This is a genomic window from Rhodanobacter glycinis, from assembly GCF_900114325.1.
Classification (GTDB): domain Bacteria; phylum Pseudomonadota; class Gammaproteobacteria; order Xanthomonadales; family Rhodanobacteraceae; genus Rhodanobacter_A; species Rhodanobacter_A glycinis.
This window is the reverse complement of the sequence record NZ_FOSR01000017.1, coordinates 1-56,961: the sequence shown is the minus strand read 5'-3', so window position 1 is coordinate 56,961 and position 56,961 is coordinate 1. Positions and strand designations below refer to the sequence as shown.

General features: G+C 65.3%; 51 protein-coding genes and 2 tRNA genes (1 of these 53 only partly in view). 36 read left to right on the top strand and 17 right to left on the bottom strand.

The annotated features are described in order from the left end of the window. The 3 genes in view from BMY90_RS14940 to BMY90_RS14930 are tightly spaced (each overlapping or abutting the next) and all read left to right on the top strand, a layout consistent with a single transcriptional unit that may run on beyond the window. A protein-coding gene (locus BMY90_RS14940) for a FimL-related protein (RefSeq protein WP_092705039.1) crosses the window boundary here: on the top strand, positions 1–4,263 show its 3' portion. It extends 1,905 nt beyond the left edge of the window; 4,263 of the gene's 6,168 nt are visible here — the last part of the coding sequence; its start codon lies beyond the left edge, outside the window; it ends in the stop codon at positions 4,261–4,263. After that, positions 4,260–6,074, top strand: coding sequence for a chemotaxis protein CheB (locus tag BMY90_RS14935; protein WP_092705029.1), 1,815 nt, complete (start codon positions 4,260–4,262; stop codon positions 6,072–6,074). Before BMY90_RS14940 ends, BMY90_RS14935 begins: the two co-directional genes overlap by 4 nt. Further along, positions 6,071–6,562, top strand: coding sequence for a chemotaxis protein CheW (locus BMY90_RS14930; protein WP_008211322.1), 492 nt, complete (start codon positions 6,071–6,073; stop codon positions 6,560–6,562). The genes BMY90_RS14935 and BMY90_RS14930 overlap by 4 nt, the downstream gene beginning before the upstream one ends. Before the next feature lie 50 nt (positions 6,563–6,612). Here BMY90_RS14930 and BMY90_RS14925 read toward each other — a convergent pair whose 3' ends face one another. After that, entirely contained in the window at positions 6,613–7,347 is a 735-nt protein-coding gene (locus tag BMY90_RS14925) for a 16S rRNA (uracil(1498)-N(3))-methyltransferase (protein WP_092705028.1), read from the bottom strand. Positions 7,348–7,612: 265 nt separating this feature from the next. Between BMY90_RS14925 and gspN the strand changes: the two genes are divergently transcribed. The 6 genes from gspN to BMY90_RS14895 all read left to right on the top strand — a co-directional run bounded on the left by gspN (position 7,613) and on the right by BMY90_RS14895 (position 12,525). Beyond that, the gene (gene gspN, locus BMY90_RS14920; RefSeq protein WP_139201768.1) at positions 7,613–8,395 is read left to right on the top strand and encodes a type II secretion system protein N; all 783 of its coding nucleotides are present in this window, start codon (positions 7,613–7,615) and stop codon (positions 8,393–8,395) included. Beyond that, positions 8,395–9,183 (top strand): inositol monophosphatase family protein, encoded by a 789-nt coding sequence (locus BMY90_RS14915; protein ID WP_092705026.1) that lies wholly within the window; start codon positions 8,395–8,397, stop codon positions 9,181–9,183. The genes gspN and BMY90_RS14915 overlap by 1 nt, the downstream gene beginning before the upstream one ends. 25 nt (positions 9,184–9,208) lie before the next feature. Further along, on the top strand, positions 9,209–9,766 hold the full coding sequence (gene nudE / locus BMY90_RS14910) for an ADP compounds hydrolase NudE (protein ID WP_092705025.1): 558 nt from the start codon (positions 9,209–9,211) through the stop codon (positions 9,764–9,766). Next, complete coding sequence (gene cysQ, locus BMY90_RS14905) at positions 9,763–10,584, top strand: 3'(2'),5'-bisphosphate nucleotidase CysQ (protein ID WP_092705024.1); 822 nt, start codon at positions 9,763–9,765, stop codon at positions 10,582–10,584. The genes nudE and cysQ overlap by 4 nt, the downstream gene beginning before the upstream one ends. A 103-nt stretch (positions 10,585–10,687) precedes the next feature. Continuing rightward, complete coding sequence (gene mazG, locus BMY90_RS14900; RefSeq protein WP_092705023.1) at positions 10,688–11,497, top strand: nucleoside triphosphate pyrophosphohydrolase; 810 nt, start codon at positions 10,688–10,690, stop codon at positions 11,495–11,497. A gap of 254 nt (positions 11,498–11,751) precedes the next feature. Next, the gene (locus BMY90_RS14895; protein WP_092705022.1) at positions 11,752–12,525 is read left to right on the top strand and encodes a DUF4097 family beta strand repeat-containing protein; all 774 of its coding nucleotides are present in this window, start codon (positions 11,752–11,754) and stop codon (positions 12,523–12,525) included. 32 nt (positions 12,526–12,557) lie between these two features. Here BMY90_RS14895 and BMY90_RS14890 read toward each other — a convergent pair whose 3' ends face one another. From BMY90_RS14890 to BMY90_RS14880, 4 genes are read right to left on the bottom strand one after another with little or no spacing between them, the layout of a single operon-like run. Continuing rightward, positions 12,558–13,691 (bottom strand): SLC13 family permease, encoded by a 1,134-nt coding sequence (locus tag BMY90_RS14890; protein ID WP_092705021.1) that lies wholly within the window; start codon positions 13,689–13,691, stop codon positions 12,558–12,560. A gap of 12 nt (positions 13,692–13,703) precedes the next feature. After that, positions 13,704–13,910 carry a glycine zipper domain-containing protein gene (locus BMY90_RS17090; protein WP_139201767.1) on the bottom strand — a complete coding sequence of 69 codons (207 nt, stop codon included), beginning with the start codon at positions 13,908–13,910 and terminating at the stop codon, positions 13,704–13,706. Between the two features lie 46 nt (positions 13,911–13,956). Continuing rightward, positions 13,957–16,440, bottom strand: a complete 2,484-nt coding sequence (locus BMY90_RS14885; protein ID WP_092705020.1) for an ABC transporter permease — start codon at positions 16,438–16,440, stop codon at positions 13,957–13,959. Next, entirely contained in the window at positions 16,437–17,138 is a 702-nt protein-coding gene (locus BMY90_RS14880) for an ABC transporter ATP-binding protein (RefSeq protein ID WP_092705019.1), read from the bottom strand. The genes BMY90_RS14885 and BMY90_RS14880 overlap by 4 nt, the downstream gene beginning before the upstream one ends. Here BMY90_RS14880 and BMY90_RS14875 point away from each other — a divergent pair. From BMY90_RS14875 to BMY90_RS14865, 3 genes are all read left to right on the top strand, one after another. Then, positions 17,137–17,751, top strand: a complete 615-nt coding sequence (locus tag BMY90_RS14875; protein WP_092705018.1) for an arylesterase — start codon at positions 17,137–17,139, stop codon at positions 17,749–17,751. The two genes, BMY90_RS14880 and BMY90_RS14875, sit on opposite strands and share 2 nt — an antisense overlap. Positions 17,752–17,845: 94 nt before the next feature. Continuing rightward, positions 17,846–18,577: a response regulator transcription factor gene (locus tag BMY90_RS14870; RefSeq protein WP_008212236.1), complete on the top strand. Its 732-nt coding sequence runs from the start codon at positions 17,846–17,848 to the stop codon at positions 18,575–18,577. A 36-nt stretch (positions 18,578–18,613) separates the two neighbouring features. Next, positions 18,614–19,585, top strand: a complete 972-nt coding sequence (locus tag BMY90_RS14865) for a sensor histidine kinase (RefSeq protein WP_092705017.1) — start codon at positions 18,614–18,616, stop codon at positions 19,583–19,585. Between the two features lie 74 nt (positions 19,586–19,659). Here BMY90_RS14865 and BMY90_RS17510 read toward each other — a convergent pair whose 3' ends face one another. After that, positions 19,660–21,015: a 3-oxoacid CoA-transferase subunit B gene (locus BMY90_RS17510; RefSeq protein WP_008212233.1), complete on the bottom strand. Its 1,356-nt coding sequence runs from the start codon at positions 21,013–21,015 to the stop codon at positions 19,660–19,662. Between the two features lie 202 nt (positions 21,016–21,217). On the opposite strand from BMY90_RS17510, the gene BMY90_RS14855 reads away from it, so the two are divergent. Beyond that, positions 21,218–21,583, top strand: a complete 366-nt coding sequence (locus BMY90_RS14855) for a BlaI/MecI/CopY family transcriptional regulator (protein WP_092705016.1) — start codon at positions 21,218–21,220, stop codon at positions 21,581–21,583. Further along, a complete protein-coding gene (locus BMY90_RS14850) occupies positions 21,576–23,099 on the top strand; it encodes a M56 family metallopeptidase (RefSeq protein ID WP_092705015.1) in 1,524 nt (507 codons plus the stop codon). The genes BMY90_RS14855 and BMY90_RS14850 overlap by 8 nt, the downstream gene beginning before the upstream one ends. Positions 23,100–23,144: 45 nt before the next feature. Here the strand turns inward: BMY90_RS14850 and BMY90_RS14845 are convergent, their stop codons facing one another. The 6 genes from BMY90_RS14845 to BMY90_RS14820 form a co-directional block, all read right to left on the bottom strand. Beyond that, positions 23,145–23,615 carry a TlpA family protein disulfide reductase gene (locus BMY90_RS14845; RefSeq protein WP_092705014.1) on the bottom strand — a complete coding sequence of 157 codons (471 nt, stop codon included), beginning with the start codon at positions 23,613–23,615 and terminating at the stop codon, positions 23,145–23,147. Positions 23,616–23,617: 2 nt separating this feature from the next. Beyond that, positions 23,618–24,790, bottom strand: a complete 1,173-nt coding sequence (locus BMY90_RS14840) for a sialidase family protein (RefSeq protein ID WP_092705013.1) — start codon at positions 24,788–24,790, stop codon at positions 23,618–23,620. A gap of 152 nt (positions 24,791–24,942) precedes the next feature. Next, complete coding sequence (locus BMY90_RS14835; RefSeq protein ID WP_092705012.1) at positions 24,943–27,198, bottom strand: TonB-dependent receptor; 2,256 nt, start codon at positions 27,196–27,198, stop codon at positions 24,943–24,945. A gap of 106 nt (positions 27,199–27,304) precedes the next feature. Beyond that, positions 27,305–27,895: a response regulator transcription factor gene (locus BMY90_RS14830; RefSeq protein ID WP_037100129.1), complete on the bottom strand. Its 591-nt coding sequence runs from the start codon at positions 27,893–27,895 to the stop codon at positions 27,305–27,307. Positions 27,896–28,143: 248 nt separating this feature from the next. Continuing rightward, positions 28,144–29,412, bottom strand: a complete 1,269-nt coding sequence (locus tag BMY90_RS14825) for an ATP-binding protein (protein WP_092705011.1) — start codon at positions 29,410–29,412, stop codon at positions 28,144–28,146. A 59-nt stretch (positions 29,413–29,471) separates the two neighbouring features. Further along, entirely contained in the window at positions 29,472–31,013 is a 1,542-nt protein-coding gene (locus BMY90_RS14820; RefSeq protein ID WP_092705010.1) for a peptide MFS transporter, read from the bottom strand. 229 nt (positions 31,014–31,242) lie between these two features. Between BMY90_RS14820 and BMY90_RS14815 the strand changes: the two genes are divergently transcribed. The 4 genes from BMY90_RS14815 (at position 31,243) to BMY90_RS14800 (ending at position 33,763) form a co-directional block, all read left to right on the top strand. After that, the gene (locus BMY90_RS14815; protein ID WP_092705009.1) at positions 31,243–31,617 is read left to right on the top strand and encodes a diacylglycerol kinase; all 375 of its coding nucleotides are present in this window, start codon (positions 31,243–31,245) and stop codon (positions 31,615–31,617) included. Between the two features lie 140 nt (positions 31,618–31,757). Further along, positions 31,758–32,381 (top strand): LemA family protein, encoded by a 624-nt coding sequence (locus BMY90_RS14810; RefSeq protein ID WP_092705008.1) that lies wholly within the window; start codon positions 31,758–31,760, stop codon positions 32,379–32,381. 1 nt (position 32,382) lies between these two features. After that, positions 32,383–33,258, top strand: coding sequence for a TPM domain-containing protein (locus tag BMY90_RS14805; RefSeq protein ID WP_092705007.1), 876 nt, complete (start codon positions 32,383–32,385; stop codon positions 33,256–33,258). 1 nt (position 33,259) lies between these two features. Further along, positions 33,260–33,763: a TPM domain-containing protein gene (locus tag BMY90_RS14800; protein ID WP_092705006.1), complete on the top strand. Its 504-nt coding sequence runs from the start codon at positions 33,260–33,262 to the stop codon at positions 33,761–33,763. Positions 33,764–33,924: 161 nt separating this feature from the next. Here the strand turns inward: BMY90_RS14800 and BMY90_RS14795 are convergent, their stop codons facing one another. Continuing rightward, positions 33,925–34,476: a GspH/FimT family protein gene (locus tag BMY90_RS14795; RefSeq protein ID WP_175481587.1), complete on the bottom strand. Its 552-nt coding sequence runs from the start codon at positions 34,474–34,476 to the stop codon at positions 33,925–33,927. 152 nt (positions 34,477–34,628) lie between these two features. Here BMY90_RS14795 and uvrB point away from each other — a divergent pair, with 152 nt between their 5' ends. Continuing rightward, on the top strand, positions 34,629–36,647 hold the full coding sequence (uvrB, locus tag BMY90_RS14790) for an excinuclease ABC subunit UvrB (RefSeq protein ID WP_092705004.1): 2,019 nt from the start codon (positions 34,629–34,631) through the stop codon (positions 36,645–36,647). Positions 36,648–36,717: 70 nt separating this feature from the next. Here uvrB and BMY90_RS14785 read toward each other — a convergent pair. Further along, positions 36,718–36,792, bottom strand: a tRNA-Val gene (locus BMY90_RS14785). A gap of 288 nt (positions 36,793–37,080) precedes the next feature. On the opposite strand from BMY90_RS14785, the gene BMY90_RS14780 reads away from it, so the two are divergent. Both BMY90_RS14780 and BMY90_RS14775 read left to right on the top strand, forming a co-directional pair. Further along, the gene (locus BMY90_RS14780; RefSeq protein WP_245735054.1) at positions 37,081–37,854 is read left to right on the top strand and encodes a porin family protein; all 774 of its coding nucleotides are present in this window, start codon (positions 37,081–37,083) and stop codon (positions 37,852–37,854) included. Positions 37,855–37,957: 103 nt separating this feature from the next. Next, on the top strand, positions 37,958–38,407 hold the full coding sequence (locus tag BMY90_RS14775) for a CopD family protein (protein WP_008214868.1): 450 nt from the start codon (positions 37,958–37,960) through the stop codon (positions 38,405–38,407). Positions 38,408–38,499: 92 nt separating this feature from the next. Here the strand turns inward: BMY90_RS14775 and BMY90_RS14770 are convergent, their stop codons facing one another. Continuing rightward, complete coding sequence (locus BMY90_RS14770) at positions 38,500–39,507, bottom strand: NAD-dependent epimerase (protein WP_092705002.1); 1,008 nt, start codon at positions 39,505–39,507, stop codon at positions 38,500–38,502. Between the two features lie 360 nt (positions 39,508–39,867). On the opposite strand from BMY90_RS14770, the gene BMY90_RS14765 reads away from it, so the two are divergent. The 14 genes from BMY90_RS14765 to BMY90_RS17590 all read left to right on the top strand — a co-directional run bounded on the left by BMY90_RS14765 (position 39,868) and on the right by BMY90_RS17590 (position 53,595). After that, positions 39,868–41,100, top strand: a complete 1,233-nt coding sequence (locus tag BMY90_RS14765) for a quaternary amine ABC transporter ATP-binding protein (protein ID WP_008214866.1) — start codon at positions 39,868–39,870, stop codon at positions 41,098–41,100. Next, a complete protein-coding gene (locus BMY90_RS14760; RefSeq protein ID WP_008214863.1) occupies positions 41,097–41,948 on the top strand; it encodes an ABC transporter permease in 852 nt (283 codons plus the stop codon). The genes BMY90_RS14765 and BMY90_RS14760 overlap by 4 nt, the downstream gene beginning before the upstream one ends. Before the next feature lie 26 nt (positions 41,949–41,974). Continuing rightward, positions 41,975–42,889 (top strand): glycine betaine ABC transporter substrate-binding protein, encoded by a 915-nt coding sequence (locus BMY90_RS14755; RefSeq protein ID WP_092705001.1) that lies wholly within the window; start codon positions 41,975–41,977, stop codon positions 42,887–42,889. A gap of 146 nt (positions 42,890–43,035) precedes the next feature. Beyond that, the gene (locus BMY90_RS14750) at positions 43,036–44,412 is read left to right on the top strand and encodes a porin family protein (RefSeq protein WP_092705000.1); all 1,377 of its coding nucleotides are present in this window, start codon (positions 43,036–43,038) and stop codon (positions 44,410–44,412) included. A 690-nt stretch (positions 44,413–45,102) separates the two neighbouring features. Then, positions 45,103–47,004, top strand: coding sequence for a threonine--tRNA ligase (gene thrS, locus BMY90_RS14745; protein WP_092705038.1), 1,902 nt, complete (start codon positions 45,103–45,105; stop codon positions 47,002–47,004). Between the two features lie 164 nt (positions 47,005–47,168). Further along, positions 47,169–47,696: a translation initiation factor IF-3 gene (infC, locus tag BMY90_RS14740; protein WP_425438668.1), complete on the top strand. Its 528-nt coding sequence runs from the start codon at positions 47,169–47,171 to the stop codon at positions 47,694–47,696. A 320-nt stretch (positions 47,697–48,016) separates the two neighbouring features. After that, positions 48,017–48,214 carry a 50S ribosomal protein L35 gene (gene rpmI, locus BMY90_RS14735; RefSeq protein ID WP_008213504.1) on the top strand — a complete coding sequence of 66 codons (198 nt, stop codon included), beginning with the start codon at positions 48,017–48,019 and terminating at the stop codon, positions 48,212–48,214. Between the two features lie 11 nt (positions 48,215–48,225). Next, positions 48,226–48,585, top strand: coding sequence for a 50S ribosomal protein L20 (gene rplT / locus BMY90_RS14730; protein WP_008213502.1), 360 nt, complete (start codon positions 48,226–48,228; stop codon positions 48,583–48,585). A 282-nt stretch (positions 48,586–48,867) separates the two neighbouring features. Then, positions 48,868–49,863 carry a phenylalanine--tRNA ligase subunit alpha gene (gene pheS / locus BMY90_RS14725; RefSeq protein ID WP_092704999.1) on the top strand — a complete coding sequence of 332 codons (996 nt, stop codon included), beginning with the start codon at positions 48,868–48,870 and terminating at the stop codon, positions 49,861–49,863. A 19-nt stretch (positions 49,864–49,882) separates the two neighbouring features. Then, on the top strand, positions 49,883–52,261 hold the full coding sequence (gene pheT / locus BMY90_RS14720) for a phenylalanine--tRNA ligase subunit beta (protein WP_092704998.1): 2,379 nt from the start codon (positions 49,883–49,885) through the stop codon (positions 52,259–52,261). Between the two features lies 1 nt (position 52,262). Then, positions 52,263–52,562 carry an integration host factor subunit alpha gene (ihfA, locus tag BMY90_RS14715; protein WP_008211825.1) on the top strand — a complete coding sequence of 100 codons (300 nt, stop codon included), beginning with the start codon at positions 52,263–52,265 and terminating at the stop codon, positions 52,560–52,562. Then, entirely contained in the window at positions 52,543–52,899 is a 357-nt protein-coding gene (locus BMY90_RS14710; RefSeq protein ID WP_008211824.1) for a MerR family transcriptional regulator, read from the top strand. The genes ihfA and BMY90_RS14710 overlap by 20 nt, the downstream gene beginning before the upstream one ends. A 73-nt stretch (positions 52,900–52,972) precedes the next feature. Beyond that, a tRNA-Pro gene (locus tag BMY90_RS14705) sits at positions 52,973–53,049 on the top strand. Between the two features lie 351 nt (positions 53,050–53,400). Beyond that, positions 53,401–53,595, top strand: a complete 195-nt coding sequence (locus BMY90_RS17590; protein WP_425438667.1) for an AtuA-related protein — start codon at positions 53,401–53,403, stop codon at positions 53,593–53,595. Between the two features lie 90 nt (positions 53,596–53,685). On the opposite strand, the gene serA is transcribed toward BMY90_RS17590, so the two are convergent. Further along, positions 53,686–54,918 (bottom strand): phosphoglycerate dehydrogenase, encoded by a 1,233-nt coding sequence (serA, locus tag BMY90_RS14700; protein WP_092704997.1) that lies wholly within the window; start codon positions 54,916–54,918, stop codon positions 53,686–53,688. Between the two features lie 109 nt (positions 54,919–55,027). Between serA and BMY90_RS14695 the strand changes: the two genes are divergently transcribed. After that, entirely contained in the window at positions 55,028–56,416 is a 1,389-nt protein-coding gene (locus tag BMY90_RS14695) for an FAD-binding oxidoreductase (protein ID WP_092704995.1), read from the top strand. Between the two features lie 325 nt (positions 56,417–56,741). Here BMY90_RS14695 and BMY90_RS17270 read toward each other — a convergent pair. Next, positions 56,742–56,961 (bottom strand): hypothetical protein (locus BMY90_RS17270; protein ID WP_217638584.1); only part of this gene is annotated, 220 nt, incomplete at its 5' end.

Genomic DNA, 56,961 nt, shown 5'->3' with positions numbered 1-56,961 from the left:
CCCGCGCCGGTCGGCGACGAGAGCGGCGAAGCCGACGACTGGGTCGAAATCGAGGAAGAGGTTGTCGAGCAGGCACCCGCCGTGGATCCGCTGGCTGCCGATGCCGGCTTCCAGGCGGGTACCGATGGCATCGACGACGAGATCCGCGAGATCTTCCTGGAGGAAATGCAGGAAGAGATCACCAATTTGCAGGCGGGCGAGAAAGCCTGGTTGGCTGATCCCGAACGATTGGCCTCGCTGACGCCGATCCGGCGTTCGTTCCACACCCTCAAGGGTTCCGGTCGCCTGGTCGGCGCCCGCGTGCTGGGCGAGTTCTCCTGGAAGGTGGAGGACATGCTCAACCGCGTGCTGGATGGCAGCATCCAGCCGCACGAAGGCGTGCAGGCACTGGTGCGTCACGCCATCGCCGCGTTGCCGCAGTTGCTGACAGCGCTTGAAGGCAACGGCACGCCGGATGCACCGTTCAGCGCGATCATGGAAACCGCCGAGCGCCTGGGCAAAGGCCAGGACACGGCTCGCGTCGAGGAACTCGTGGGCGCGATGCATACCGTGCGCCGCATGGTGAAGCGCCGCGTGCCGCGTGCGCAGATCGCCGCCAACGCCATTCCCGCGGCCAGCCTGGCCGGGGTCGAGGCCGCGCCGGCGCCAGCGTCGGCATCCTCGGCCGACGAGACACTGCCGGGTCCGGTATTGCCGCCGGTGGATCCCGTGTTGCTGGAAATCCTGCGCAGCGAAGTGGCCCAGTACCTGCAGACCATTCGCACGGCCGTGGCCCGCGCCGATGGCGAGCTGGTGGTGGACGATGGCCTGTTGCGTGCGGTGCATACCCTGCACGGCGCCATCGCGATGGTCGACATTCCGTTGCTGACGCGCCTGCTGTCACCGCTGGAAAGCCTGCTCAAGCGTCTGCGCGGCGCGGGTCATCCGCTATCCACCGAGGGTGTGCGCCTGCTCGGCCGCAGCGCCGATGTGGTCGACCAGGTCATGGCGCAGTTCGATGCCGCGCAGCCGCAATTGCCGGATGCCGACGCGTTGACCGCACGTCTCGCCGAATTGCGCGACCAGGAGCCGGAGCCGCAGGTGGCGCACGTGGTGTTCGAGCCACAGGACGATGAGATCGCGGCCGTCGACACGGTGCAGGCCGGGCCGGAAGCGCCGGAATCGCACGAACCGGTGCGAGACGACGAGTCCGATTACGACGATCATGCCGCCGATCTCGAAGCGGCCTTGGCCGGGTTCGATATCGACACCGCCGAGCCGTTGCCGGCATCGCCTGCCGCGCAGTCGAAAGATGCCGATGACGAGGATTTTGCGGCGTTGCTGGCCAGTCTGGACGAAGTGCTGGAGCCTGCGGGCCACGGCGCCGCGTCGACGCCGGCGCTGGAGGCATTCGACGCGCATGCGGGCGAAGGCGAAGCGCACGATGAAGCGACAGCAGATGCGGAAACCCCGGTCGAGGCCCGCGATGTCGAGGCAGCCGATGCCGGCGAGCTGACTGACGCCGCTGCGGAAATTTCCGCACCAGCGGATGAGGCAACGGTGCTCGACGAATCCGCCGTGGCGGCGGAGGTGCCCTCCGCGCCGGACGAGATCGCCGCGGAAGCCGAGCCATCCGAAGCCGTGCATCACGGCATCCACGAGCCCGTGGTTGCCGCCGCCGAAACCGTCGATTCCGATGCGGCGAAGCCTGTCGAGGAAGTGGCATCCGAGCCTGAGCCGGTCGACGATGTCGCCGACGTGGCCTCGGACATCACGGAGCCGTCCGCAACGACCGCTCCGACGGAGGCCGAACACGAGCACGCGCCGGTCGAACCCGCCGCGGTTCCGGCCGAGCCGTCTGCCGTGCCGGCCGCTCCGGTCGTGACCGCCCGGGTCGTGGTACCGGCGGAAACCGGTCCGGAGATCAGCTTCGGCGAGATCGATCCCGATCTGCTGGAAGTGTTCGGCGAGGAAGCACACGAGATCCTCGATCAGTCCGATGCGGTGCTGGCACAGTGGCGCGTCGAGCCCGACGAGTCCGCCCACGTGGCGAGCCTGCTGCGCGACCTGCACACGCTCAAGGGTGGTGCGCGAATCTCTGGCCTGGCACCGGTCGGCGATCTGGCACACGCCATCGAAACCGTGCTCGAGCATCCGCCCGAAGCGGGTTCCCCGCAGGTGCCGCTGCTGATTGCCACGCTTGAGGTTGCGTTCGACCGGCTGCATGACCTGGTTCAGCGCGTCACCCACGGTCATCCGATCGTCTATCCGCAGGCGATGATCGATCACCTGCTGGCCTGGACCGGCAAGGCGCCGGTCGCCACGGAAGCCGGCGAAGCGACCGGCTCGGCGGCCCACGCCGCGCCGGCGGCGGAACTGCCTTCGCTGCTGCCCGACGAAAGCGCGCCCGAAGAGTTCTTCCCCGGCACGCAGCAGGAACAGATCCGCGTTCGCGCGGAACTGCTCGACAACCTGGTGAACCATGCCGGCGAGGTGGCCATCTACCGCTCGCGCCTGGAACAGCAGGTGTCCGGTTACCGTTTCAACCTGGTCGAACTGGACCAGACCGTGCAGCGTCTTCGCAGTCAGCTGCGCATGCTGGAAATCGAAACCGAGGCGCAGATCATCGCGCGTTACCAGCACGAGCATCGCGAGGCCGGCATGGCCACGTTCGACCCGCTCGAGCTGGATCGTTTCTCGCAGTTGCAGCAGTACTCGCGTGCGCTGGCCGAGTCGGTATCCGACTTGGTGTCCATCCAGAGCATGCTCGATGAACTGACCCGACAGGCCGAAACGCTGCTGATCCAGCAGTCGCGCGTGAGTTCGGAGCTGCAGGAAGGCTTGCTGCGCACGCGCATGCTGCCGTTCGACACGATGGTGCCGAATCTTCGTCGTACCTTGCGCCAGGCCGCGCAGGAGCAGGGCAAGAGTGCCCAGCTCCACGTCGAAGGCGCCCACGGCGAAATGGACCGCAACCTGCTCGATCGCATCAAGGCGCCGTTCGAGCACATGCTGCGCAACGCGGTGGCCCACGGCATCGAGTCACCCGACGAGCGTCGCAAGGCGGGCAAATCGGCGGAAGGTGCGGTCCGCATCCGCGTGGCGCGCGAAGCCACCGAGGTAGTGGTGCGCGTGAGCGACGATGGTCGTGGCCTCGATCGCGAAGCGATCCGCCAGCGCGCGGTCGAGCGTGGCCTGCTCTCCGCAGATGCCAAGCCCGGTGACGAACAGTTGCTGGGCCTGATCACGCAGACCGGCTTCTCCACCGTCGACAAGGTGACCCAGTTGGCCGGTCGCGGCGTGGGCATGGACGTGGTGGCCAACGAGATCAAGCAGCTCGGCGGTTCGCTGGCGATCGATTCGCAGCAGGGCAAGGGCACGACCTTCGTGTTGCGCCTGCCGTTCACGCTGGCGGTGACCCAGGCCATCCTGGTGCGCATCGGCGAGTCCAACTTCGCCATCCCGATGACCTCGGTGCAGGGTGTGGCGCGGATCAACCCGGACGAGCTGGTCCGGCGCATGGCCGGGCACGATCCCTCCTTCGAGTACAACAACGAGGAATACGGCATCCACGACCTGGCCGAATTGCTGGGCCAGCCGGTGCCGCACTTCGGCGACGAGGAACAGCTGCCGCTGCTGCTGACCCGTTCGGGCGACCTGCGTGCGGCGATTCGCATCGACGAGGTGATCGGTTCGCGCGAAATCGTGGTCAAGTCGGTCGGTCCGCAGGTCAGCTCGGTACCGGGCATCCTCGGTGCCACCATCATGGGCGACGGTTCGGTGCTGGTCATTCTCGACCTGGCGCCGCTGGTTCGCCATGGCATCGGCCGTCGCGAACAGCGTCTTGCCGAAGGCCTCGACGTGGTGCAGATGCCGGCCATCGAGGATGTCCGCGCACTGCCGCTGGTGATGGTGGTGGATGACTCGATCACCATGCGCAAGGTCACCGGTCGCGTGCTGGAGCGCCACGAGTACGAAGTGGTCACCGCGAAGGACGGCGTCGACGCACTGGAGAAGCTGGCCGAACGCGTGCCCGACCTGATGCTGCTCGATATCGAGATGCCGCGGATGGACGGCTACGAGCTGGCCACTCACATGAAGGCCGATCCGCGCCTGCGCCAGGTGCCGATCATCATGATCACCTCGCGTACTGGCGAAAAGCATCGCCAGCGCGCCTTCGACATCGGCGTCGAACGTTATCTCGGCAAGCCGTACCAGGAAGCGGAACTGCTCGCGCAAATCGGCGAAATGATGGAACAACGGGCCATGGAGGCCGGTCAATGAACGATTCAACCCGTACTGCCGTCGCCCTGTTGTTCGATGATGCCGAGCTGGGCGGCCAACTACGGGCTGCGCTGAGCGAACGCGGCGCGCGCATCGTGCACGAGGGGACGCTGGCCGATCTCGATCATGCGCGCCTGCTCGACGCAGGCGCCAGCGTGGTGGTGGTCAACCTCGATGACGAGGCCGATGACGAGGCGCTCGACCGGCTCTACGGCATGCTCGATGGTGACCGGCCGCGGGTGGTTTTCAACGATGCCCAGGCCAGTCGGGGTCTCGACGGCTGGGACCGCGCACGCTGGGCGCGGCATCTCGCGGTCAAGGTCATGGCCGAGGGGGATATCGATCCACCGCGCCCCGAACATGCGCGCCAGGTGGATATCCAGACCATGGGGACGGAGGCCGTGGCCTCCGAAGCGGCGGCGGTTCCCGCTGCCGACTCCGCGGTTGAGGTGATGCCACCGCCGATCGCGGCGGAAGCTGTCGAATCGTCGCCGGCTGCTGCCGAATCGGTGGCCGAGGCGGTCGCCATGCCGCCGCCGTTGCCGTCGCCGGCCGCGGTCTCCGACGACACGGAGTCGCAGCATACGGTCGCCGAGTCGGAAACCCTGGCAGCCGAGCTCGAAGCCTTGCTCGCTGCCGATGAACAGCAGGATTCCGAGTCGGCCGATACCGGTGCCGACAACGCGTTTGATGCGGATGCGACATTGCCACCGCTTTATGACGGCGACTTTTCCGCGCCGTTGGCTGACCATGGCGATGCGCAGCCGGTCGTTTCCGATGCCGCTTCCGATCAGGCGGTAGCGGCCGGGCCGGAGCTGGCTTTCGCCGATGCCTCCGAGTCACCGGCCGGGCACGCCGAGGCGAAGCCGGCGGCGCCGACATTCGATCTCGACCATCTTTCGCTGCTGGCGAATGACGACGATGCGCCGCCGTTGGCCTCGGCATCGAAGCATGCCGACGTGACCGCGCCGGCGGCCCCTGCGTGGGATTTGCTGGACCAGGATGCGGCGGTCACTACCGCGCCCGAAGCCGAGGCCCCGGTCCGTCATGACGCCTCCGATTTCGGCATTGAAAAGGTCAGTGCGGCCGATTTCCTGGCACCCGATGCGAACGGGGGCCTGGAGGTTTCGCCGATGGAGCCGGGCCTCAGCCTGGAGCTGCTCTCCATCGAGGAAGCCATCGCGCCGCAACACTACGAGCCGAATGAATTCATGCTGGATGACCTGGGCAGTGCACTGAGCCGCCTGGTCGTGCTCGGCGCCACTACCGAAGGCACCGAATCGGTGTGCCGCTTCCTGTCCGCATTGCCGGCCGGATTGCGCGTCACCGTGCTGCATACCCAGCACCTGGCTGGCAAACCGGCGGATGGGCTGGTGGAATACCTCGCGCAGCATTGTGCGTTGCCGGTGCGGCTGGTGGAGCCCGGCTTGCGCGCGCGGATCGGCGAAGTGCTGGTGGTGCCGTCCGATCGGCAGGTGCGCCTGTTGCGCGACGGCAGCATCGAATTGCAGCCGATCGGCGGGACATCCACTTCGGCGCCGTCGATCGACGTGAGTTTCACCATGGCGGCCAGCGTATTCGGTCGCGATGCGGTGGCCATCGTGTTCGCCGGCAGTTCCACCGATGCGGTGGGCGGCTGTCAGGCCATTCATGACCGCGGCGGCAAGGTCTGGGTGGAAGCCTCGTCCGGTGAGCATTTCGCCGACATGGTCAGCGGCGTCATGGCCGAGCACCTGTCGCAATTTTCCGGTACGCCGCACGAGCTGGCGGCGCACCTGGTCGAAGAGTTCCAGATGGAAGGTCGGCAATGAGCGAACAAGAACTGCCGCGCGAAATCCGCTGCGTGCTGGTCCCGGTGGGCAACCTGCGTCTGTTGCTGCCCAATGCCACCGTGGCCGAAGTGATCACGATGCCCACGCCCGAAACGGTCGAGGGCGCGCCGGACTGGTTGCTGGGCCGTATCGCCTGGCGCGGCTGGCGCGTGCCGCTGGTGGCCTTCACCAGGCTCGCCGGTGCGAAGGAGGGCGACGCCGATCTTGCCGTGCGCGTGGCTGTGCTCAAGGCGTTGGGCGGCAACTCGCGCATGCCGTTCGTGGCCGTGGTCACCCAGGGCTTCCCGCGACTGACCACGTTGAATGCCGAGCTGATCATCCCCACCCATGACGGCAATGCCTTGCCGCCGGGCGTCAAGGCCCAGGTGCTGGTGCGCGACGACGTGGCGGTGATCCCTGATCTGGAAGGTATCGAGGCCGAGCTGGCCCGCCTGCTGGATCTGGATGAAGAGGCCGGCGCTGCCTGAAGCCGATCCGGCGGCGGGTGACTGTCGCCGCCCTTTGCACGACCAGGCTCCTAGATGTCCCCGTGCAAGGCCTGCAGCGCCGCCAGAGCGGCGAGGCCGGCGGTTTCCGTGCGCAGGATACGCGGCCCCAGCCGCAAGCCGGCGAAGCCGGCATCGACCAGGGCCGCGACATCGCGTTCGCCCAGGCCGCCTTCCGGCCCCACCACCAGCAAGCCACCGGCGTCGCCGAAGTCCAGCGCGCGCGCCTGTTGCGTGCCTTCCGGCAGCAGCGCCAGGCGCAGGGCCTCGTCACCGCGAAGGTTGTCCAGCCACGCCTGCAGGGGCGTGGCGGCAGTGATTTCAGGCAGGCGGGCGCGTCCGCTTTGCTCGCAGGCACTGGCCGCCACGGCGCGCCAGTGCGTCAGCCGCTTTTCGGCGCGGGCGGCATCCAGCTTTACCTCGGAGCGCTCGGTCAGCAGCGGCACGATCCGGCTCACGCCCAGCTCGGTGGCCTTCTGCACGATCAAGTCCATCTTCTCGCCGCGCGCCACGCCTTGCGCGAGGGTCAGACGCAGTGGCGACTCGTTGTCGATGCGGCGACCTTGCTCCACGCGCAGGGAAATCTCGCGCTTGCCAACGGCGAGAATGACTGCGTCATAGTCATGGCCGTCGCCGTTGAACACGGTGAGCGGGGCGCCTGCCGTCATGCGCAACACGCGCGCGACGTGTTCGGCGGCCTGGGCGGGAAGGCTCAATTCGCAGCCAATGGCCAGTGGCTGTTCGACGTGGATGCGGATGGTGCGCATGACATGGGACGCTGAAACGGCTTGCCAGCATAACGCTCCTGGCCATGGCCGGAACAGCGGTAGTGCTTGGGACGGCTCGATCCGGGCATCCGCGTGAGCGGACATTGGTCGATCCCGCACCGGATGGCGGTTCTCGCCGGTTCCGCGGCTGAACGCACACTGCCGCCAGCGTTGGAGAGGGCGACGGTTTTCCCGGGCGCCCTTTATCATCCGTCACGTGACCGGTCGCCTGCATGCGACAAACCCCGCGAACGAGGATGAGTGCTTGAAGATCCTGCGGATCATGGTGATGGGCGTGGCCGCGCTGGTGCTCGCACTGGCCTTGCTGGTGTGGTTCATGCCGGCGCGTTGGGCGGTGGCCGCATTGGGGCCGCGCCTGCACGGAATGCGGCTTGAGCAAGTCGATGGCCTGGTCTGGCATGGGCGCGCCGGGCGGGTGCTTTCGGCTGATGGCATGGATATTGGCCAGGTGCAGTGGACCTTGTCGCGGCGTGCCTTGCTGGGTGATGTCCGGTTGCAACTGGCGTTGCAGAAGCCCGGCGTGACGTTTGATGGCACGCTGCATCGCCTCTCCGCCAGTGTGGTCGACTGGAGTCATGTGCGGCTGCAGGCCGATGCGGCGTTGTTCGACGGATTGCCCTGGGTGCGCGGAAATAGCTTGCATGGACGGCTAAACGTCCATATCGTGGACGCTCGCGTGCAGGGCATCTGGCCGATGCAGCTGGATGCGGATGCGCAATGGCAGAACGCGTCGGTGGATGAAAACGGTCGGCGCGTGATGTTGGGAAACTTTCACCTGCACGCGCAGGGTAATGGCGGAGTCATTCAGCTGGAGCTTGGCGATGCTGGCACGGGGCCGCTGCAGGCCACAGGCCATGCATCGCTGAGTCCGCTGAGCTGGCGTTACATGCTGGCGTTGAAGCCGCGCACGAACGATCCCGTGCTGCGCCAGTGGCTGGCCGGTTTCGGAAAACTCGCGCCGGACGGTTCGTTGCAATTGCACGGCAGCGGTGGCCTGGCCCGACTCACTTCCCGGATGGAGCAATGATGACCCCGATGCAACTGGAAGCGGCACTGGCTGCCGCGCGCGAGGCGGCGCAGGCGGCCGCGGAAGTGATCCGCCATTACTGGAGCCGTGGCGTCGAGGTGGAGATCAAGAGCGATGCCACGCCGGTGACGGTAGCCGACCGCGAGGCCGAGCAGGCGATCCGCAAGGTGTTGCACGCGGCGCTGCCGGAAGCCTCGATCTACGGCGAAGAATTTGGCCTGGACGGTGCGCGGGATGGCCTGCTGTGGCTGGTCGATCCACTGGATGGCACCAAGAGTTTCGTGCGCCGAACGCCGTTTTTCTCCACCCAGATTGCGCTGATGGACCGCGGCGAATTGGTGCTGGGCGTGTCCAGCGCACCGGTGTATGGCGAAACGATGTGGGCGCATGCCGGGGGCGGCGCATGGTTCGAAGGCGAGCGTGTGCACGTGGCGAATACCCGCGACATGGCGCAGGCGTCGATCTCCACCGGCAACGTGAAAACACTCACCGGCGACGCGCGCTGGGATGCCATGGGCGCCTTGATCCGCGACAGCAACCGGATCCGTGGCTACGGCGATTTCTGCCATTACCACCTGCTCGCGCGCGGTGCGCTGGACCTGGTGGTCGAATCGGACGTGAACATTCTCGACATTGCTGCGTTGGCGGTGATCGTGCGTGAAGCGGGCGGCGTGTTCACCGATCTGGAAGGCCTGCCACTGACGCTGGATACGCGCAGCGTTCTGGCCGGCACGCCGGAGATTCACGCGCAGGCATTGCGCCGATTGGTGCTTCCGGCCGTCAGCTGAGGCGGCTGCGCGCTACAATCGAACGATGCCCAAGCTCCCCGTCATCCACGCCACGCGCGATACCGGTACCAGCCATTTCCTGCATGTCGAGCAGGTCGACCTGGAATTTTCCAACGGCGAACGGCGCACCTACGAGCGTCTCAAGGGGCGCGGTCCCGGCGCGGTCATCATCGTGCCGATGCTCGATGACGAGACCGTGCTGCTGGTGCGCGAGTACAGCGTAGGCGTGAACCGCTACGAGCTGGGCCTGCCCAAGGGCAAGCTCGATCACGGCGAGACGGCCGAGCAGGGCGCCGATCGCGAGATGAAGGAAGAGATCGGTTACGGCGCGCGCAAGCTGAAGAACCTGCATGCGCTGACGCTGTCGCCGGCCTACATGACGCACGTGGCTCATGTGGTGCTGGCGCAGGATCTGTACCCCGAACGCCTGCCTGGCGACGAGCCGGAAGAGCTTGAAGTGGTGCCGTGGAAATTGTCCGAACTGCATGAGCTGATCGGACGCGAGGAGGTCAGCGAAGGACGTTCGATCGCCGCGTTGTTCATGGCGCGCGAGTATCTCGCCGGCCGCTGGAAATTGCCGTGAGCGGCGCTCTTGGGCACGCCTTGCTGGAGCAGGTGGGCGCGCTGGCGCGGCGCGCCGGCGACGCGATCATGGCGATCTATCGGCAGGATTTCGAGGTCGAGTTCAAGGCCGACCATTCGCCGTTGACCGCTGCGGACCTGGCCGCGCAGAAGGTGATCGCCGCTGGCCTGGCCTCGCTCGATCCGGTGTGGCCGATCGTGTCCGAAGAGGCGCGCCAATTGCCGTGGGAGCAGCGTCGCCAATGGACGCGTTACTGGCTGGTCGACCCGCTCGATGGCACCCGCGAGTTCGTCAAGCGCAACGGCGAGTTCACCGTCAACATCGCCTTGATCGAGAACCATCACAGCGTGCTCGGCGTGGTGCTGGCGCCGGTGACTGGCGAACTGTTCGCGGCCGCGCAAGGGCACGGCGCGTGGCAACAGGCGCATGAAGGCGGGGCGTGGCAGCGTATCGCCACGCGTGCGCTAGCGCGGCCGGCACGCGTGGCCGGCAGCCGTTCGCATGGCGGTGCGCAGGAAGACACGTTGCGCCACATGCTGGGCGACGACTACCAATTGCAGCCGCTGGGTTCCTCGCTGAAGTTCTGCCTGATCGCGCGCGGCGCGGCGGATGTCTACCTGCGTCGCGGCCCCACCAGTGAATGGGACACGGCCGCGGCACAGTGCGTGCTGGAGGAAGCCGGTGGCGCGGTGCTCGATCTCCATGGCCAGCCGTTCCGCTACAACCGTGGCGAATCGCTGCTGAACCCCGAGTTCATCGCCGTAGGCGACAGCGGTATCGACTGGACGCGGAAGTTGCGCGACGCCGGCTTGCCATAAGGCGAGGAGTGGGAAATGAGGAGTGAGAAGTGAGAGAAAACCCCGCAGCCGGCAGGCTTTTGCCTTCTCTCACGCCTCACTTCTCTTCCCTCACTCCTCTCTCATGACCATCACCCGCCACACTCTCGCTGACCTGCTCACCATCATGGCGCGCCTGCGCGATCCCGAACACGGTTGCCCGTGGGATGTGCAGCAGGATTTCGACAGCATCGCGGCGTACACGCTCGAGGAAGCCTACGAGGTGGTCGATGCGATCGACCGGCGCGACTGGGATGACTTGCGCGACGAACTGGGCGACCTGCTGCTGCAGGTGGCGTTCCATGCACGCATGGCCGAGGAGCGCGGGTTGTTCGATTTCGCCGACGTGGCCGATGCCATCAGCAACAAGATGATTCGCCGTCATCCACACGTATTCGGCGACACGCATTACGACGACCTGGATGCGCAGAAGCGCGCCTGGGACGAGATCAAGGCGGCCGAGCGCGCGGCGAAAGGCGATGCCCACGATGACAGCGCGCTGGCCGGCATCTCGCACGGTTTGCCGGAATGGAAGCGTGCGCTGAAGCTGCAGCAGCGTGCGGCCGGCGTGGGCTTCGACTGGCCGGACCATCGCCCGGTGCTGGACAAGCTGGCCGAGGAAGTCGACGAAGTGCGTGCGGAATTCGACGCCGGCGCCGATCCGGCGCGGCTCGAAGACGAGATCGGCGACGTGCTGTTCGTGATGGTGAACCTGGCGCGCCATGCCGGCGTGGATTTTTCGCGTGCGCTGCGCCATGCCAATGCGAAGTTCGAGCGGCGTTTCCGCGGCATGGAAGCGTTGGCCCGTGCGGAAGGGCGCGGCATGGCTGCGCATGATCTTTCCGCACAAGAGGCACTGTGGCAACGCGTCAAGGCGGCTGAAAAGGGCAAGTGACAGGATCCGGCGATGTTCGAGCCGGCCTGCAACCCTTTTTGTCCGGGCTGCATCCTAGGAGCGTGGGTGGTAGAAATCTTCCGGGCTGCAAAAGCGTCTGCGTGGTCCATATGTCCGTCGCTTTTTGGCCCATAGAACCACTATGGGCCGGCGAATCGTCGAAAATCTGTCCTCACGCAGCCACTTTTTCGCCTCGAAAGTTTCTACCGCCCACGCTCCTGGCAGGGCCGTCTCATCCATTTGCGGAGAACATCATGCGTCGAATCCTCGTCCTCGCCCTGTTGCTGCTGCCCTTGGCGGCTACCGCCACCGATCAATGCAAATACCAGGCGCCGCGCGCGTTGAAGCTCGACCTGGCCGGTGTGCATGGCGTGCAGATCGAAGTGCACAGCCACGATCTGCACCTCCTCGGCAATGGCAGTGCGACCGACCTGCAGCTGAGCGGTCGCGCCTGCGCATCGGACCAGTCGCTGCTGGACAAATTGCAGGTTACCTCGCGCCGCGAAGGCGACCAGTTGATCGTCGACATCGGCAACAAGGAAGGCTGGTTCAACATCAACCTGTTCGGCAGCTCCTACGCCTATCTCGATCTCAGGCTGCAACTGCCTTCCAGCATGCCGGTGACGCTGGACGTGGGCTCGGGCGATGCCCACGTCAGCGATCTGCAGCAGCTTGCCAGTCATGTCGGTTCGGGCGATCTGGACGTGCGCCGGATCACCGGCAAGCTCAGCAGCAGCGTGGGCTCGGGGGATGTCGACGCCGAGGACATCGGCAGCCTGGAACTGGGCTCGGTAGGCTCGGGTGACGTCAAGGCCAGCAACATCCGTGGCGATGTGCACATCGGCAGCATCGGCTCGGGTGACGTGACGCTGCGCCAGGTGGCTGGCAGCGTGCAGGCCAGCACGTTGGGTTCGGGCGACCTGTCGGTGAAGGACGTGCAGGGCAATCTGAGCGTGAGTGCGGTGGGTAGCGGCGATGTCGATCACAGCGGGGTGAAGGGCAAGGTCAGCGTGCCCAGCGACGACTGAGCATGCCTATGGCGGGGGCACGCGCTGGGGGTTCATCCCAACGCGCGCCATGCCAGGTACACCAGCGGTGCGCACACCAGCAGGAAAGGTACCGAGACTGCATGAAACAGCCGCCAGCCGTGCGGCTGTTTCGCCAGTCGCAGCGCAATCAGGTTCGCCATCGAGCCGATCGCCAGTCCGAAACCACCCACGTTGACCGCCACGGCCAGCGCCAGTGCGTCGGGTGCGTGATCCAGCAGCAGGACGGTGGCCGGCACGTTGCTGATCAGCTGCGAGGCGACGATGCCGCTGACGTAAAGAATCAGTGGCAGGTGCAAGTCGAGGTGGCCAAGCAGATGCCGCACCACCGGCAATTCGGCGAAATGGCCAAGCCCGAGGAAGATTGCCGCGAACGTGAGCAGCAACAGCCAGTCGATCCGGCGCAGGCTGGGTCGCGCCAGCAGCACGAACAACAGCAGTAGCAACAGCGCGCCTGTCAGGGCGTGGCCGTATTCCATCGCCACGACCATGCCGACCAGTGCCAGCACGGCGCCCAGCGCCAATCGGGGCGACGCGATGCTGTCATCAAGGCGTTCCGCGGTCAGCGCCACGCGTTCGCGCGGAAGCCATAGCCACGTCAATGCGCCCAGCAGCACGAGCATCACCGCGGCAACAGCCAACATCGCCGCGACGAAATGAAAAAACGACACCTGTGCGTGCTGCCAAAGCAGCAGGTTCTGCGGGTTGCCGATCGGGCTCAGCGTGCTGCCGGCATTCACGGCCAGTGCCTCCAGCACCACCATGCGGCCCACCGGCAGATTCGAAATGCTGCCGGCTGCCAGCGTCAATGGCACGACCAGGAACAGGCTTACGTCATTGGTCAGTACCATCGACAGCAACGCGGTGAGTGCCACCAGCAACAGGCCCAGCCCACGCAGCGAATGCATGCGTGCCAGCAACAAGCTGGCAGCGTGTTGCACCAGGCCGCTGTCGCGGATGCCCTGGATGGCGATCAGCAAGCCCAGCAGGCCCGCCAGTGTGGGCAGTTGCAACCAGCGGCGATATTGCGCCAGTGGTTGCGGGTCGATGAGGGCCAGCGCGATGGCCAGGATGGCGAACAGCAGCAACAGCCACTCGCTTTTCAGTCGATGCAGCCAAGGCCTGATAACGGCGGACGTACGCGGCATGCGGTGGCGATGTCAGTGCGTTTCGTCGTCGCCCCGGCGACGGCAGGAGCGAGTGCTGCCGGCACCGATGGCGATCCCGATGCCGGCACCCAGGGCAATGCCCACGGCCAGGTTGTGCAGCGCGACGCCAAAGGCACAACCGAGGCCGATGCCGATGGCGATGCCCGCGCCCATGTTGCGGCGGCGCCGGGGCGTATCGGGCTTTTCGGGAGTAGACATGGACGTGTTTCCGTCTGGAGGGTCGTGGCGCCAGTCTGGGGTCTGCTCAGCCCTCCCGCAACAGCCGCATCGGCGACGTACGCGTCACCTTGCGCGTGCCGGCTAGCCCCAGCAGCATCACCACGACCGCGGCGATCAGCGCGGACAAGGCCAGTGACCCAAGCGGTGGCACGTAGTGCTCGATGTGAAACACCTGCCGTCCCAGCCACCAGCCGGCGCCGGCCGCGCCCGCGGTGGCGGTGAGCCCGGCGATCAGACCGAGCAACGCAAACTCGCAGGCAGCCGCGATGCGAAGCTGCCCGCGCCGTGCACCCAGCGTGCGCAACAGCGCCGCTTCGTGGCGACGTTCGGCGGCGCTGGCGGAAAGCGCGGCGGCCAGCACCAGCGCGCCGGCGAGCAGGCTGAAAGCCAGCACCCAACGCACCGCGCCGCTTACGCGATCGACGATCTGGTGGATGCGGTCGAGCAGGTCGTCCACATCCACCAGGCTCAGGTTGGGATAGGCGCGCGACAGCGTGGCCACCTGCGTCGCGTGCCCGCGTGGCAAGTGGAAACTGGCCAGCCAGGTGTGCGGCAGCGCACTGGCGTGGGCGGGGTCGAGCAACAGGAAGAAGTTGACGCGGAACGAACTCCAGTCGACCTGGCGGAAGCTGGTGACCCTGGCGTCGAGCCGGCCTTCACCCACGTCGAAGCTCAACGTGTCGCCAAGCTTCAGCGCGAACATGTCGCGCCACATCGTGTCCACCGACACTTCCGCCTGCGCCGGATGCGGCGTGAACCAGTGGCCGGCGATCACCCGGTTGGCCGGTGGCAGCGTGCCGGCCCAGGACAAGCGCAACTGGCGGTCGCTCCAGTCTTTCGCGCGCGGGTCGTTGAAGTGCAGGCCGTCGATCGGATGGCCATCGATGGCCACCAGCTTGCCGACCGCCAGCGGCAGCATGTTGAGCTGGTCCGCGCCGAGTCGCGCGAGTGCCTTGCTGAAGTCGTCGCGCTGGTTGGTCTGCAGATTCAGCACGAACCAGTTCGGCGTGTTCGAGGGCAATTCGCTGCGCCAGCCGTCGAGCATGGAGGGCGCGATGATCGCCAGCACCAGCAGCGCGGTGAGGCCCATGCCCAGCGCGGTGGCCTGGATCACGCTTAGCCCGCGGCGCCGGGCCAGCGCGGCCAGCCCCAGTCGAAGCGCGGGATGCGCACCCGGTGCCACGCGGCGCGCCAGCCACAGCAAGCCCCACGCCAGCAGGGCGGCTGCCACGGCCACGCCGGACAGGCTGATGGCAAGAATGCCAGCCAGCCGCGCCGAGCCGCTCTGGCTCCAGATCAGGGCCAGCGCGACCAGCACCGGAACCAGGTACAGACCGTCGAAACGTCGTACCCGTCGCGTGACGCTGTCGCGGAAAACCGCGACCGGCGATACCTCGGCCAGCCGCGCCAAGGGCGGCAGGGCGAAGCCGGCGAGCACTGCAAGCCCGATGCCGGCCGCGGCCAATGCGGGGCCCCACGGCAGCACCGTCGGCACGCCGGCGAACAAGGTGCTGGCAAACAGCCAGGCAGCCTGTGCCAGTCCCAGGGCCAGCGCCACGCCCACGATCAACGCGGGTACGGCGAGTGCCAGCAAGGTGCCGATCAACAGGCCGAACACCCGCCGTCGCGGGGTGCCCAGGGCGCGCAGCAACGCCACTTCGCTGGTTTTGCGTCGCGCGTACTGTTGCGCAGCCAGGGCGATCGCCACGCCGGCGAGCAGGGCCGACAGCAAGGCGGTGAGGCGCAGGAAGGCGCTGGCACGATCGAAGGCGCTGCGCATGCGCTGGCGGGTCTGTTCCGGGGTGATCAGTTGCGCGCCTTGTGGCAGGGTGGTCGACTGCGCCCAATCGCGCCAGTCGTGGACTGCGGCAGGCGCACCGGCCAGCAGCAACCGATGCCTGGCGCGACTGCCGATACCCAGCAGGCCAGCCTGTTCGGCATCGGTCAGGCTCATCACCGCGCGCGGGGCCAGTGCGATCAGTTGACCGCCATCGGGCTGGCGTACCAGTTCGGCGGCGATGTGCAGTTCGCGGCCGCCGAGTTGCAGCATGTCGCCCACCTGCAGCTGCAGCGCGACCAGTGCGCGATGATCGAGATAGACGTTGCCCGCTGCCGGTCCGTGTCCCGTCTGCGTATGGCCGTGGGCGTCGCGAAGTTCCAGCGTGCCGCGCAGGGGATAGGCCGTATCGGTCGCCAGCACATCAAGCAATTGGCTGCGGCCGTGGGCAAAAGCCACACTGGGGAAGCTGGCGCTGCGGTTGACCTTCAAGCCGTCGTGGGTGGCGCGGGTGGCCAAGTCGTCAGGCAAACGTTGCGGCGAGGACACGCCGATGTCGCCACCGATCAGTTCCGCCGCACTGGCGAGCACGCCGCGTTCCACCCGCGTCGACAGCGTGGCGACCACGCCCAGTGCCGCCACCGCCAGCACCAGCGAGCCGGCCAGCGTGCGTAATTCGGGCAGCCGCCATTCGCGGCGCAAAGTGCGCAGGGACAGCCGCAGCAGGTTCATGCGTCCGCTTCCCCGGAGTGCGCGCGCAGGCGGCCTTCTTCCAGTTCCACCCGGCGTACGCAACGTTCGGCCAGTTGGGCGTCGTGGGTGACCAGCACCAGGGTGGTGTGGTGGTCGCGGTTCAGCGCGAACAGCAGGTCGATGATGTGATGGCCGGTGCGTTGATCGAGATTGCCGGTGGGTTCGTCGGCAAACAACACGCGCGGGCCATGCACGAAAGCGCGCGCGATCGCCACGCGTTGCTGCTCGCCGCCGGACAGCTGCGCCGGGTAGTGGCGACGCCGTGCCTCCAGGCCAACCGAGGCCAAGGCTTCGCGCGCACGCGTGCGGGCGAGGCGATCGCCCTCCAGTTCCAGCGGCAGCATCACGTTTTCTTCGGCGCTGAGTGCCGGCAACAGGTGGAACGACTGGAACACGAAGCCGACCAGTTGCCGCCGCAGATCGGCCCGGGCCTCTTCGTCCATGTTTTCCAGCGCGTGGCCGTCGAGACGGATGCTGCCTGCGCTGGGGGTGTCCAGTCCGGCGAGCAGGCCGAGCAGGGTGGTTTTGCCCGAGCCCGACGCGCCGACGATGGCGAAGCTCTCGCCTGTCGCCACCTGCAGGCTTACGCCATCGAGGATATCCAGCCGCCCCTCGGGGCCTTGTACCGACTTGCTAACATCGCGCACATCGAGAAGAAACCGGGGTGTACCGCTCATGCGTCGAATCCTGTGGCTGCTGTTATCCCTGTTCGCGATGGTCGCCACGGTGCAGGCCGCGCCGACGAAGACCGTGCTGGTACTGGGCGATTCGCTGTCCGCCGCACACAACATAGCCACGGACCAGGGCTGGGTGCATCTGCTGGATGTCCGTCTTGGCAAGATGGTGCCGGCATGGACGGCGATCAATGCCAGCATCAGTGGCGAGACGTCGCTGAGCGGTCGCAATCGCCTGCCGGCACTGCTGGCGAAGTACCGGCCGAAAGTAGTGGTGATCGAGCTGGGTGCGAACGATGGCCTGCAGGGGCTGTCGCTGGCTGACCTGCGCGTCAACCTTGCGGCGATGATTGACGAGTCCATCGCGGCCAAGGCGAAGGTGCTGCTGCTCGGCATCGAGCTGCCGGTGAACTATGGCCCGCAATACCGTGATGGCCTGCGCGCCATCTACGCCGATCTGGCGCGGCAGAAGCACGTGGCGCTGGTGCCGTTTCTGCTCGCTGGCGTGGCGTTGAAGCCGGAGCTGATGCAGGACGATGGACTGCATCCCCTTGCCGCGGGCGAGCCGATCGTGCTGGACACCGTATGGGGCAAGCTGCAGCCGCTGCTTCGCTGAGACGAATCTGAACGATGGCGTGGAGTCTTCACACCTCGATCACAGGTCGCGCCAGTAGCCTTTCACAAATGTGAAACGGAGTAGGGAGTCGCTCATGAGCGCACGTGAAGAGAACGCGGGGCTGATCCTGTTGGTCGAGGACAATCGCCAGATCGCCGAGATGGTGGGCGAGTTCCTCGAAGGCCGTGGCTACTCGGTGGATTACGCCGCCGATGGTGTCAGTGGCCTGCATCTGGCCGTTTCCAACAGCTATGACGTGCTGGTGCTGGACCTGATGCTGCCGGGCATGGACGGGCTGGACGTGTGTCGCAAGCTGCGCGGCGACGCCAAGAAATCCACCCCGGTACTGATGCTGACGGCACGCGACACGCTGGAAGACAAGCTGGTCGGCCTGGAAGCCGGCGCCGACGATTACCTGGTGAAGCCGTTCGAAGTGCGTGAGCTGGAGGCCCGCCTGCGTGCGCTGATCCGTCGCGATCGCCGCCAGGTGTCCACCGAGGTGCTGACGGTGGGCGACATGACCCTGGACACCGCCACGCTGCGCCTCACCCGTGGCGGGCAGGAACTCACGGTGTCGCCGATCGGCTTGAAGCTGCTGGCGATCCTGATGCGCGAATCGCCGCGCGTGGTCAGTCGCCGGGACATCGAGCGCGAGATCTGGGGCGATACCTTGCCCGATTCGGATACCTTGCGTTCGCATCTCTACAACCTGCGTCGGGTCATCGACAAACCCTTCGCGCATCCCCTGTTACATACCATCCATTCGGCCGGCTATCGGCTGGCGGACCTCTCCGCGGAGGTGGCGTCAGCCACGCAACCGGCCTGATCGGAGGGCCGTACCATCATCATGACTGACAGGGGCATGTCGTCATCCAGCGCCGCGTTTCGACGCGGCGCGTTTCATCGCCGGCTGGTGCTGATCTTCGGACTGCAACTGGTCGCGGTGGTGATTGCCTGCCTGATGGGTTTTTACGACGTCGCGCCGCCGCTCGCGGTACTGGCGTTGATCGTGATCACCAGCGTACTGGCCTGGCTGGCGGCGCGACGCCAGTGGCGGCCGGTGAGTGCGTTGGCGCGCGTGATCAGCGGCTGGAACGAGCAACAGCCGGACCTGGATTCGCTGGAACCACAGCGCCTGCCGCGCCATTCCGATGCCGACCTGGCGGAATTGGCGCGCGGGCTGCACGTTTTCGCCAGCCGCGTCGCCGACTACAACCAGCGCGAACGCTACTTCACACGCGATGCCAGCCACGAGCTGCGCAGTCCGCTGACGATCATCAAGATGTCCACCGACATGCTGTCCGACGAGCCGGCGTTGAGCGAGAGCGGGCAACGCTCGCTGGGACGCATCCGGCGCGCCACGCGCGAATTGGAGGCGGTGGTGGAATCGCTGCTGATCCTTGCCAGAGAGTCGGACAATGGCCAGGGCGAACACGATTTCGTGGTCAATGACGTGCTGCGCCGCGTGCTGGAGGATGCGCGCGAAGGCTTGCACGGCAGGGCGATTACGTTGCAACTGGATGAGCCGGCCCGATTCGCCTTGCACGGCGCACCGCGGGTGTTCGCGGTGCTGTGCGGACAACTGGTGCGACACGCCGGGCAGCACGCCGCGGGGCAGGGCAAGGTGAAGATCAGTGTGCTGCCCGGGGCGGTCGAGGTGAGCGGTTCGGGTATCGGTCGCGCCACGAATGACGCGAGCCATGAACAGGGCTTCGAGCTGGCGATTGCGCGGCGTATCAGCGAGCGTTTCGCCTGGCCGCTGGAATGGGGCGGTGACGACCATGAAGGCATTATCCGCGTGCGCTTCCCGCACACGGTCCCGGTCACGGAATGACGCGGCATGAAAAAGCCCCCGGACGCGCGGTGCGCGCTCGGGGGCTTTTTGCAGGAGCCTGTCGCCGGTGGTGATCAGCCCAGCGCGGGGCTGACCTTGAACGCGCAGCCGGTTTTCGCCTTGACGTCGTCCACGGTCACGCCGTCGTTGAGTTCGATCAGGGTCAGGCCCTTGCCTTTCTCCACCTCGAACACGCACAGGTCGGTGATGACCAGGTCCACCACCTGCTTGCCGGTAAGCGGCAGGTCACACTGCTGCTTGATCTTCGGCGAACCGTCCTTCGCGCAGTGCTCCATCAGCACCACCACACGGCGCACGCCGCTGACCAGGTCCATCGCGCCGCCCGGACCCTTCACCATCTTGCCGGGCACCATCCAGTTGGCGAGATCGCCGGTGGCCGAGACTTCCATGCCACCCAGGATCGACAGGTCGATGTGGCCGCCGCGGATCATCGCGAACGAATCGGCACTGGAGAAGAACGCCGAGCCGGGCAGGGTGGTAATGGTCTGCTTGCCGGCATTGATCAGGTCGGGGTCGACCTGGTCCTCGGTGGGGAACGGACCGATGCCGAGCAGGCCATTCTCCGACTGCAGCACCACGTCGATGCCGGCCGGGATGTAGTTGGCCACCAGGGTGGGAATGCCGATGCCGAGGTTCACGTAGAAGCCGTCGCGCAGCTCCTTCGCCGCGCGCTGCGCCATCGCGCTGCGCGTGGGGTTTTCCTTGCCGGTATTGGCGCCGGCGAGGGTGCGGATCTCGATGCGCTTTTCGTACTTCGCGCCCTGCACGATGCGATCGATGTAGATGCCCGGCACGTGGATGTTGTTCGGGTCGAGTTCGCCCACCGGTACCAGATGCTCCACCTCGGCCACGCAGACCTTGCCGCAGGTGGCGATCATCGGGTTGAAGTTGCGCGCGGTCTCGCGGAACACCAGGTTGCCGTGCGCGTCGCCCTTCCATGCCTTGACGATCGACAGGTCGGCCGTGATGGACTCTTCCAGCACGTATTCCTTGCCGTGGAAGGCCTTGGTTTCCTTGCCCTCGGCCAACTTGGTGCCGAATGCGGTGCGCGTGTAGAAGCCGGGAATGCCGGCGCCGCCGGCGCGCAGCTTCTCGGCCAGCGTGCCCTGCGGGGTCAGGTGCAGTTCCAGTTCGCCGGCCAGCACCTGGCGCTCGAACTCCTTGTTCTCGCCCACGTAGGAGGCGTACACGCGCTTCACCTGATGCGTTTTCAGCAGCGGGCCCATGCCGAAGTCGTCCACACCGGCATTGTTGCCGACGATGGTCAGGTCCTTGGTACCTGCCTCCAGCAGTGCGCCGATCAGGTTTTCGGGAATGCCGCAGAGGCCGAAGCCGCCGGCGGCGATGGTCATGTCGTCGAACAGCAACCCGTCGAGCGCGGCGGCCGCGCTTGCATACACCTTGTCCATTACTGTGCCTTCGTGAAGTGAGAGCCAGACCCCTAGGATACGACGGATTGACGTCGGACCCATGGGAATGGAGGTCGCAGGGCGCTTCCGTGCGGAAGGGTACGGAGTGTTGCCGGGGCGGCGTGGTGCCATGTCGATGCTTGACATGTAACGTTTACGTGCGTAAACATAAGCACACGATTACACATGTGAACGATACACCATGGCCATCAGCGAAGCCGAAGCGATCATCATGGATGTGCTGTGGCATTCCGCGCCACGCACGGCCGAAGACATCCTCGCCGAAGTCGGTCCGGCGCAGCAGTGGCAGGAAGGCACGGTTAAATCCCTGCTCAACCGCCTGCTGAAGAAAAAGGCGGTGAAGGCCGAGCGCGACGGTCGGCGCTATCTCTACACGCCCCTGCTCAGTCGCGAGAAATACGTTTCGCAAGAGAGCAAGGGATTGCTCGATCGCCTGTTCGACGGTCGCGTGGCGCCGCTGGTGGCGCACTTCTCCGAACAGCGCAAGCTGTCGAAGAAGGACATTGCCGAGCTGCGCAAGTTGCTGGAGGAGCTGGGCGATGAATAGCCTCGACGCGATGGTGGCGCCATGGCTGGCGCGTGGCTGGATCATGCTGCTGGCTTTCACCGCCGCGATCCTGCTGGTGGGCCTTCTGCGCCGCCCGTGTCGTCGGTGGTTCGGCGCCGAACGCGCGTTCCAGCTCTGGCTGTTGCCGCCACTCGCCGTGCTGGCCAGCCAATGCCCGCATGCGGCAACGTCTGCCGGATCCTTGCCCGCGGTGGTGTACACGATTACCTCGGCTGGTGGCGCGCTGTCAGCGCATGCTGATATGCCAACGAGCGCTGCCTGGTACGCGTGGGGCATGCTGGTCTGGTTTGCCGGCGTGCTGTTGAGCGCGGTGCTGACCATGTTCGCGCAATGGCGTTGGTACGCGCGTCTTGACGGCGCGGCGCCGATGGATGGCGGCCCGTTGCGCTGGCCGGTATGGCGCGCGGCAAACGTGGATGTCGGGCCGGCGCTGGTCGGTACATGGCGCCCGCGCATTGTCGTGCCAGCCGATTTCGAACAACGTTACGACGCGACCGAACGCGCTTTGATCCTCGCTCACGAGGAGGTGCATGCACGGCGTGGCGACGGCTGGTGGAGCCTGGTGGCCCGGATCAGCGCAGCGCTGTGCTGGTTCCATCCGTTGGCGTGGCTGGCCTTGCGTGCCATGCGCCAGGACATGGAGCTGGCATGCGATGCCGCCGTGATGCGTGAACACGGCAGGCAGCGCCGCACCTATGCCAATGCGATGTTGAAAACCCAGTCGGCGGCTCTGGCGCTGCCGGTGGGATGTCCCTGGTTGCCTCATCACCCACTTGCAGAGCGTATCGCCATGTTGAAATTGTCTTCACCCAACCGCCAGCGGCGGATGGCCGGAACGATTACTGGCACGGCGCTGGTACTGGCTGTCGCGGGCTCGGTCTATGCCGCCAGCGTGCCGGCCGCATCCGGGCAAGGTTCCTCTGCCGATGGGCAGACGTACCAGTTGGACATGAAGATCGAAACCGCTGCGGACGAGGCTCATCATCATCATGCCGAACGCACTTCGCTGGCGCTTTGCGCGGCGGCGGGGAAGACGACCACGGCAAGCTTTCCCGACTGGAAAATCGATGCAGTCACCGAGCCCTCGGGACGCGATGGCGTGCGTATCCGTCTGGTCATGACGGGAGACGGCCATGCGCCACTTGCGCGTCGCGAGTTGCGTGTCAGGCTGGGCAAGTCGTCGCGCGTGACCGCTACGGGCGCGGATGGCAAGCGCAGCTATGTCGTCGACGTGATACCGCTGGCCGGTTGTCCGGCCCGCGCTGCAGGTCACGTGGTGAGTGAACACCTGAGCAAGGTTCCCGCACGTCAGGCGGCGCAGACCATCGCCTCGAAGACAGGCTTCGAACTGGTCAATCCGCAGGCGCTGGACAATGCCCTGGTCACCTTCAATTTCGATGCAGTGCCTGGCGATCGCGCACTCCGCCTGATTGCCGAAATCGATGGGGAAAAAGCGGTGTTCGATGGCTGGAAGGTGCGCTTCGAACCGCAGTGATGGCAACAATTGGCACGTCCTTGTTCCGTGGCGTGTACTGGGCCGTCAATGCAGCTTCTGCAGTTGCTGCGGCGTCAATTCGCCGCTGATCCCCAGATGCGTGCCATCGGCACGGATCAGCAGTGTGCGCGGGGTTTCGCCGCCCCAGTTCGGATCGATCAGGAAGTTGAGGCGGTCTGGGGTGGCGGCGGCGTAGGCGCGGGCGGGGTAGTTGTTCAGGCCTGCGTGGCGCAGGCGTTGCTCGATGGCCTGGCGTTGCGCGATGTCGTCGGTGGCGATGGTGACCAGTGTGATCTCGTGCGGGTGGGCTTGCTGCAGTTTCGCCAGCGCTTGCATGTTCGATTCGCAGTAAGCGCAATCGAGGGCCCAGATCGCGAGGATGCGTTCGCCATGGGCGGGTGGTTTCAGCAATGCGGGTACCTCGGCGGCCGTGAGCGCGGTGAGCGTGTCCGCCTGGGCGAAGCTGGGTAGCGCCAGGGTTAGTGCGAGCAGGGCGAGCAGTGCAGGGCGGCGCATGATCACTGGGCCTTGGCGGGTACCAGCCGGAAGCCGGTGCTGGTGTTCCATGCGACGTAGGCTTGCGCCTGCCACAGCAGCAGTTGTGGCGAACCGGCGGCGCCGTCGGTCTGGCTGATCGCGCGGGCGGCATCGAAATGCACGCCGTTGTCGGTCGAGCGGCGCAGCATCAGTGTGTAACCCTTTGCGCTGACCTGGTTCCACGTCAGCCACACGGTGTGTCCATGCACGGCGACGTCGGCATGGCCGGCACCGGGGCCGCCAATCTTCAGCTTGTGCTTCGCCGGATGGTCGGGATCAAGCTGGCCGTACCAGATCGTGGGGCCGTTCTTTGCTTCGTACCAGACCGCATGGCGTACGCCATCGGCACCGATGGCGAGGCCGGGCCCCTGATGCGGGCATGCGGCGATATGCCAGTCGTCGAAGGTGGTGCGCTCGGCATGGGCGGGTGCACCGGTGGTGGGCAGCAAAGCGTAGGCATGGTCGCGGATGTTGTCGCCGAAGACGCCACGGAAGAACGCGGCCACTTCGCCCGAAGGCGTGCGTGCCAGCGCGATGCGGCAGCATTCGCAACTGTGCTCCATCAGCTTGTGATCAGGCGCGAAACTGCGGCCTTCGTTGTCCGACCAGCTGTAGTACACGGCGGCGCCGAGATAGGGCTGGCCCTTGGCCTTGGCCGCTTCCTGATCGCGCTTGTCGATCCATGCGATGACCACGCGACCGTGGCCGTCCACGGCCAACGCATCGAAACGATGGGTGATGTCGGCCAGGTCGTGCTGCACGGTGATCGGCGTGGAGAAATGCCGGCCGCCATCCATCGAGCTGGAAAAACGCACGTAACCGGTCCACGGCTTCGCGCGTGGTTGCGACCAGCTCACGTACAGCTCGCCCTTGGGGCCGAAGGCGATCTTCGGACGGTTCTCGCCCTCATCGTAGATGCGTTCGGCGACGGGATTCACGATGACGGGCGGACTCAGTGTCTTGCCGAAGTCGTCCGAATGGCGCACGCGGATGTGACCGTCCGCCGCGTCCACCACCCAGAGCCGGCCGTGCGCATCGAAGGCGGCGCTGGCGCCCAGTTCGGGTTCGTGGGACATGGCCATGCCGGACATGTCGTGGGCCATGACGGCGACGGGCAGCAGGCAGAGCAGCAGGGTGAGGATCAACTTGCGCATGATGGACGTGGCCTGAAACGTGGCCTTCCTCCGCATGTGGAAGAAGGCTGTGGAAGGCGAGACCGTGGCGGGCGACTGACTTCACCTGCGGTCTCCCGGGCGAGCCGGAAGGGATATGACGTGCCGTCTCCGATGAGATGGAGAACGGTGGCCTACAGTTCCCAGCGCAGCTCGCCGAACCAGGTGCGACCGGCGTAGGGATGGTAGACCCAGTAATGTTCGTTGGTGAGATTGTCCACGCCGAGCGAGGCCGTCCACTGCGGCGCGAAGCGCCAGCACAACTTGGCATCGGCGACGGTGAAGCTGCTGGTGGCGCCGTAGGTGTTCACCACGTCGCTGTTGTCCAGGCTGTTGAACTGACGGCCGGAGCGGCGCACGCCCAGCGAGGCATCCCAGCCGGGGGCAAAGCGATAGTCGGCGAACACGCTGGCGCGCAGGCGCGGAATGCGCGGGAAGCGCTTGCCGTCGGCGCTGGGGTATTGCCGATCGCGCAAGCTGATGGCGTCGTTCCAGGCCACGCTGGCGCTGAGATCGAGCCCGCGCAGTCCCACGTCGTTCACCACCAGCTCGCCGGCCACGCCGCGGGTGCGCACCTTGCCGATGTTCTGCACGCTGGTGACCGGCACCGGCAGGGTGATGTCGGTCTGCGAGTAAAGCGTGTCGGAAACGCGGTCCTGGTATAGCGACACGCGCCAGTGCCCGCGCGGCAGCTGGTGGATCAGGCTGAGGTCGGTGGACCAGTCGCGTTCGGGTTGCAGGTTCGGGTCGTTGTTGACGATGGTGTTGCCCGAGAGCGAGCCCTGGAACAGTTCTTCCACGGTCGGGTAGCGCACCGCCTTGCCGAAGGACAGGCGCAACTGCCAGCGCTCGGCGAGATCCCAGTTCAGCGCGAGCTTGGGCGAAAAATCACTGCGCGAGCGGTTGGGGTAGTGCTGCGAGGTCGCGACATTCGCCAGCAGGCCCTTCGAGGCGCGCCATTGTTCCCAGCGCCCGCCTGCGGTCAGTGCCCAGGCCGGGGCGAAGCTCCAGACATCCTGCAGATAGAGCGCGCGGGTTTGCGTGCGACCACCGTAGGCGGTGACCAGCGGGCCGTCGGCGGGGCCGCGCCAATCGCTGGCGGCGCGCACGCGTGAGTCGAGCTGGTAGCGGTCGAGGTGTGCGCCGACGTACAGCAGGTTCTCGTCGCCGAGTGGGCCGGAGCTGCGCAGGTCGAAGGTGCGCCAGCCGGAACCGCTCATGTCGGCGACCGAACCGGCGCCGCCGAGCGCACTGGTGGACGAGGCTGACGCGGCATCGTGTTCCAGGTCGTGCTGGTAGTCGTAGCGACTGGCCACGGCTTCCCAGCGCCAGCCGTTGTCGAGGTGGCCGCTGAACTCGGCGCCGTACAGCACGTGGGTCTGGTCGTACGCGCTCTGGGCGAGGCCGCTGGCCGGCAGTGTCCAGGTTTTTCCGTCGACGAGGATGCTGCCGCCGTAGACCGGCTGGCCATTGGCGTCGCGGATCAGGCTGCGCGTGCTGTCGAAGGCGTGGTTATGCCACCAGCCCACGGTAAGCAACGCGGTGACATGGTCGGTGATGTCCACGCCGACCTTCAGCTTGGCCTGGGTTTGCCGGGTATGTTCGATGGTGTTGGCACCGTAGACCAGCCGCGGCGAACCGTTGGGATTGTGGTCGGCGGTGGCGCCGGTCACCGGGATCGCAGTGGCCGGATTGCCGCCGGCCCTGGCGGTGGCGTATTGCATCGGCTGGCCGTGGTTGTCGAGCTGATTCAGCGAAAGCAGCCAACGCCAGCGGCCCGTCTTGTCGCCGAGCAGCGCGGCCAGATGATGGCCGTCGTAGTGGCCGCTCGCACCGTAGTGGTCCGAATAATCCTGGCTCATGTATTGCGCGCTGGCACTGGCAATGAGCCGGTCCGGCAGGCGCGTGTGGATCAGCACCGTGGTGCCCATCGAATTGCCGGGATACAGCGCGGAGTAGGGGCCGTACAGCACGTCGATCGCGCCGATCTCCTCGGGCGCGACCATGCCCCAGCGCGGCGCGCCCTGCCAGCCATTGCTCATCAGGTTGGAGAGCAGCAGGCCATCGGCGTAGAGCAGGCTGCGGGCGCTTTGCAGGGTGCCCGAGTTGCGGCCGCTGATGGTGGCGTTGGGATCGCCGATGTAACGCTGGCGGATCTGCAGGTTCGGCGCGTAGCGCAGGGCATCGGCGCTGTCGGCGATGTTCTGCTGCTGCATGTGCGCGCGGGTGATGCGCACCGCCACGGTGGGAATGCCCATCACCTGGGTGTCGGTGGCATGCACCGACATCGGCGCCAGCGTGGTGGCTTGGGGTGGCTCGGTGGCCAGTGCGCAGGTACAGGCGCTGGCCAGCGCAAGCAGGCAGAGACTGCGGGGAGCGGGGCGGTTCACGTGAAACCTTGGACGTGGGTCTAGGGTTCCAAGGATAGCGCTGCCGTGGCCGGGCGGTAGATGGCGCGTTGTCGCAGCGGACGTCGCGCCAGGAGACGCTGCGCGGTCAGTCCTCGCTTTCGGGCCGCTCGCGTACCGGGTGCTTGCTCAGCTTGCGCTGCAGGGTGCGCCGATGCATGCCGAGGCGACGGGCGGTTTCGGAAATGTTGCCGTCGCATTCGGTCAACACGCGCTGGATGTGCTCCCACTCCAGCCGGCGCAGGGCCAGCGGCGCCTCGGGCGCATCCGGCACGTCGTCGTCGTCCGGTGCCGGACCATCGCCGTCGAGCAGCGCACGCACCACCGCATCGGCGTCGACCGGCTTGGCCAGGTAGTCGTGGGCGCCGCGCTTGATCGCTTCCACTGCGGTGGCAATGGAGGCATAGCCGGTGAGCAGCAGGACGCGCATGTCCGGCACCAGGGCCTGCAACTCGGGGATCAGGCGCAGGCCGTTTTCCTCGCCGAGCTTGAGGTCGAGCACGCAGTAGCGTGGCTGGTGGCGCCGGGCCAGCATGCGGGCCTCGTCGATGTTGGTGGCGGTGATGGCCTCGAAGCCGCGCGACCCCATGGCCCGTGCCAGCACGCGCACGAAGGTCGCGTCGTCGTCGATGATCAACAGTGGGCGTGGGGCCGCGGCGGGGGGCGTGAAATCGTTCATCGTGAGGAATTCCTGCAGCAATGCCGGCCATTTTGCCGGATATGGCGCGTCGCTGCCTGCCGCAGGGCGGAAACCGACCGGTGCCTAGGAGCGTGGACGGCAGAAATCTTCCGGACTGCAAAAGTGTCTGTGTGGTCCATATGTCCGTCGCTTCTTGGCCCATAGAACCACTATGGGCCGGCGAATCGTCGAAAATCTGTCCTCACGCAGCCACTTTTTCGCCTCGAAAGTTTCTGCCACCCACGCTCCTAGTGCTCGGCAATGGTGGCCAGCGGCAGGCGCAGGCACATTTCCGCGCCACTGTCGGTGTTGCTGGCAGTCAGTTCGCCAGCCAGCCGCTCGGCGGTGGCTTCGGCCAGCGCCAGGCCGATGCCCAGGCCGGCCTGCTTGCCGGTCTGGCCGAGCACGGCCGGTGCGCCGGTGGGGGTGAAGCCGGGGCCGTGGTCACGCACCCGCAGCTCCAGCCAATGGCCTTGCCGCAGCACCTGCAGTTGCACGGCTTGCGAATCGCGCATGGCCGAGGCGTCGGCGGCATTGTTGAGCAGGTTGAGCAGGGCGTGACGCAAGCCGGGCGGCGTGCGCAGCACGATGCCGTCGGTGGCCTCGTCCACCTGAAGGTCCAGCTCCGCTTCCGGGCGCAGCAACTGGAAGCGTTCCACGCAGCCGTGCAGGAACGCGGCCAGCGTGGCGCGCTCCGGTTCCTGCGACAGTTGCGCCTGGCCGAAAGCCACCATCTCGCGCAGGATCGTGCGGCAGCGTTCCACCTGATCCTGCAGCAGGGCCAGGTCGTCGCTGAGCGGGCCGTCCGTGGGATGTTCGCGGCGAACCTCCGGCAGCAGCGTGCGCATGGTCGACAGCGGCGTGTTCATCTCGTGTGCGGCACCGGCGGCCTGGGTGGCGATGGCGAGGATGCCTTCATCACGCAAGGCACGTTCGCGTACGCGTTGCACTTCCATTTGCTGCAGGCGCACGGCGCGGGCCAGCCGGTGGATGAAGAAGGCCAGCAGCATGGCAGTGACCAGGAAGTTGACGCCCATGCCGGCGACGTGCAGCGAGAAACCCTCGGCATACGAGGGCATCGGCAATGGCACGTACCAGCGCAGCAGGAGCAGGTAGGCCAGCCCGGCGAAGATCGCCACCGAAAGGATTGCCGGCACCGACAGTGCCGCGGCGGAAAGCGCGATCGGCACCACCAGCAGGGTGATGAACGGATTGCTGGCGCCACCGGTGAAATAGAGCAGGTAGCTGAGGCCCAGCGTGTCGAAGGCGATATGGCCGACCACTTCCCACTCGTGCACTGCGCGCGATTGGTGCAGGCGCCAGGCAGCCAGCACGGCGAACACCGCCAGCAGATCGATGCCGATCAGCAACGGCGCCAGCGGGATGTCCAGGTGCATTATCCATGCGCATACCAGCACGGCGCCGCTCTGGCCGACGATGGCGCATAACCGCAGCCAGGTCAGCGTGCGGATCAGTGCGACCGGGCCGAACCGCTGCTGATGGTGATGTTGCGACATGTGGATGTTCAGCCCATCAGTGGCCCGGCTCGATCAGCAAGCCGGGCCCATGGCAGGTCTTACTGCTCGGAGCCGATGGTGGGCAGCGGCGCGTCGGTGGCCTTGTTGTGGGCCTGGTGCTGCGCCGACAGCTTGCGCATCAGCGGCAGCACCGCCAGCGCGATCAATGTGCAGGCGATGCCCGCCCAGCCCAGCTTGGCGAACAGCGAGGTATAGATCGGCATGGTCTGCACGGGATTGGTGATGTCCTGCGGCACGCTGGCCAGGTTCGCCACCAGCCCGCCGAGATACTGCGAGATGCCGGATGCCACGAAGTACGCGCCCATCATGAAGCCGCCCATGCGCTCGGGAACGTAGCGCGCGATCATCGCCAGGCCCAGGCCGCTGACCAGCAGCTCACCCAGCGACGAGGCGCCGTAGCCCCAGACCATCACCCAGGAACTGGTCTTGCCGGCCACGGCGAAATGATCGGCCCAGCTGTAGATGAAGAAACCCAGCGCGACGGCGGCGAAGCCCAGCGCGAATTTGGTGGCGATCGAGATGTCCTTGCCGTTGCGGCCGGCCGCGTTGTAGATGAAGGCCAGCAGCGGGCTGAGGATGAAGATCCAGATCGGATTGAACGACTGGAATTGCGCCGGCGCCCAGTTCCACAGATGGAAGCCGAAGATGTCGAAGCTGGGATTGACGTTGCGCAGCGCGAACAGGTTCAGCGAGGTCGACATCTGCTGGTAGAAGATGAAGAAGAACACCGTCTGCACGGTCAGCACCAGCGCGGCGATCAGGCCGGCGCGCTCGGAGCGCTCGCTGCGGCTGATCAGGTAGGCGAAGATGCCCAGCACCACGACGCCGGCCGCGTACACGAAAATGCGCGCCACCGACTCGTGCGCCAGCACGTAGGCGGAGGCGAAGACGGCCAGCACGCCGATACCCAGCACCGCGCCCAGCTTGCCGACATGCACCGGCTTTTCGTCCGGGGCCGAGCCGATGTGGCGCATCGTGTGGCGCATCACCATGTAATTGGTCAGGCCCACCAGCAGGCCGAACGCGCACACGGCGAAGGCGGCATGCCAGCCCAGTTCATGACCGTACTTGGCGTTGACGTAGTCCTTGATCCACGGCGTCAGCAGCATCGAGATCGTCGAGCCGATGTTCACTGCCATGTAGTAGATGGTGAAGGCGCTGTCGATCTTGGAGTCGTCGCCGTCGTAGATCTTGCGCACCAGGTTGCCGGCATTCGGCTTGAACAGGCCGTTGCCGACCACGATCACGCCCAGCGCGAAGTAAAGGAAGCCGACGCTTTCGCCCGGGACGGCCATCAGCGCATAACCGACGGCGAGGATGGTGGCGCCGATCAGCATCGTGCGGCGCGTGCCCAGCACCTTGTCGCCCACCCAGCCACCGATGGCCGGCGCCACGTAGATCAATGCAGCGGCAGCGCTCCAGACCAGGTTGGCCTTGTCATCGGGGAACCCCAGGCGCTGCACCATGTAGTACACGATGAGCGCTTGCATGCCGTAGTAGCCAAACCGCTCCCACATCTCGATGAGGAAGACAGTGCTGAACGACCGGGTTTGCGAAACGGGTGGATTCTGGATTGCCATGCATCGATTCCGTTGACGAGTCAAACAACGGCCGCGCGTGGCGCGGCCGGCGTGCAGCGGTGCTGAACGGCACCACAATCAACGAAGGGTAACCCATCCGTCCGGATCGCTTCGCTGCGCTGCGACATGACGGGCCGGCTGGATGCACTCCGCGATCCGCGAGAGGCTTGTGGCATCATGCGCGCCTTGCCGCCCGTCACGGGCGGTTGTCCACGGAGATCTCCCACCCATGCCCGGCAGCGGATTTCGCGGTAACCCGAGTCAGCTCTGGAACGCCTTTCGCTGGTCGATGAAAGGCCTGGGCGCCGGTTGGCGGCACGAGGCTTCGTTCCGCCTGGAAGCCTTGCTGGCCATCGTGCTGGTACCCGTGGGCCTGTGGCTGGGGCATGGTGCGCTGGAGAAGATCGCGCTGACCCTGCCGATCTTCCTGGTGCTGTCGGCCGAACTGCTCAATTCCGCGATCGAGGCGGTGGTGGACCTGGTCAGCCCGGGCTTCCACGAGCTGGCCGGCCGGGCCAAGGACCTGGGCTCGGCGGCAGTGTTCCTGCTGTTGGCGGCCACCGCGCTGTGCTGGGCGCTGGTGCTGGTGCCGCGCTGGATCTGAAGGGTCCGGATTTCCGGGGCGGCGATGATTGGCAAGCTACGGTGTGTCGATGGAGCCTTTCCCGGGCAGGGTGGCGTGCCGCAATTGCGCCCGTGCCGCATGGGTGTTGCAATGGGCTATCCACGATCAGGAGTGTCGTCATGAAGTTTCTTCGCAACCTCGTACTGATGTTGCTTGCCGTGTCGGTGACCGGCTGCGGTTACAACGCCATCCAGCGGCAGGACGAGGCGGTCAAGGCCTCGTGGTCGGAGGTACTGAACCAGTACCAGCGCCGCGCCGACCTGGTGCCGAACCTGGTCAACACGGTGAAGGGTTACGCCCAGCACGAGGAAAAGGTATTCGTCGAGGTGACCCAGGCGCGTGCCAAGGTAGGCAGCATCCAGGTGAATTCCGACACCATCAACGATCCGCAGAAACTGAAGCAGTTCCAGGCAGCGCAGGGCCAGCTCACCGGCGCGCTGTCGCGGCTGATGGTGGTCAGCGAGAACTATCCCAACCTGAAGGCCGATGGGTTGTTCCAGAACCTGCAGGCGCAGCTGGAGGGCACCGAGAATCGCATTACCGTGGCGCGCCAGCGTTACGTGCAGGCGGTGCAGCAGTACAACTCGATGATCCGCACGTTCCCGAACAACCTCACCGCGAAGATGTTCGGCTACACGGTGAAGCCGAATTTCAGCGTGGACAACGAGAAGGCGATTTCCACCGCGCCGACCGTGAATTTCGGCACGAGCACACCGGCGCCGGCCACGTCGGCCGGGCACTGAGGTGCGCCTGAGTCGCCTGCTGTGCGTGCTGGTGCTGGCGTTGCTGGCACCGGCCTGGCTGCATGCCACCGACGTGCCGAAACTGACCCGGCACGTCACCGATCTCACCGGCACACTGACCGCGCAGCAGGTCGACCAGCTCGACACGCAGCTGGTGGCACTGGAAAAGGCCAAGGGCGCGCAGCTGGTGGTGCTGATGGTGGGTACCACCCAGCCGCAGCCCATCGACAGCTATTCGCTGGACGTGTCGATGACCAACAAGGTCGGCCGCAAGGGGATCGATGACGGCGTGCTGCTGTTGATCGCCAAGAACGACCACCAGGTGCGCATCGAGGTAGGTGCGGGACTGGAAGGGGCGATTCCCGACGCGGCGGCTGCACGCATCATCCGCGAATACCTCGCGCCGAAATTCCGTACCGGTGACTACTTCGGCGGCATCAGCGATGCCGTGGGTGCGCTCACCCTGCTGATCAACGGCGAGCCGTTGCCACCGCCGGTGCAAGGTGCGACGCACGAGCGTCATGGCAACGGGTTCCAGGGCATCTTCATGGTCGGATTGTTCGCCGCGATGTTCCTGCGCGGCGTGCTGGGGCGGACGCATGCGCTGGTGCGCGCACCGGTGGGCGGCCTGGTCATCGGTGGCCTGATGTGGCTGCTGGCTTCCGCTGGCATCGGTTTGCTTGGCGGCGTGATTGGCGCCGTGTTCATGCTGCTGCCGGGTGGGGCGGGACGCTCGATCGGCGGCGGTGGCTGGGGTGGTTTCGGCGGCTGGGGCGGCGGTGGCGGCTTCGGTGGCGGCGGTGGTTTTGGCGGTGGCGGCGGTTTCAGTGGTGGTGGCGGCAGTTTCAATGGCGGTGGCGCGTCGGGGGGCTGGTGAGATGAGTCGTTTCCAGCGCCTGGGCGCGAATCTGTTCGATGGCTGGTTCCAGTTGCGCCGGCGTTTTCCCGCGCGCGTACTGGATGAGATCGCCGATGCCATTGCGGCCGGCGAGCGAACCCACAAGGGCGAGGTACGCGTGGCCTTCGAGTCGCGCCTGAGTCCGTGGGCGGTACTGCAGGGCCTGGATGCCCCGACCCGCGCGCGACAGGTGTTCACCCACCTGCGCGTATGGGATACCGAACACAACTGCGGTGTGCTGTTCTACGTATTGATGGCCGAACACCGCATCGAGATCGTGGCTGACCGCGGCATCGCGCAGCGGGTGACAGCGGCTGAATGGGATGCGCTCTGTACGCGCATGCGCGACCGCTTCGCGCGTGGCGAATGGCGCGAAGGCGCGTTGCAGGGCATTGCCGATGCGCATGGCCTGTTGCGGCAGCATTTCCCGGGCGATGGTGCGGAACGACTCGACGAGTTGCCGGATCGACCGGTACTGCTCTGAGCGCCTGTTCAAGGGCGCATCCGATCGCCCACTTTGCGACCTGTAGGAGCCCGCTCGCGGGTGATGCTTTTTTTGCAACTGCTGATGGTGAGCCAGAGCAGCAGCATCGCCCGCGAGCGGGCTCCTACAGTTGTCAATCCGGAAAGATTCCACGCGCGTTCTCACGAGCCAGCCGCCGCGGCACAGATGGCTGACTGCTCCGGCGTTGCGGTCGCCCCGCGCACCCGGCCGGCGTTGGAGACCACCACGCGCAAGGCCTGCCGATCATCGCCCGATGAACAGAACAGCAGGCTGAGGTTACTGCCGAGCGCGGTGCCATCGGGCAGGAAGCGCACGTGCTTGCGTCCGGCGGTGCCCAGCACGGTCAGTCGCCTTGGTACGCGACCGGTACGCAGTGGCGGCCCATCCGGCTGGCCATCGCGGTCGCGGTCGCGGGCAATCAGCCAGCCCTGGGTCCAGTCGGCAGTGTCCCTGCAGTGCCGGCCATCGACACTGGGACAGAACAGGATGCGGCTGTTGTGCGTGATGGCCGTGTTGCGGGCGTAGCGCAAGGTGGCGAGATAGGTGAATTGGGTTGCCTGTAACTGATGCCCCTGCACCAGTTTCCCCAGCGACGGCATGGCGACGCACGCCAGGACCGCGACCACCGCGACGACCATGACCTGTTCGATCAGGCTGATTCCTGTTTGGGTACGCTGCCCCGAAATGCGCACGATCCGGCCTCCTGCCATCGCCTGTATTCAGGCTAGATCGCGCTGGAAGCGGCGTCTGCGGCGAAAATGCCCTCATCGTGTCGGTCGCTGCTGACATGTCTTGTCAGCAGGGGCGATTTAATATGCGGGTTCGTGCCCGCATATCGTCATCCATGACTGATCGATTCGAACTTGTCGCGCCCTACCAGCCCGCGGGTGACCAACCCGAGGCCATTCAACGCCTCAGCGAGGGTTTCGAGGCCGGTTTGGCATCGCAGACCCTGCTTGGCGTCACCGGTTCAGGCAAGACCTACACCATCGCCAACGTGATCGAGCGCGTGCAGCGCCCGACCATCGTGATGGCACCGAACAAGACGCTGGCGGCGCAGCTGTATGGCGAGTTCCGGGAGTTCTTTCCGCATAACGCGGTGGAGTACTTCGTCAGCTATTACGACTACTACCAGCCGGAAGCCTACGTGGTGGCGTCGGATACCTTCATCGAGAAGGACGCCTCGATCAACGAGCACATCGAGCAGATGCGGCTGTCGGCGACCAAGGCGCTGCTGTCGCGCCGCGACTCGATCATCGTGGCCACGGTGTCGGCGATCTACGGCCTGGGCAATCCCGAGGATTACCTGAGCCTGCGGCTGATTCTGGCCAAGGGCGAGCGCATCGACCAGCGCAAGCTGATCCACCAGCTCACCGAGCTGCAGTACACCCGCAACGAGATGGAGTTGCGTCGTGGTACCTATCGCGTGCACGGCGAGATCATCGATGTGTTCCCGGCCGAGTCGGAAACCGAAGCGTTGCGCATCGAACTGTTCGATGGCGAAGTGGAGAACATGGCGCTGTTCGACCCGCTCACCGGCGAGACGATCCGCAAGATTCCCCGCTACACGGTTTATCCGCGCACCCATTACGCCAGCACGCGCGAAAGCGTGCTCAACGCCATCGAGACGATCAAGGTCGAACTGAAGGAACGGCTGGAATACCTGTATCGCGAGAACAAGCTGCTCGAGGCGCAACGGCTGGAGCAGCGCACGCGTTTCGACCTGGAGATGATGGCCGAGGTGGGTTATTGCCAGGGCATCGAGAACTACTCGCGCCACCTGACCCGGCGCGAACCGGGCGAACCGCCGCCGACCTTGTTCGACTATCTGCCGGCCGACGGCATGCTGGTGGTCGACGAATCGCACGTCACCGTGCCGCAGCTCGGCGCGATGTACAAGGGCGACCGTTCGCGCAAGGAAACCCTGGTGGAATTCGGTTTCCGCCTGCCGTCGGCGATGGATAACCGGCCGCTGCGTTTCGAAGAGTGGGAAGCGCGGGTGCCGCGCGCCATCTATGTTTCTGCCACGCCACGCGCCTACGAACTGGACAAGTCCGGCGACGCGGTGACCGAGCTGGTGGTGCGCCCGACCGGCCTGATCGATCCGGAAGTGGAAGTGCGCCCGGTTCGCACCCAGGTCGACGACCTGCTCGGCGAGGCGCACAAGCGCATTGCCATGGGCGATCGCGTGCTGGTCACCACGCTGACCAAGCGCATGGCCGAGAACCTTACCGAATACCTGGCCGAGCACGACGTGAAAGTGCGCTACCTGCACTCGGACATCGAGACGGTCGAACGCAGTGAGATCATCCGTGATCTGCGGTTGGGCGAGTTCGACGTGCTGGTCGGCATCAACCTGCTGCGCGAAGGCCTGGACATGCCCGAGGTGTCGCTGGTGGCGGTGCTCGATGCGGACAAGGAAGGCTTCCTGCGCTCCACCGGCTCGCTGATCCAGACCATCGGCCGCGCCGCCCGCAACGTGCGCGGCAAGGCCATCCTCTACGCCGACGAGGTGACCCGTTCGATGCGCGCGGCGATGGACGAGACCGCGCGGCGCCGCGAGAAGCAGATGCTGTACAACGAGGCCAACGGCATCACCCCGAAAACGGTGGTGCGACGGATTGCCGACATCATGGAAGGTGCGCGCAGCGAGGCGCCGGCACGCGGGCGCGGCAGTCGTGGCAAGACGCGCGCCGTGGCCGAGCCGACGGCAGCGTATGCCTCGATGGACCCGGCCCAGGCCGCGGCCGCGATCAAGAAACTGGAAGCGCGGATGTACAAGCACGCCCAGAACCTGGAATTCGAGGATGCGGCGAAGTTGCGTGACGAGATCCACCAACTGCGCGAGCAGTCGCTGCGTTGAGCGGGGCTGCATGGCGGCGTGCGCCGGAAAGACAAAGGCCACCGCGAGGGTGGCCTTTGTTTCACCGAATTGGTGGGCGGTACAAGGATCGAACTTGTGACCCCTACCATGTCAAGGTAGTGCTCTACCGCTGAGCTAACCGCCCGATTCCCGCAGCAAGCTGCCGCGCGAGCCGCGCAGTATAGGTGACTCGTCGAGCTGCCACAAGCGCCCCGGCTCCAGGGCGCGTAAAGGCAGGCGCAGGCTCCATTCAGAGCGCGGTCACGAGCATCAATATTGCGTCCATGCTCGGGCGTATGTCGTTCACCGGGAGGCGACTCGCGGGTCGCGATAGTGGTGCCCTCGTGATCCCCGACGATGAGGTTCCAACATGCCGCACCGCTTGCTCCGCTCCCGCTCCCTTCCATTGCTTGCCTCGGCCGTGGCGCTTGGCATGGCCAGTACGGGGGCGTTTGCCCAGCAGTCTCCTGCACTTGATCGCGTCAGCCTGTGGCTGGGCGGTTATTACTCGAACAACACCACGACCCTGTCGGCGCAGGGGCGTGATGCCTATTCGGGTCTCGATGGCAAGCTGAATTTCGAGCACGACCTTGGCTTGAAGAAGCGCAGCGTCGACCCGCGTGTGCGTGCGGATTTCCTGATCGGCGACAGCCAGGGATTCTCGTTCGATTACTACCAGATCCACCGCAACCGCACTGGCGATTACTACCAGCCGATTCCCGCGCTGGGCACTGACGTGGGTGCGCACATCAAGGGCACGGTGAATTACGACTTCGGTTCGGCCTCGTACAAGTGGTGGTTCGGCCACTCCAGCGACGTGTTTGGCGTGGGCCTGGGTGCGGCGTACTACAAGGTGGATTTCCGTGTGGACGGCTCGGCTCACGCCGGGTCCGAGAGTGGTACTGCCTCGGCCAGCTACAACGACAGCGAATGGGCGCCGATGCTGACGCTGGGCTGGCGGCACGCCTTCAGCGATCAGTGGCGCATGTATGCTGACGTGGCCGGCGTCAAAAAGAATGGCGGCGACCTCAACGGGCATATCTGGAATGCTTCGCTCGGCGTCGAATGGTTCCCATGGCACAACGTGGGCCTGGCGCTGGAGTATTCCGCCTCGCGCCTGCACCTGAACAAGAAATACCGCGACGCCACTGCCAAGCTGGATCTCAAGTCCGACGGTCCTGCGCTCTACCTGCGCGCACGTTTCTGACGCTCACCCAGGTGCGGCCGGCGGTCGCACCTCAGGCGCAGGCAGCTTGGTGCCGTGTGCTTTGTGCAAGAATCGCCGACATCTTCTGACGCGGATGCCGGCGATGCTTTACGTGTGGATCAAGAGCTTTCATGTGGTGTTCGTGATCGCCTGGATGGCCACCGTGTTCTACCTGCCGCGCATCCTGGTCAACCTTGCCGAAGCCGGCGAAGAGCCGGCGGTGAAGGCGCGGCTGTTGTTGATGGGGCGGCGGCTGTACAAGTTCGGCCACAACATGTTCGGCATCGCCTTCCTGTTCGGGTTGACGCTGTGGCAGGGATGGCGGCTGTGGCCATCGGCGTTGCCCAACGTGGTGGCGGGCATGCACTGGATCGATGCCAAGCTGACCCTGGTGGCGTTGCTGCTGGTCTATTTCGTGTGGGTCGGGCGCCTGTTGAAGCGCAGCGGCAAAGGCATCGCGCTGCCGTCCGCGAAGGCGTTGCGCTGGCTCAACGAATTGCCGGTGCTGCTGCTGCTGGGCGTGGTCTACCTGGTGCTGGCCAAGCCGTTCTGACGATGCGTGTAGGAGCGCACCCTGTGCGCGAAAGGCTTTTTGCGAGGTCTGGCCGAGAGCATTCGCGCACAGGGTGCGCTCCTACCGGATAGTCAGCGATTGAAGTACTCCCGATACCAATCCACGAAGCGCGCCACGCCGTCCTCGATGGACGTTCCCGGCGCATAGCCCACGTCACGGCGCAGCGCCGACACGTCAGCCCAGGTGTCCGGCACGTCGCCGGGCTGCATCGGCAGCAGGCGCTTCTCCACGCTTCGCCCCAGGTTTTGTTCCAGCAGTTCGATGAAACGCATCAGCTGTACCGGCTGGTCGTTGCCGATGTTGTAGACGCGATAGGGCGCGTTCGAGGTGCCGGGATTCGGCGCTTCCGCGTCGTAGCCCGGATCGGGTTCGGCCGGATGGTCGAGCGTGCGGATCACGCCTTCGACGATGTCGTCGATATAGGTGAAGTCGCGGCTGTGGTTGCCGTGGTTGAACACGTCGATCGGCTCGCCACGACTGATCCGGTCGGCGAACAGCATCGGCGACATGTCCGGTCGGCCCCACGGGCCATACACGGTGAAGAAGCGCAGGCCGGTGGTGGGCAAACCGTACAGGTGGCTGTAGCTGTGCGCCATCAGTTCGTTGGCTTTCTTGCTGGCGGCATACAGGCTGACCGGATGGTCGACGGCGTCTTCCACCGCGAACGGCATCTTGCGATTGGCGCCGTACACCGAGCTGGAGGAGGCGTAGACCAGGTGCTCGACCGCGTGGTGGCGGCAGCCTTCGAGGATGTTGCCGAAACCGACCAGATTGCTCTGCAGATAGGCCTGCGGATTCGTCAGCGAATAGCGCACGCCGGCCTGCGCGGCCAGGTTCACCACGCGCTGCGGCTTGAAGCTGGCAAAGGCATCGTTGACCGCGCTGGCGTCGGCCAGGTCGGCGCGCCGGTGGGCGTAACCCGGGTGATCGACGAAGCGTGCCAGGCGCGCTTCTTTCAGCGAGGGATCGTAGTAATCGTTGTGGTTGTCGATGCCCAGCACCTCGTCGCCGCGGTCGAGCAGTCGTTGCGCCAGTGCGGCGCCGATGAAGCCGGCGGTACCGGTGACGAGGATGCGCATGGGTGATTCCGAAGGTGTGACGGGGCGAATCATTCTAGCGGCCTGCCGCGTGCGAGGCTTCATTGCGGTAAGCATGGTGGACGACGGGCTTCACTGTCGGGGCGAATTTGCTTGCTGAGCGGAAGCGAAATGTCGTGCTGAAACGCGGGGGATTGGCCTATTGCATCGCGCACGTGTTTGAGATAGTCGCTCCGTTCAGGTAGAATAAGCCGATCACCCTTCCCGAACCTGGGCCGGCATGCGCTGCATGCCTCCGACCCCTAGTGTCCTTTTGCCCAGTGTTTGCCCGCGGCGCTTCGCTTGAAGCGCAGTCGCGCGATGTCGCCATCGCTTTGCGGCAATCATCCAGGCAAAGGAGCCATGCAGAAAATCAAGGTCGAACATCTCACCAAGGTCTTTGGGCCACATCCGGAGCAGGCATTGCGCATGCTCGACCAGGGTGTGGGCAACGCGGATATCCGCAAGGCGGGACATGCGGTCGGCATCGCCGACGTGTCCTTCGACGTGGAAGAGGGCGAGCTGCTCGTCATCATGGGGCTGAGCGGCAGCGGCAAGTCGACCTTGCTGCGTTGCCTCAACTGTCTCAATCCGTCCAGCCGCGGCAGCATCTTCATCGACGGCGAGGACATCACCAGGTTCGACCATGAGCAATTGCTCGATCTGCGTCGGCGCAAGATCAGCATGGTGTTCCAGCACTTTGCCTTGTTCCCGCATCGCAGCGTGGCGGACAACGCCGCCTACGGGCTGGAAGTGCAGGGCGTCGACGCCGCCGAGCGTCGCCAGCGTGCGCTCGAGGCGCTGGAGCTGGTGGGCCTGAAAGGCTGGGAAGATTCCCGCCCCGGCCAGCTCAGCGGCGGCATGCAGCAGCGCGTGGGCTTGGCCCGCGCACTGGCGGTGAAGTCGGACATCCTGCTGATGGACGAGGCATTCAGTGCGCTCGACCCGCTGATTCGCCGCGACATGCAGCAGGAGCTGGCGTCGCTGCAACGGCGCATGAAGAAGACCATCGTGTTCATCACCCACGATCTGGACGAGGCGCTGCAGATCGGCGACCGCATCGTGTTGATGAAGGACGGCCGCGTGGTGCAGATCGGCACGCCCGAGGACATCCTCAACAACCCGGCCAATGCCTACGTCGAGCGTTTCGTGGAGAACGTGGACATGTCGCGGGTGCTGACGGCACGTACCGTGATGGGACGCGCGCGCGAAGTGGCGTTCCCGCAGGACGGTCCGCGCACGGTATTGCACAAGATGACCGAGGGCAGCGACACCAGCATGCTGGTGGTCGAACGCGATCACACGTTGGTGGGGACTGTCACGCTCGACGAGTTGGGCAAGGCGGTGCAGGACGGTCGCAAGAGCATTGCCGAGCTGATCCAGCACGATGCGCCCACCATTGCGCCCGACACGCCGCTGACCGACATCATCAACCTCATGGCCACCTGGCCCTACCGTCTGCCGGTGGTGGACGAGCAACGCAAGCTGCTGGGCGTGGTCACCCGGCCGCGCGTGATCAACGCGCTGGCGCAGAGCAGTGCGAATCATCCCGCCGATGCCGCGCCCGAGTCGGATGAAAGGAGCGCGAACGCATGAATTTCACCATTCCGAAATTGCCGCTGGCGCATGGCATCGACGTGGCGCTGGACTGGCTCACGCTGCACATCGCCTTCATCACCAAGGCCTTCAGTCACATCATCTCGATCCTGATCGATGGCCTGGTGCATGGCCTGTTGTGGCTGCCGCCGTGGCTGCTGATCATCATCGTGGCGCTGCTGGCCTGGCGCGCCGCCGGTTGGCGCGTAGCCGTGTTCAGCCTGCTCGGCCTGTTGCTGCTGTGGGATTTGAGACTGTGGTCGGCCACGGTGGAAACCTTCACCCTGGTGCTGATTTCCACCGCGATCGCCGTGGCCATCGGCTTGCCGCTGGGTATCTTTGCGGCGCTCAGTACGCGCGCCTCGAAAGTGGTAATGCCGATCCTCGATTTCATGCAGACCATGCCGGCCTTCGTGTACCTGATTCCGGCGATTCCGTTCTTCGGTCTGGGCGCAGTGTCGGCCAGCGTGGCCACGGTGATCTTCGCCACGCCACCGACCATCCGGCTCACCGCGCTGGGTATCCGCCAGGTGCCCGGCGACCTGATCGAAGCGGCCGATGCGTTCGGTTCCACCCGTCGCCAGAAACTGTTCAAGGTGCAGTTGCCGATGGCCGTGCCGACGATCATGGCCGGCATCAACCAGACCATCATGTTGTCGCTGTCGATGGTGGTGATCGCTGCCATGATCGGTGCCGGCGGCCTCGGTGGCGTGGTGTGGCAGGCGATCCAGCGGCTGGAGCCCGGCAAGGGCTTCGAGGCCGGCATCGCCATCGTCATCCTCGCCATGATCCTCGACCGGGTCACCCAACGAATCGGGCGCAACCCGTCCGCCAAGGCCGCGAAGTGATCGCGGCACAGCCACAGGAGAAAGCCATGGGAATCCAGAAGAATCGTTTGCGCACGGCGGTTGTCGGCGCACTGGCCGCCGTTGCACTGGCCGCCTGTTCGCCATCCGGACAGGGCGCCGCGCAAGACAATGCGGCTACTCCGGCGACCGGCGACCACGCCTCGAAGACCGTGACGCTGGTCTATGTGGAATGGGCCAGTTGCACGGCGGCCACCCACGTGGTGCAGGCCGTGCTGGAACAGCAGGGCTACAAGGTCAAGGCGCTGTCGGTAAGCGGCGCAGCCATGTATTCGGCGATTGCCAATGGCGACGCCGATGCCACCGTATGCGCATGGCTGCCCAGCACCCATGCCAATTACTACGCGCGCACCAAGGACAAGCTGGACAATCTCGGTCCCAACATGACCGGTACCAAGATCGGTCTGGTCGTGCCCGACTACGTCAGCATCGATTCGATCGACCAGTTGGCGGCCAACGCCGACAAGTTCCAGGACCGGATCGTCGGCATCGATCCCGGTGCCGGCGAGATGGGCATCACACAGAAGGCCATCGAAGCCTACAAGCTGCCGCTCAAGCTGGTCGACGGCAGCGGCGCCACCATGACGGCGGCGCTGAAGAGTGCTATCGACAACCACCAGTGGATTGTGGTCACCGGCTGGACGCCGCACTGGATGTGGGCGCGCTGGAAGCTGAAGTACCTGTCCGATCCCAAGGGCGTGTTCGGCGGTGCCGAGGATATCGACACGCTGGCGCGCAAGGGCCTGAAGCAGGACATGCCCGGCGCCTGGCGCGTGCTCGACGGCTTCCACTGGTCGCCCGAGGAAATGCAGCAGGTGATGGCGGAAGACCAGAAGCAGGGCGCCGATGCGGCGGCCGATGCCCATGACTGGGTGAAGGCGCATCCGCAGAAGGTTGCCGGCTGGGTGTCCGACACGCCTTGATCCCGGGTCCGGCGCCCAGGCGCCGGACCTGATGTTCGTCCGCATCGTTTCCCGTTGCCCGGTTCGGGCAGCGCGGGCGCCTGCGCGCCAATTCCGGCGCGTGGCGCCGCGACGCGCGGCCATTTTTGTTCACGAGGATGAAACCCATGACCTTCCAACCATTGGCCTGCGCCATCGCCATCGGCTTGGGCGCTTGCCTGGCCATGCCGGCGCAGGCAGCGCAGCAGGATGCGTCCGCCACGCAGCACTACAGCCCCGCCCAGATCGCCGCGATGCAGGCACAGATCGATGCCTTGCAGCGCGAGCTGGACAGCATGAAGCAGCACCCGGCGCAGGCTACGGTCGCGACGTCCGCAAAAGCGACGGATGCCGACACGGCAACAGATGGTGCCGAAACGGTGGCGGTGGCCGACACGAAAGCCAAGTCGGACGACAGCCGCCAGGCGGCCGCCAGCGCCAGCAAGGACGGCATCAAGCTGGGTGGCGCGGTGCGCTTCCAGTACAGCCGCGAGGGCTACAACAAGGGCAACCGCAAGCGCCGTGGCGACATGGATTTCGACATCTTCCGGCTCGATCTCAACGGTTCGATCGGCAATGTGGAATTGTCCGCCCAGTACCGCTGGTTCCAGTACATGAGCGCGATCCATCACGCCTGGGTCGGCTACAAGTTCACCGACAAGGACGAAGGCCAGCTCGGCCTCACCCGCGTGCCGTTCGGCAACCAGCCGTTCGACTCGCACAACTATTTCTTCAGCTCCAACTATTACCTGGGGCTGGAAGACAGCTACCAGATGGGTGCGCTGTACGTGCACAGTGGTGATCCGTGGAACGTGCAGATCGGCTTCTTCAAGAACGATTCGATGGGCGGTGTCGACGGCTTCGTCAGCAATCGAGCCGACAGCTACACCTACAACGTGGTGGGCTACCGGTTGCCTGGCGAAGGCAACTTCGACGATCCGGCGCACCCGATCGGCGTGGCCGATACCGGTGCGGCGCGGATGGCCTACACCTTCCGCCCGGGCGAGCACAGCTCGGTCGAGGTGGGCGCGTCCGCCCTGCGCGGCAGCCTGGAAAGCAGCACGCAGCGGGTAGGCCATTACGACGCCGAAGCGCTGCACATGAACACCGACATCGGTCGCTGGAACCTGCAGTTGCAGGCGGCGCGCTATGCCTATCATGTCAACGATGGTGCCGATCGCCTGGCGGTGGGCGCGTACGATTTCTACGATTCCATCGCGGCACGGGCGCACAGCTACACCGGCAACGTGGCCTACAAGCTGCCGGTGTCATGGGGGCCGATCACTGCGCTCACCTTCTACAACGACTACTCGCTGGTGAACCACAAGTCCGGCCACCTGCCGCATACGTGGATGAACATCACCGGCATGTCGATGGCGGCGGGCGGCCTGTTCACCTATTTCGACTTCGTCACCGCACGCAACCAGCCGTTCATCGGCGGCAGCATGGCCGGCAACGGTGGGGTGGAGCATCGCTTCAACATCAACTTCGGGTATTACTTCTAGGGAGAGGGCTTCTGCTCGTCATTCCAGCGACTTTCCTCGCGACAACCTGGAGGTACTGGATCCCGGCCTTCGTACACTGCTATCCGGAATAATTTCGAATACCCGCAGTCGTGCGGTGGCATATGCCGAAATCGGTTTTTGCCCGTCATTCCGGCGAAGGCCGGAATCCAGTGACTGTGTGGCTTGAGCAAGCGTGGTCGTCACTGGATCCCGGCCTTCGCCGGGATGACGAGCACGATAGGTCATCGCCTGCCGATGTGGAGTCACCTCCTTGCTGCATTCCGGGCAAACATCGCCACGCCTTCGTTCCTCGGAGCCATGCCCGGGTTATTCCGGACAGCAGTGAGCTTTCGCTGGGATGACGGCAATCGATGGGCTGGTGGCGCCGAAGTTCGAGTCCCGTGCGAAAGGAATGGCGAGCGGAAGGCCTGGCCTCGGATCACCTCCTCCGTTGACAGCCCGCCTCGGCCGGGCTAGTTTTCTGCTTCTCTCCGACACCAGCGAAAAGGTGACCCGCAGCCATCTGCCGGTCGAGCGTGCGACATGGACACTAGCCGATTCCCCAGCTGATTCCGGTGCCAGGCCTGAGCTTGTCGAAGGGCGCTGTGCGCCCTTTTTTGTTGGCCGGCTTCGGCCCGCCTTTTCCCCGTTCGTCCGCCCGTGCAGGGCGATGCAGCAGACCAGACCGACATGATCCAGATTACGCTACCCGACGGCAGCAAGAGGCCGTTTGAACACCCCGTTTCCGTGCAGGATGTGGCCGCTTCCATCGGCGCCGGCCTGGCCAAGGCCACCCTGGCCGGCAAGGTCGACGGCAAGCTGGTGGACGCCAGTTTCCCGATCGAGCACGACGCCAGCCTGCAGATCATCACCGAGAAGAGCCCCGAGGCGCTGGAGATCCTGCGCCATTCCACCGCGCACCTGATGGGGCAGGCCGTACAGCGGCTGTTCCCGGGCGCACAGGTCACCATCGGCCCGGTGATCGACAACGGCTTCTACTACGACTTCGCTTACGAGCGCCCGTTCACGCCCGATGATCTGCCGAAGATCGAGGCGGAGATGCACAAGATCGTCGAGGAGAAGCTGCCGCTGACGCGCAGCGTGAAGTCGCGCGACGAGGCGGTGGCGTTCTTCCGTGGCCTGGGCGAGACCTACAAGGCCGAGATCATCGAAGGCATTCCGGCCGACCAGGATCTGTCGCTGTATACGCAGGGCGAGTTCACCGATCTGTGCCGCGGCCCGCACGTGCCGAACACCGGCAAGCTGCATTCGTTCAAGCTGATGAAGGTGGCCGGCGCCTATTGGCGCGGCGATTCGAACAACGCGATGCTGACCCGCATCTACGGCACCGCGTGGCTCAACGACAAGGATCTGAAGGCCTATCTGTTCCAGTTGGAGGAGGCCGAGAAGCGCGACCATCGCAAGATCGGCAAGCAGCTCGACCTGTTCCACCAGCAGGAGGAAAGCCCGGGCATGGTGTTCTGGCACCCGAATGGCTGGGCGATCTGGCAGCAGGTCGAGCAGTACATGCGCGGCGTGTATCGCAAGAGTGGCTACCAGGAAGTCCGTTGCCCGCAGGTGCTGGACGTGTCGCTGTGGAAGAAGTCCGGTCATTGGGACAACTACCAGGAGAACATGTTCTTCACCGAGTCGGAGAAGCACACGTTCGCGTTGAAGCCGATGAATTGCCCGGGCCACGTGCAGGTGTTCAACACCGGCCTGCATAGCTACCGCGAGCTGCCGATCCGCTACGGCGAATTCGGTGGCTGCCATCGCAACGAGCCATCCGGCGCGCTGCACGGCATCATGCGCGTGCGTGCGTTCACCCAGGACGACGGCCACATCTTCTGCACCCCCGAGCAGATCCAGTCGGAAGTGACGGCGTTCCACGCGCAGGCGATGCAGGTCTATGCCGATTTCGGCTTCGAGAACATCGACGTGGCGCTGGCGCTGCGTCCGGAAAAGCGCATCGGTGACGATGGCGTGTGGGATCGCGCCGAAGCCGCGTTGCGCGGCGCGTTGTCGGCGGCCGGCGTGAAATGGACCGAGCTGCCGGGCGAGGGCGCGTTCTACGGTCCCAAGATCGAGTACCACATGCATGACTCCATCGGCCGCGACTGGCAGGTCGGCACCATGCAGGTCGATTTCATGATGCCCGAGCGCCTGGGCGCCGAATACGTCGACGAACATTCGCAGAAAAAGCATCCGGTGATGCTGCATCGGGCCATCGTGGGCTCGATGGAGCGCTTCATCGGCATCCTGATCGAGCATCACGCCGGCCTGCTGCCGACCTGGCTGGCCCCGGTGCAGGCGGTGGTCCTCAATATCACCGATGCGCAGGCCGATTACGTCAGGCAGGTGACGCAAGCCCTTGTCGACAAAGGTTTCCGGGTACAATCGGATTTGCGCAACGAGAAAGTCGGCTATAAAATCCGCGAACATACGATGCAGAAAGTGCCTTATCTGCTCGTGGTCGGTGACCGCGAGAAGGAGAATGGCGCGATTTCCGTACGTACCCGTTCAGGCGAGGATCTGGGCAGCATGCCGCTGGCCAGCTTCATCGAGCGACTGGAAACCGACACGCGGCGTTGATGCCGCAGCGGTCATGATTCAAGCGGTGCAGGATGCGCCGCACGCGGTTCGGGCTTGCCCGATCCGTCGGAGCCGATTCCGGGCATATGCCGGAATCGGCTAGCCGAAAGGGCGCAGGAACGCGTTTTCTCGGCATTCTGTCAACACTTCTGGAGGATCGTGGTATCGCTACCACCGACAATAAGGGCAATCGTCGTAACCAAGATATCCGCGTGCCGCGTGTACGTGTGATTGGCGCAGACTCGGAACAGTTGGGCATTCTCACCCGTGACGAGGCGCTGGCACTGGCACAGGAAGCCGGCATGGATCTGGTCGAGATCCAGCCCAATGGCGACCCGCCGGTCTGCCGCATCATGGATTACGGCAAGTTCAAGTTCGAAGCCCAGAAGAAGGCGCAGGCCGCCAAGAAGAAGCAGAAGCAGGTCGAGATCAAGGAAGTGAAGTTCCGTCCGGTCACGGACGTGGGCGACTACCAGATCAAGCTGCGCAACATGCTGCGATTCCTGGAAGAGGGCGACAAGGTCAAGGTCACCATCCGTTTCCGCGGTCGCGAGATGTCGCACCAGGATCTGGGCCAGAACCTGGCCAAGAAGATCCAGGAAGACGTGGGCGATAACGGCCAGGTCGAGTCGTGGCCCCGGCTGGAAGGCCGACAGATGGTCATGATGATCGGCCCCAAGAAGAAACAGTGACGTGAGCGGCGGCCTTCAGGGCCGCCGTTTCGTATGGCCGGCAGTGCCTGCTCGAAGGCTGGGGCGGGCGGGCTGCGGAGCCTGCTGCAGGCTTTGGGCTGTGTTTCGCGAGTACCCATTCCTCATCTCATGCCTCTCCCGAATGGTGAGAGGGAGTAGGGCGCGCGGGCTGGCGTGAGGCTGGTTTCTTCCGTATAATCACCCGTTCGACCCGCCAGGATGGGTCGTGCACCGATGTCGGCAGGAAGGAAAGCGTGGCTCCCGGGTCACCGCCGAATCCGTCAGAAACCGGGGTTCATCCCCACTCATGGAGCATCACCATGCCCAAGATCAAGACCAACCGGGCGGCGGCGAAGCGTTTTCGCAAGACCGCTTCCGGCAAGATCAAGTGCGGACACGCGTTCAAGTCGCACATCCTTACCAAGAAGTCGACCAAGCTGAAGCGTGGTCTTCGTGCCCCGAACCACCTCAAGGCGTGTGACGCCCCGGGTGTGGCTCGCATGCTGCCGTACTTGTAAGGAGATAGACCATGGCTCGTGTAAAGCGTGGCGTCACCGCCCGTCGTCGTCACAAGAAGATCATCGGCCGCGCGAAGGGCTACTACAACGCCCGTCGCAAGGTCTTCCGCGTCGCCAACCAGGCCGTCATCAAGGCCGGTCAGTACGCCTATATCGGTCGCAAGCAGAAGAAGCGTCAGTTCCGCGCGCTGTGGATCGTGCGCATCAACGCTGCCGCCCGTCAGTTCGGCCTGTCGTACAGCCGTCTGATCAATGGCCTGAGCAAGGCCGGTATCACCGTCGACCGCAAGGTTCTCGCTGATATCGCCGTGAACGACATCAAGGCGTTTGGCGCCATCGCCGAGAAAGCGAAGGCCAGTCTGGCCGCTTGATCGTCGGGCGCTACGGCGCCAGCACGATATGATGTAAAGCAAGCGGGGAGAAGGCCAACGCCTTCTCCCCGTTTTTATTTGATAACGTCGCTTTTCGCGTTGGCCTCCTCTTCCCCGTCTCTTGTTGAATCCGGGGGAGAGGATTGAGGTGAGGGGTGGGTGCTCGCGACAACCTGCACCGAAAGCACGCTTCACTCCCGACGCCAACGCAAGAGTGCCCCTCACCCCAACCCTCTCCCCGGAGGGGAGAGGGAGCTGACAGCCAAAGCGGAACTCGCACCGATGGACGATCTGGATAGCCGCATCAGCCAAGCCTTGGCTGACATAGAGAACGCAGCCTCACTCGATGCGCTCGACGCCCTGCGCGTGGGCCTGCTGGGCAAGAGCGGTATCGTCACCGCCGCTCTGAAAGCGCTCGGTGCGTTGGCGCCGGATGAACGCAAGGCGCGCGGTGCCGAAGTAAACCGGGTCAAGGATCGTCTTGCCGAGGCCCTCGCCACGCGCAAGGCAACGCTGGAGCAAGCCGAGCTGGACCGCCGGTTGGCTTCCGAGACGATCGATGTCTCGCTGCCTGGCCGCGATGGCGAGCGCGGCGGCATCCATCCGATTACCCGCGCGCTGGAGCGCATCGCGTCGATCTTCGCGCGGCTCGGCTACCAGCGTGTCGACGGCCCGGAAATCGAGGATGACTGGCACAACTTCGAGGCGCTGAATTTCCCGCCGCACCATCCGGCACGCGCCATGCACGACACCTTCTATTTCGGCGACGGGCGCCTGCTGCGCACGCATACCTCGCCGGTGCAGATCCGTTCGATGAAGGGACGCCAGCCGCCGATCCGCATCATCGCGCCGGGCAAGGTCTACCGCAGCGACTCGGACCAGACCCACTCGCCGATGTTCCACCAGATCGAGGGCCTGCTGGTCGACGAGACCTCCAGCTTCGCCGACCTCAAGGGCACGCTGGCCGAGTTCGTGCGCGCGTTTTTCGAGCGCGATTTCGAGATGCGACTGCGCCCCAGCCATTTCCCGTTTACCGAGCCGTCGGCCGAAGTGGACATCCGTTGGGAGGCCGAGGACGGCAGCTCGCGCTGGCTCGAGGTGCTGGGCTGCGGCATGGTGCATCCGAACGTGCTGAAGAATTGCGGCATCGATCCCGAGCGCTATACCGGCTTCGCTTTCGGCTTGGGGGTGGAGCGCTTTGCCATGCTCCGCTATGGCGTTTCCGACCTGCGCGCGTTCTTCGAGAACGACCTGCGCTTCCTCAAGCAGTTCGCATAAGCCGGCAAGGAAAACCACGATGAAATTCTCCGAGAACTGGCTGCGCGAACTGGTCGAGATCAAGGCCGATCGTGCCCAACTGGCCCATGCGCTGACCATGGCCGGGCTGGAAGTGGAAGAACTCACGCCGCTGGGCGAGAGCCTGGACGGCGTGGTGGTGGCCGAGATTGTGGCCGCTGAAAAGCATCCGCAGGCCGATCGTCTGCAGGTGTGCAAGGTCGATGCGGGGCAGGGCGAGCCGTTGCAGATCGTCTGTGGCGCGCCGAACGCACGCGTGGGAATCAAGGTGCCGCTGGCCACGGTCGGCGCCAGCTTGCCGGGCGGGATTGCAATCAAGGCCGCGAAGCTGCGCGGCGTGGAATCGTTCGGCATGCTGTGTTCGGCGAAAGAGCTGGGCATCGACAACGATGCTTCCGGCCTGCTCGAATTGCCGGCGGATGCGCCGGTCGGCCAGTCGCTGGCCGCTTACCTGGGACTGCCCGACGCCAGCATCGAGCTGAATCTCACGCCCAACCGCCCGGATTGCCTGGGCATGCTGGGTCTGGCCCACGACGTCGCCGCGCTGTTCGACAGCCATGTGAAGGTGGGCGAGCAGCCTGCCGTCGCGGTGACCGGCCACGCGCAGCGCGGCATTCGCCTGGAAGCCGGCAAGGATGCGCCGCGTTACCTGGGGCGCATCATCGAAGGCATCGATCCCGCCGCGCGCACGCCGTTGTGGCTGGCCGAGCGCCTGCGCCGTGCCGGCCTGCGTCCGATCAGCGCCGTGGTCGACGTCGCCAATTACGTGATGCTGGAGCTGGGTCAGCCGCTGCACGCCTTCGACAACGACAAGCTCGAGGGCGACATCGTGGTGCGTCATGCGCGTGCGGGCGAGACGCTGAAGATCCTCGACGGTAGTGAAGCGAAGCTCGACCCGGGTTTCGTGCTGATCGCCGACCAGAAGGTGGCGCTGGCCGTGGCCGGCGTGATGGGCGGATACGATTCGCGGGTGACCGACGCTACTCGCAACATCTTCCTGGAAGCCGCGCATTTCGCACCAGCCGCGATCATGGGTCGTGCGCGCAAGCTCGGGCTGCATACGGATGCGTCGCATCGCTTCGAGCGCGGCGTCGATCCTGAACTGCCGCGTCGCGCGCTGGAGCGGGCCAGCGAGCTGTTGCTGTCCATCGCCGGTGGCAACGCCGGGCCGATATCGATGGCCGAGAACCTGGCCGACTTGCCGCCACCCGCGCCGGTCGCGCTGCGCAGCGCGCGGCTGGCCCGCGTATTGGGCGTGGCCGTGCCCGATGCCGAGGTGGCGCGCATCTTCACCGCGCTGGGCATGCAGGTCACGACGACGGCCGAGGGCTGGCAGGTCGTGGCGCCGAGCAGCCGTTTCGACATCGTGCGCGAGGAAGACCTGATCGAGGAAGTGGCGCGGATCTTCGGCTACGACAATATCCCCACGGCCACGCCGGCCGGCGCGCTGACCCTGGCAGTCGAGCCCGAGGCACGCATTGGCGAACTGGCTCTGCGCGAGCAACTGGCGGCGCGCGGCTATTACGAGGCCGTGAACCTGTCCTTCGTGCCGGCCGAGCTGCTGGCGCGTTGGGGTTTCGACGACGGACTGGTGGCGTTGGCCAATCCGCTGTCGGCGGACCTGGCGGTAATGCGCCCCGCCTTGCTGCCGGGCCTGGTCGAATCGCTGCGGCACAACCGTGCGCGGCAGCAGGAGCGCGTGCGTCTGTTCGAAGTTGCGCGGGTGTTCGCGGCGGGCGATCCGCCCGTCGAAACGCCGAGCCTGGCCATCGTCGCCAGCGGCACCGCGCGCGCCGAGCAGTGGGGCGAGCCGTCGCGCGCGCTCGACTTCTACGACCTCAAGGGTGATCTGGATGCCATGATCGCGTGGGGTGGCGAGCCACGGCGCTGGAGCCTGCAGACCGACGACTTGCCGGGCTGGCTGCATCCTGGTCGCAGTGCGCGCGTGTTGCGCGACGGCGTGACGGTGGGTCATCTCGGTGCGCTGCATCCACAGCTGGCCAAGGCGCTGGACCTGGGGCCGGACGTGCATGTGCTGGAGGTGGCCCTGGAGCCATTGCTGACCCGTCGCATGCCGCAGGCAAGGGCGGTGCCGAGGCACCCGTCGGTGCGTCGCGACATTGCCGTGGAATTGCCTGAACAGGTGAGCTGGTCACGGATCGAGCAGACCGTTCGGAGCACGCTGGGCGAGCTGCTCAAGGAAGTGCGCCTGTTCGACCGTTACAGCGGCAAGGGCGTCGAAAACGGGCGCAAGAGTGTCGCTATGGGCTTGATTTTACAGGACGCTTCACGCACCCTTACCGACGACGATGCAGATCGTTGCGTGCGCGATGCAGTCGCGGCGCTGGAGAAAACATGCATGGCACGGTTGCGAGGATAAGATGGCGCTGACCAAGGCGGAGATGGCCGAGCGCCTGTTTCTCGAGGTGGGCCTGAACAAGCGGGAAGCCAAGGAATTCGTGGACGCCTATTTCGAGGTGGTGCGCGAGGCTCTTGAGCACGGCGAGCAGGTGAAGCTGTCCGGTTTCGGCAACTTCGACCTGCGTCAGAAGAACCAGCGTCCGGGGCGCAACCCCAAGACTGGCGAGGAGATCCCCATCTCCGCCCGTCGCGTGGTAACGTTCCGACCCGGGCAGAAACTCAAGGTGAGAGTCGAAAGCTATGCTGGACCAAGGGAATAACACCGAGCTGCCTGCCATCCCGGCAAAACGCTACTTCACCATCGGCGAAGTCAGCGAATTGTGCGGCGTGAAGCCGCACGTGCTGCGCTACTGGGAACAGGAATTCCCGGCGCTGAATCCCGTCAAGCGCCGCGGCAACCGCCGCTACTACCAGCGTCACGACGTGCTGATGATCCGCCAGATCCGTTCGCTGCTGTACGACGAGGGTTTCACCATCACCGGCGCCCGCGCCCGGTTGGAAGGCCCGCAGGCGCGCGTGGAAGCGAGCATGTCGCACCAGATCGTGCGCCAGGTGCGCATGGAACTGGAAGAAGTGCTGGGCCTGCTGCGTCGCTGAGCGACGCGATCGACGCGGAGTCTTCCGCAAGTGTTTCGCGAGCTGCTAAACTCGCCAACTCGCCGTGTTTCGTCGGGGCGTAGCGCAGCCTGGTAGCGCATCTGCCTGGGGGGCAGAGGGTCGTCGGTTCGAATCCGGCCGCCCCGACCAATTCGGTGTTGTCAGACAACTTGGAATGTCACACGAACCGCGCCTTGGCGCGGTTTTTTGTCATGGGTCTGTCAGGCACTTTATGGCTATCCCCTGGATCGAGCCGGATCGTTCGGCTGACATGCCGGGCGGGACTTCCGTCGTTCGTCATGACGGGAAAGTCGCGAACGCGTGACCTGCCATCCCAACGGCTGCCGCGTTGTCGTAAGCCCGGCATTGGCGCCCTTGTCGCGGCCGGGCCGAGTACCTGAAACACTCGTGTATTTGCGGAGGGCGTGCTCGGTCACGCCTGGCTTGGCGTGTACAGCGAATTCCAGGTCATCAATGTCAGGGCGTCGACCAGCGCGTTGAATTGGGCCGGCGTGCAGTGGCCCCGTCGAACGCCATTACCTGCCGGGTATTGCAGCGCTGAACCTGGTTCTGCATGACGCGCTGGCCGGCGGTGGTCCGGCATCGCCGCGCATGGATCCGCTGGGCAAGGGCATGGCACAGATGCTGCTCGACTTGACGATCAAGGTGCCGCAGTCGATCGCAGCCGAGCTTTAGGACGCCCGGAAAGGAAGGCGCGAGAGCGCTTGGGTGCCCATGCTGCCGCAGCGCGCGTTTCAGCGCGCTGCGGCTGGTCACTCTCGATGATCAGTACAGTACGCGGCTGCGCAGCGTGCCCGGGATGGTGGCGAGCTTTGCCTTGAGCTCGTCGGCCTGATCCTCGCCGGCACTGACGTCGATCACCACGTAGCCCACTTCCGCGTCCGTCTGCAGGAACTGCGCATCGATGTTGATGTTGCCGGCGGAGAACAGTTCGTTGATGCGCGACAACACGCCCGGCACGTTCTTGTGGATGTGCAGCAGGCGGCGGCTCTTCGGGTGTTCGGGCAGCGATACCTCGGGGAAATTCACCGCCGACAGGGTGGAGCCGTTGTCGCTGTAACGCACCAGCTTGCTGGCCACTTCGATGCCGATGTTGTCCTGCGCCTCCAGCGTGCTGCCGCCGATATGCGGGGTGAGGATCGCGTTGTCCAGGCCGACCAGTGGCGACACGAACGGGTCGTCGTTGCTTTTGGGTTCGGTCGGGAACACATCCACCGCGGCGCCGGCCAGGTGCTCGGAACGCAGCGCTTCGGCGAGTGCCTCGATGTCGACCACGCTGCCGCGAGAGGCGTTGATCAGCACCGCGCCCTTGCGCATGGCGGCGATTTCCCGTGCGCCAAACATCATCTTGGTGGACGGCGTTTCGGGGACGTGCAAGGTCACCACGTCGGAACGCTGCAGCAGGTCCTGCAGACTGGCGGCGGCGCGGGCGTTGCCCATCGACAGCTTGGTTTCCACGTCATGGAAGATCACGTGCATGCCCATGCTTTCGGCCAGCACGCCGACCTGGGTGCCGATATGGCCGTAACCGATGATGCCCAGTACCTTGTCGCGCGCCTCGTAACTGCCGTTGGCCGATTTGGCCCAGCCGCCGCGATGGCATTGCATGCTCTTCTGCGGAATGCCGCGCAGCAGCATGATGGCTTCGGCGATCACCAGCTCGGCCACGCTGCGGGTGTTGGAGTAGGGCGCATTGAATACCGGAACACCAAGCCGCTCGGCCGTGCCCAGGTCGACCTGGTTGGTACCGATGCAGAAGCAGCCCACCGCAATCAGCCGGCGCGCATGTTCCAGCACGTCGGCGGTCAACTGGGTACGCGAGCGGAGCCCGACGATATGCGCCTCGGCGATGCGCTCCTTCAGCTCGTTTTCCGGCAGCGATTTCTTGTGGTACTCGATCTGGCTGTAGCCGGCACGCTGGAAGACATCCACTGCGGTCTGGCTTACGCCTTCCAGCAGCAATACCCGGATGTCTTGCTTGGGAAACGAGGTCTTCATGGCGGTTCCTTGGCGAACGATACCTACACTATGCCAGAAATGTGGCGCTGCAACACTGGACGTTTGGACATCCAAATGGCAGTCTGGTCATAACGACGATGGAGTAGCCATGACCACCCCCCTGACCGACCTTGCCCGCCGCCTGCCCGGATTGCGCCTGCTCACCGATGCTGGCGACCTGGAGCACTACGGCCGCGACTGGACTCGCCGCTGGACGCCCGCGCCGCTGGCGATCGCCTTGCCGGCGACCATCGAGGAGGTGCAGGACATCATGCGCTGGGCCAACGAGCGCCACGTGGCGATCGTGCCTTCGGGCGGCCGTACCGGGCTTTCCGGTGGTGCGGTGGCGGCGAATGGCGAGCTGGTGCTGAGCCTGGCGCGGATGAACCGCGTGCTGGGTTTCGATGCCGTGGACCGGACCCTCACGGTGCAACCGGGTATTGCGCTGGAAGCCGTGCACACCGCCGCCCGCGAGCACGGGCTGATTTACCCGGTGGATTTTGCCTCGCGCGGCTCCTGCTCGATCGGCGGCAACATCGCCACCAATGCCGGTGGCATCCGGGTGATCCGCTATGGCAATACGCGCGAGTGGATCGCCGGGCTCAAGGTGGTGGCCGGCAATGGCGAGCTGCTGGAACTCAACCGTGGCCTGGTCAAGAACTCCAGCGGCTACGACTTCCGCCACCTCCTGATCGGCTCGGAAGGTACGCTGGGCATCGTGGTGGAGGCGACACTGAAGCTCACCAATCCGCCGCCGTCGTCGCAGGTGATGCTGTTGGCGTTGCCGGATCTGGATGCGCTGACGCAGGTATTTGCGGCATTCCGCGCGAAGCTTTCGTTGCAGGCCTTCGAGTTCTTCACCGACGTGGCGTTGAAGCATGTGCTGGCGAACGGTGCACAGCGCGCCATCGATGGCGAGCATCCGTATTACGTGGTCACCGAGTTCGATGCCGTCGACGAGGCGTCGCAGGAACGTGCGCTGGAGGTCTTCGGCCATTGCGTCGAGAAGGGCTGGGTCAGCGATGGCGTGGTCGCGCAGAGCGAGGCACAGGCCGCCGCGTTGTGGCGCCTGCGCGAAGGCATCACCGAGAGCCTGGTGCCGTACAAACCCTACAAGAACGATGTGTCGCTGCGCATCGGCGAAGTGCCGGCGTTCCTGCGCGTGATGCCGGCACGATTGGCGCAGGAGTACCCGCAGCTCGAAGTGGTGTGGTACGGCCATATCGGCGACGGCAACCTGCACATCAACGTGCTGAAGCCTGCCGACATGGCTGACGCGGATTTCATCGCACAGTGCGAGCGGGCGACCAAGCTGCTGGCGGCCACGCTGAAGGAGCATGGCGGCAGCATCTCGGCCGAGCACGGCATCGGCCTGGTCAAGCGGCCGTACCTGGAAAGCACCCGCAGCGTGGCGGAAATCGCGCTGATGCGCGGCGTGCGCAAGGTGTTCGATCCTAACGGCATCCTCAATCCGGGCAAGGTGTTCGTCGACGCGTAGCCGCCTGCGTAGCCGTCTGCGTTGCCACCACGGTGCGACTCGATGCTTCGAGGTCGAGCATTGCCATTCCAGCGCAAGCTGGAACCGGGGGCTCTGACTCCGTGGCGCAGGGCACTGGATTCCAGCCTTCGCTCACTGCTGTCCGGAATAATCCTGGGATGTCCTTCGAGAGTGAATACCTGCGCCGCTTGCGCGAGATGCAACAAGGGAGCGACTCCATTTCTGGCAGCGACCACCTCTCCGGCTCGTCATCCCGGCGCAGGCCCACTGCTGTCCGGAATAAATTCGCTAGTCCCCGACTCGTTCAGTCTCATGTCGAGCGGACTCATGCGAACAGCCCGGGTTGCCACGGTTCGCCGGGGTGGACGGTCTTTCGTCGCCGGTCGCGTCTACGTCCCGGCACCGCGCTGACCGGGCGTTGGAACAAGCCGGCGCGGAGCTCGGCAAGAAAGAGCCACAGCGTGGTGGCCGAGGTGCTGGCGCGATGGGCCAGCGCCACCAGCAGATAGGCCACCAGGGCGGTGAGGATCTGGATCTTCACCGCT

What these genes read in the sequence shown, in the direction of transcription:
- uvrB (WP_092705004.1), top strand. Translation starts at nt 34,629, where the DNA reads ATGACTGATCGATTCGAACTTGTCGCGCCCTACCAGCCCGCGGGTGAC.
- BMY90_RS14830 (WP_037100129.1), bottom strand. Translation starts at nt 27,895, where the DNA reads ATGAACGATTTCACGCCCCCCGCCGCGGCCCCACGCCCACTGTTGATC.
- BMY90_RS14710 (WP_008211824.1), top strand. Translation starts at nt 52,543, where the DNA reads ATGCTGGACCAAGGGAATAACACCGAGCTGCCTGCCATCCCGGCAAAA.
- serA (WP_092704997.1), bottom strand. Translation starts at nt 54,918, where the DNA reads ATGAAGACCTCGTTTCCCAAGCAAGACATCCGGGTATTGCTGCTGGAA.
- mazG (WP_092705023.1), top strand. Translation starts at nt 10,688, where the DNA reads ATGACCATCACCCGCCACACTCTCGCTGACCTGCTCACCATCATGGCG.
- ihfA (WP_008211825.1), top strand. Translation starts at nt 52,263, where the DNA reads ATGGCGCTGACCAAGGCGGAGATGGCCGAGCGCCTGTTTCTCGAGGTG.
- BMY90_RS14775 (WP_008214868.1), top strand. Translation starts at nt 37,958, where the DNA reads ATGCTTTACGTGTGGATCAAGAGCTTTCATGTGGTGTTCGTGATCGCC.
- BMY90_RS14820 (WP_092705010.1), bottom strand. Translation starts at nt 31,013, where the DNA reads ATGGCAATCCAGAATCCACCCGTTTCGCAAACCCGGTCGTTCAGCACT.
- BMY90_RS14935 (WP_092705029.1), top strand. Translation starts at nt 4,260, where the DNA reads ATGAACGATTCAACCCGTACTGCCGTCGCCCTGTTGTTCGATGATGCC.
- BMY90_RS14755 (WP_092705001.1), top strand. Translation starts at nt 41,975, where the DNA reads ATGGGAATCCAGAAGAATCGTTTGCGCACGGCGGTTGTCGGCGCACTG.
- BMY90_RS14760 (WP_008214863.1), top strand. Translation starts at nt 41,097, where the DNA reads ATGAATTTCACCATTCCGAAATTGCCGCTGGCGCATGGCATCGACGTG.
- BMY90_RS14825 (WP_092705011.1), bottom strand. Translation starts at nt 29,412, where the DNA reads ATGTCGCAACATCACCATCAGCAGCGGTTCGGCCCGGTCGCACTGATC.
- nudE (WP_092705025.1), top strand. Translation starts at nt 9,209, where the DNA reads ATGCCCAAGCTCCCCGTCATCCACGCCACGCGCGATACCGGTACCAGC.
- rplT (WP_008213502.1), top strand. Translation starts at nt 48,226, where the DNA reads ATGGCTCGTGTAAAGCGTGGCGTCACCGCCCGTCGTCGTCACAAGAAG.
- BMY90_RS14695 (WP_092704995.1), top strand. Translation starts at nt 55,028, where the DNA reads ATGACCACCCCCCTGACCGACCTTGCCCGCCGCCTGCCCGGATTGCGC.
- pheS (WP_092704999.1), top strand. Translation starts at nt 48,868, where the DNA reads ATGGACGATCTGGATAGCCGCATCAGCCAAGCCTTGGCTGACATAGAG.
- BMY90_RS14875 (WP_092705018.1), top strand. Translation starts at nt 17,137, where the DNA reads ATGCGTCGAATCCTGTGGCTGCTGTTATCCCTGTTCGCGATGGTCGCC.
- rpmI (WP_008213504.1), top strand. Translation starts at nt 48,017, where the DNA reads ATGCCCAAGATCAAGACCAACCGGGCGGCGGCGAAGCGTTTTCGCAAG.
- BMY90_RS14780 (WP_245735054.1), top strand. Translation starts at nt 37,081, where the DNA reads ATGGCCAGTACGGGGGCGTTTGCCCAGCAGTCTCCTGCACTTGATCGC.
- BMY90_RS14765 (WP_008214866.1), top strand. Translation starts at nt 39,868, where the DNA reads ATGCAGAAAATCAAGGTCGAACATCTCACCAAGGTCTTTGGGCCACAT.
- BMY90_RS14885 (WP_092705020.1), bottom strand. Translation starts at nt 16,440, where the DNA reads ATGAACCTGCTGCGGCTGTCCCTGCGCACTTTGCGCCGCGAATGGCGG.
- BMY90_RS14915 (WP_092705026.1), top strand. Translation starts at nt 8,395, where the DNA reads ATGACCCCGATGCAACTGGAAGCGGCACTGGCTGCCGCGCGCGAGGCG.
- BMY90_RS14855 (WP_092705016.1), top strand. Translation starts at nt 21,218, where the DNA reads ATGGCCATCAGCGAAGCCGAAGCGATCATCATGGATGTGCTGTGGCAT.
- BMY90_RS14750 (WP_092705000.1), top strand. Translation starts at nt 43,036, where the DNA reads ATGACCTTCCAACCATTGGCCTGCGCCATCGCCATCGGCTTGGGCGCT.
- thrS (WP_092705038.1), top strand. Translation starts at nt 45,103, where the DNA reads ATGATCCAGATTACGCTACCCGACGGCAGCAAGAGGCCGTTTGAACAC.
- BMY90_RS14890 (WP_092705021.1), bottom strand. Translation starts at nt 13,691, where the DNA reads ATGCCGCGTACGTCCGCCGTTATCAGGCCTTGGCTGCATCGACTGAAA.
- BMY90_RS14870 (WP_008212236.1), top strand. Translation starts at nt 17,846, where the DNA reads ATGAGCGCACGTGAAGAGAACGCGGGGCTGATCCTGTTGGTCGAGGAC.
- BMY90_RS14925 (WP_092705028.1), bottom strand. Translation starts at nt 7,347, where the DNA reads ATGCGCACCATCCGCATCCACGTCGAACAGCCACTGGCCATTGGCTGC.
- BMY90_RS14815 (WP_092705009.1), top strand. Translation starts at nt 31,243, where the DNA reads ATGCCCGGCAGCGGATTTCGCGGTAACCCGAGTCAGCTCTGGAACGCC.
- BMY90_RS14880 (WP_092705019.1), bottom strand. Translation starts at nt 17,138, where the DNA reads ATGAGCGGTACACCCCGGTTTCTTCTCGATGTGCGCGATGTTAGCAAG.
- BMY90_RS14930 (WP_008211322.1), top strand. Translation starts at nt 6,071, where the DNA reads ATGAGCGAACAAGAACTGCCGCGCGAAATCCGCTGCGTGCTGGTCCCG.
- BMY90_RS14845 (WP_092705014.1), bottom strand. Translation starts at nt 23,615, where the DNA reads ATGCGCCGCCCTGCACTGCTCGCCCTGCTCGCACTAACCCTGGCGCTA.
- BMY90_RS14895 (WP_092705022.1), top strand. Translation starts at nt 11,752, where the DNA reads ATGCGTCGAATCCTCGTCCTCGCCCTGTTGCTGCTGCCCTTGGCGGCT.
- BMY90_RS14770 (WP_092705002.1), bottom strand. Translation starts at nt 39,507, where the DNA reads ATGCGCATCCTCGTCACCGGTACCGCCGGCTTCATCGGCGCCGCACTG.
- BMY90_RS17090 (WP_139201767.1), bottom strand. Translation starts at nt 13,910, where the DNA reads ATGTCTACTCCCGAAAAGCCCGATACGCCCCGGCGCCGCCGCAACATG.
- BMY90_RS14865 (WP_092705017.1), top strand. Translation starts at nt 18,614, where the DNA reads ATGTCGTCATCCAGCGCCGCGTTTCGACGCGGCGCGTTTCATCGCCGG.
- BMY90_RS14810 (WP_092705008.1), top strand. Translation starts at nt 31,758, where the DNA reads ATGAAGTTTCTTCGCAACCTCGTACTGATGTTGCTTGCCGTGTCGGTG.
- BMY90_RS17510 (WP_008212233.1), bottom strand. Translation starts at nt 21,015, where the DNA reads ATGGACAAGGTGTATGCAAGCGCGGCCGCCGCGCTCGACGGGTTGCTG.
- BMY90_RS14800 (WP_092705006.1), top strand. Translation starts at nt 33,260, where the DNA reads ATGAGTCGTTTCCAGCGCCTGGGCGCGAATCTGTTCGATGGCTGGTTC.
- BMY90_RS14850 (WP_092705015.1), top strand. Translation starts at nt 21,576, where the DNA reads ATGAATAGCCTCGACGCGATGGTGGCGCCATGGCTGGCGCGTGGCTGG.
- BMY90_RS14840 (WP_092705013.1), bottom strand. Translation starts at nt 24,790, where the DNA reads ATGCGCAAGTTGATCCTCACCCTGCTGCTCTGCCTGCTGCCCGTCGCC.
- pheT (WP_092704998.1), top strand. Translation starts at nt 49,883, where the DNA reads ATGAAATTCTCCGAGAACTGGCTGCGCGAACTGGTCGAGATCAAGGCC.